Source organism: Kitasatospora sp. NPDC085464, from assembly GCF_044541955.1.
In the GTDB taxonomy this organism is placed as follows: Bacteria; Actinomycetota; Actinomycetes; order Streptomycetales; family Streptomycetaceae; genus Kitasatospora.
Genome location: NZ_JBITTM010000062.1, coordinates 1 through 51,477, shown reverse-complemented (window position 1 = coordinate 51,477; position 51,477 = coordinate 1). Strand labels below are relative to the sequence as shown.

The following is a 51,477-nucleotide window of genomic DNA, read 5'->3' as shown; positions in this document are numbered from 1 at the left end:
GAGATACGACAAACTCGCCGTCCGCTACGAAGCGACCGTGCTGGTCGCAGCCATCAACGAGTGGCTGTGACCAGCACTTTCGAAACACGCCCTAGTAGAAGCGCTCGCCCTGGATGTCGTCGTGGTCGTTGGGGCACCAGAGCACCTGGAGCCGGTCGGTGCCCTCCGGCCAGGGCAGGTGCGGGGCGTCCTCGGCGCGGATGTGTGCCAGCGGCACCACGGCCGTGCCGGCCGCGGGCCGTTCGGCGACCTTGCGGTGGAGGCGCCAGTTCGTGAGGTCGAGGGAGCCGGCGCCGGCCATGATCCGGCGCTGCTCGGCGACTTCCTCGGAGGTGAGGACGTGCGGGTCGCCGCCGGCCCGGGCCCGCTCGTGCAGCGCGCGGTCGATGCCCTCCCAGATCGCGCGGTCGGCGGGGGAGACGTCCTGGTAGTCGTCGTCCAGGTGCTTGGCCGTGCAGTGCGGCCAGGGCTCGCCGGCCGGCCACAGGGCCGGGCCGCCGATCCGGCTCGCCGCCGGTTCGGGTGTCGCGGCGTACGGGTGGAGCAGCGTGGCGGGCCGCAGGTAGGGAGCCAGTCCCGGTACGGCGGCGACGAGTTCGGCGGGGGTGGGGCTGCTGTCGGTCACGCCGCACACCCTAGGGGCCCGTCTTCGAAGCCCCGCCTGTGGGGGCGACGCCGGGAACTGCGTTACTGCGCCGGGAAGTCGAAGGTGTAGCCCTGGGCGACCAGCCAGGGCAGCAGCTGCTTGAGCGCGGCCACGGTCTGGCTGCGGTCGCCGCCGCCGTCGTGCATCAGGATGATGCCGCCCGGCTTGAGCTGCTTCTGGACGGTGGCGACGATGGCCGGCACGCCGGGGCGGGACCAGTCGCGCGGGTCGACGGACCAGCCGAGCGAGGACATCCCGAGGCCCGCGGTGATGTGCTCGTTGTCGGCGTTGAAGCCGCCGCCCGGGGCGCGGAACCAGTCGACCCGGGTGCCCGGGCCGCCGGCCTGGACGATCATGTCGCGGGCCGCGCCGATCTCGTACGCGGCCTTGTCGTGCGGGAGCTTCGCGAACGGCTGCGGGTGGTGGACGCTGTGGTCGCAGAGCCGGTGCCCGGCGGCCAGGACCCGCTTGACCAGGGCCGGGTTGGCGGCGGCGTTCTGGCCGATCTCGCAGAAGGTGGCCTTGGCGTGGTACTGGGCGAGCAGGTCGAGGATCTGGCCGGTCGCGGGGCCGGGGCCGTCGTCGAAGGTGAGGGCGACGGTGCGGCCGCCGGAGGCGGTGGAGCCGATCACGGTGCCCGCCCCGGGGTGCTCGGGCGGTGCGGCGGGGGAGGAGGACGCGGCGGGCGAGGCCGGCACCGCGGGCGCGGCCGGGGAGGCGGGGGCTGAGGAGTCCCCCGGCCGGGGCGTGCGCGGCTTCACCGGGACGGCCGGAGCGGCCGACGACGAGGACCCGGCCGACGACGAGGACGCCGCGGACCCGGAGGCGCCCGCGGCCGGCGGTATCCCGTCGGAGCCGGGCGTCGGGGCGATGGTGGCCGCCGCCGTTCCGCTCGGGTGCGCGGCGACCGGCGGCTGGGCGGCGGTGCTCGGCGACTGCAGCGCGCCGCTGGCGGTCCCGCACGCGGTGAGCCCCAGCACGGCGGCCAGCCCGATGCAGCCCGCGATCAGCCGGCGCCCGGAGCGGGAGGGGAGGGTCGGAGCGGAGGGGCGGCGGGCGGTCCGGTGCATGGCGGCGGCTCCTGAGGTACGAGTACGGTGCCGATCCCTCGGGTCAGGATGACTGTCCGGTAGGACGCCGAGCCTACGTGCCGTGGTTGCGCGCCGGACCGCCTCCGCCCGGGACTCTTCTCACACCCGCCCCGGTTGGCACCCGGCCGCGGATCGGGGTAGCGCCCCGCCGTCAGAACGGGTACCAGCGCACCCCGGTGGCACCGTCCCGCAGGGAGTCGACCCGCCGCCGGAACTCGGCCAGGGCGGCCGGGTTGCTCGCGGCCTGCTGCGCGACCCAGGAGGCGCTGGCGGTCTCGCGGGCGCCGCGCAGCACCGTGAAGCCGGGCCACTCGCGCACGTCCCAGCCGTACGCCTCGGTGAACGCCCGGTACTCCTCGCCGGGCACGCCGTAGCGGTCGTGGGCGAGGGCGAGGACCACCAGGTCGTGCTCCCGCAGGTCGTTCGCGACGAATTCGAGGTCGAGCAGCACCGGTCCGTCCGGGCCGACGTGGACGTTGCGCGGCAGCGCGTCGCCGTGGATCACGCCGGGGTGCAGCCGGGGGACGAGGTCGGGCAGGGCGGCCTCGAAGGCGTCCCGGCGGTGGCGCAGGAAGGCGACGTCCGCGGGGTCGACGTGGCCCTCGGCGGAGGCCAGCCAGCGTTCGACCGGGGCCAGCAGGTCGCGCCGGCCGAGCGGCACGGGCGGTACCGGCAGCCGGTGCAGGGTGCGCAGCAGCGGGGCGAGGTCGACCGGGCGGGCGGGGCGGACGGCGGGTGCGAGCCGGTGCCAGAAGGTGACGGGGTGCCCGTCGGCGAGTCGGGGTTCGGGCGCCACCGCGTCGTACGGGCGCACCACCGGGACGCCCTGCCCGGCCAGCCAGTGGGCGACGGTGAGCTCGCGGTGCGCCCGGTCGTACAGCTCGGGGCCGCGGCCGACCTTGGCGACCACGGCCGGGTCGCCGAGGTCGAAGACGGCGTTCTCGCCGAGTGCGAGCAGCCGGGCGTCGCCGGGGCCGGGAAGTCCGGCGGACTCGCAGGCGTGGGCGAGCAGCAGCCGGGCGCGGCCCTCGTCGAAGGGGATCATGACTGGGCTCCGTTCCGGCGGTGTTCACCCGGGGGACCCGGGACGGTGATCATCATGACGCACCGACGCCGGGCCCCGCGCGTTGCGGGGCCCGGCGTGGTGCGCGTCACCGGAGGTGGCTCAGACCCCGACCCGCCGGTGCCGGGCGGCGCCGTCCGCGGGGGCGGCGGGCCGGGGGTGCGGGGCGTTCGCGGCGCCGGGCGGCGGCGCGGTCTCGCCGTGCGACAGGTCCGGCAGCCAGTTCAGCCAGCGCGGCAGGTACCAGTTGCGCTCGCCGAGCAGGCTCATCACCGAGGGCAGCAGCACGGCGCGGATCACGGTGGCGTCGATCAGGACGGCGACCGCCAGGCCGACGCCCATCTGCTTCATCGCCTGCATGGACAGGGTGCCGAAGACCGCGAACACCGCCACCATGATCACCGCGGCGCTGGTGACGACCCCGGCCGTGGAGCGGATGCCGTGGGCGATCGCGGCGCGGGTCGGCAGCCCTCGGTCGTGGCCCTCCTTGATCCGGGAGACCACGAAGACGTGGTAGTCCATCGAGAGCCCGAAGAGGATCACGAAGAGGAACAGCGGCACCCAGGACTCCACGGCGCCGACGCCGGCGGTGCCCAGCAGCGAGGCGCCGACGCCGTGCTGGAAGACCAGCGTCAGCACCCCGTACGCGGCGCCCACCGACAGCAGGTTGAGCACGACGGCGGTGAGGGCCACGGCCGGCGAGCGGAAGGAGGTGAGCATCAGCAGGAAGGCGAAGGCGATGACGAAGCCGAAGACCAGCGGCATCGAGCCGGTCATCCTGGCGTTGAAGTCGTACGACCCGGCGGTGCGTCCGGTGACGGGGGCCTCGGTGCCGGGCACCCTGAGGACGGTCGAGGGCACCAGGTCCTCGCGCAGGGTCCTCAGCGCGTCGTTGCTGGTGGCGTCGTTGCCGGTGCCGTCGAGCGGGATGTCGACGGTGGCGACGTTCTCGGCGGGGTGCACGGCGACCTCGACCGGGCCGTGCATCCGCCCACTGGACAGTGCCCTCGCCTTGAGGTCCTCGATCGCGGCGGTCATCGCGGGGGAGTCGATGTCGGCGGCCTTGATGACGACGGTGGCCGGGGCGGGGCTGCCGGGGAAGGCGGCCTCGATCTTCTGGGAGGCGGCGACGAGGGCGTTGCCCGCGGGCAGCTGCTGCCGGAAGGTCAGGTTGGCGGTGTGCATGGTGAGCAGTGGTGCGGCCAGGGCGAGCAGGAAGGCCCCGGCGAGCAGGGTGGACGCCAGGGGGCGGCTCAGTACCGGGGTGAGCACCGCGTTCCAGAACCGTCCGCCGGTCCGGCCCGCGTCCGGTCGGCGGAGCCGGGCGAGGAGGGGCACCCGCCCCCTGTCGACCCGGTCGCCGAGCATCGACAGCAGGGCGGGCAGCACGGTCAGCGAACCGAGCACGGCGGTGATCACGACCAGGATGGTGGCGAAGGCCATCGCCCGGAAGTCGGCGATCCCGGTGAGGAACATGCCGGCCATGGCGACCACCACGGTGACGCCGGAGACGAGCACGGCCCGGCCGCTGGTGGCGGCGGCCACGGTCAGTGCGGTGTGCGCGTCGCGCCCGGCGGCCCGTTCCTCGCGCTCGCGGCGCAGGTAGAACAGGCAGTAGTCGACGCCGACGGCGAGGCCGACCAGCAGCATGACCGAGCTGGCGTCGTCGCTGGTGTGCAGCAGGCCGCTGCCGAGCGCGACCAGCCCGGCGGCCGCGACGAAGGCGGTCAGCGCGAGCACCACCGGCAGCACGGCGGCGACCAGCGCCCCGAAGGCGATCAGCAGGATGCCGAGGGCGAGCGGGACGGCCGTCCACTCGGCGCGGGAGAAGTCGTTCTTGAACTGGTCCTGGATCCACTTGCCGGAGCTGGCGTCGCCGAGCTCGGCCACGGTCAGGCCGGGGTTCTGCCGCTGCACGCCGGCCACCGCGTCCATCACCGCCCCGACGTTCGCGACCGCCTCGTCCCGGTCGCCCTTGAGCGTGACCAGGACGAGCGCGGAGTGGCCGTCCGGGGAGACGGCCTTGGTGTCGTACGGCGAGCGGATCCCGGCGGCCTTGCCGGTGCGGTCGACGGCGGAGACGACCTGGTCGACGGCGGCGCGGAAGTCGGGGTCGTCGGCGCTGCGGGTGACGCTCTGGACCAGGACGGTCTCGCTCGCCGGGCTCGTCAGGCCGGCCTGGTCGAGGATCTTCGCGGCCCGGGAGACCTGCCCGGGCATCGACTCGGCCTCGGTCACCTTGGTGCTGCCGTGCATGCCGCCGAGCACCGCGGCGAGCACGACGAAGAGCAGCCAGCCGAAGACGGCGGTCTTCCGGTGCCGGGCGCTCCAGACGCCCATCGTGGCGGCGATGCCGAGTCCGGCCCGGGTGGATCGGGACTGCACGGGTTTCACGGAGGTTCCCCCTGGGAGAGCGGCGGTTCGTCGCCGGTCGTGAGTGGCGGTGGCCCTGGTCGTCCGAACCGCCTTGCGCTGCAGGCCGGTTGCGGATCCGGCGTCGCAACCGACAGTAGGGAAGGCGGGGTTGGGCGGGAATCGGGCTGGCGGGTGAGCCTGCCCTGGGGTCTGCCTCGGGGGGAGGGGTGGGGTTTTCCCTACCCCCCGACCCCGAGAACTCCACCTGGGGGTAGGGGATCCGGCTCCACCCTGAGGGGGAGGTGACTCCACCCGGAGCACGAGGTCAACGGGTCCGCGTTCGGGGGAAACTGGGTCGGGGCCGTTTCGGGGCGGTCCCGCACGGGGGTTGGAATACGGGGGCTCCTTGCCGGGCGGCAAGCCAGTGCTCGTACGATGATGCCCCACCTCACTTACCTGCCGACCGGCAAGGGCCTGCGCATCCCGTGCAGGCCCGGACCGGTCCTGCCGTCGCCCAGCGTCCCGTCCCCCAAGGGCTGCGGTGAACCATGCCCAGGAGGCATCACGAGCATGTTCCACCGACTAGGACACTTCGTCGTTCGTCGCGCGTGGTGGGTGATCGCGGCGTGGATCGTCGCGATGATCGCCATCGTCGGCTCCGCGCCGAAGGTCACCTCGCAGACGGACGAGTCCGCATTCCTGCCCAAGCACTACGAGTCCATCCAGGCCGCGCAGCTCCAGGAGCACGCGTTCCCGGCGAGCTTCACCCCGTCCGCGCTGCTGCTCTTCGAGCGCAACGACGGCCAGGCGCTGACCACCGCCGACCAGGCCTCGATGGACAAGATCGTCAACGGTCTCACCGATGCGAAGATCCCCGCCGTCGAGAAGATCCTGCCGGTCGACCCCAAGACCTCGAAGTCCAAGGACGGCAAGTACGCGCTGTCCATGGTCGGCATCGACAAGAACAAGATGGAGAGCCAGGAGTTCCCCGACGCGGCCAAGAAGCTGCGCGAGGAGGGCACCAGGCTCGCCGACGGCAGCGGCCTGAAGTTCCAGGTCGGCGGCCAGGCCGCCAGCAGCCTGGACCAGAAGGACGCCTCCGGCGCCACCGACATGATCGTCATGCTCGGCAGCCTGGTGCTCGTCATCCTGATCGTCGGCATCATCTTCCGCAGCATCCTGGCCGGCATCCTGCCGGTCCTGCTCTCGCTGGTCATCGCGATGCCGGTGGCCAACGGCCTGATCGCCGACGCGATCAAGGTGTTCGACCTGAAGTCCTCCCCGATGACCTCGGCGATCCTGATCATCGTCGTCCTCGGCGTCGGCACGGACTACTTCCTCTTCCTGTCCTTCCGCTACCGCGAGCGGCTGCGCCTGGGCGAGGACCGCAAGACGGCCGTGGCCAACGCCGTCGGCCGGGTCGGCGAGGCGATCGCCTCCGCCGCCGGTGCGGTCGCCGTCGCCTTCGCCGTGCTGATCCTCTCCAGCCTGGGCATGTTCACCGCGCTCGGCCCGGCGCTGGCCATCGCGGTCGTCGCGACCGCCCTGGTCTCGCTGACCCTGGCCCCGGCCGTGCTCGCCGTCATCCCGTCCCGGGCCGTGTTCTGGCCCGGCAAGAAGTGGATGCAGGAGCCGCAGAACGCCCGCTTCGCCGCGCTCGGCCGGATGACCGGCAAGAAGCCCGGCCTGGTCGCCCTGGTCTCCGGCGGCATCCTGCTGGTGCTGACCCTGGCCGGCGTCAACTACAACGGCACCTACGACCTGGCCGGCAGCTCCATGCCCAAGGGCAAGGAGTCGATGGTCGTCCAGGACAAGCTGATGACCGCCTTCTCGGCCGGCACCGCCGACCCGAGCCACGTCTTCCTGACCAGCACCAACGGCTCCAAGCTCAGCGAGTCCACGCTCAACGACTTCGCCGGCAAGCTCCAGGGCGTGCCCGGGGTGGCCTCCGTCGTCACGCCGAGCAGCGAGAACAAGGCGATCAGCGCCGACGGCACCACCGGTGACTTCACCGTGATGCTCAGCGACGCGCCGGCCTCCAACAAGGCCATCGACACCATCGCGAAGGTCCGCGACACCGCCCACGCCTCGGCCCCGGCCGACAGCAAGGCGCTGGTCGGCGGCATCACCTCGGTGTACAAGGACATCAACACCGCGATGGCGCACGACTACACGCTGGTCTTCCCGATCGCGGCCCTGCTCATCATGATCATCCTGGGTCTGCAGCTGCGCAGCGTGGTCGCGCCCTGGTACCTGATGGCCTCGGTCGGCCTCGGCTTCGGCGGCACCCTCGGTGCCACCACCGTGGTGTTCCAGAACATCAAGGGCGAGCAGGGCCTGATGTTCATGCTGCCGATCTTCATCTACCTCTTCGTGGTGGCGATCGGCACCGACTACAACATCCTGATCATCGCCCGTCTCCGCGAGGAGGCCCGCGAGGGCCGGACCCCGCGCGAGGCGGCCCGCGAGGCCGTCAAGCACGGCGGCCCCACCGTCGCGGCGGCCGGCTTCATCCTGGCGGCGTCGTTCGCGACCTTCATGCTCGCGGGCAACGTGCTCTTCATGGAGCTCGGCTTCTCACTGGCCTTCGGCATCGTGCTGGCGGCCTTCGTGATGGCGATGTTCTTCACCCCGGCGCTCACCGCGCTGCTCGGCCACCGCGCCTGGTGGCCCGGCCACGCCGACAGCCCCGGTCACGGCCACGGCGGCGGTCCGGCCCCGCTGGCGGGCACGCACGGCGTGCCGGAGCCGGCCGGGCGGCGCTGACCGCAGGCCCACCCCGGACCGACTGGGCCGATCCCGGGTCGGCCTGCGGCCCACTCCGGACCGATCCACAGGCGGCGCCCCGCTCCGGCGGGGCGCCGCTTGCCCGCTCGTCGGGGGCGTCAAACGTGATCTGTTCAGCGGAAAATCCCCGGTCGCCCGGGGTGTCACCGTGCTACAGTCGAGTCAGTTGCAGTTTTGGTTCCCATGAACGTGTATGTGCGCCTGCTGGTTCCAACCAACAGGCGCATTTGTTTTGTCCGGTGTTTCAGTCTCCGGATGGGGATCGCGGCTACTTGGGGATTCACGAGGTGTGGATCCCTGATGCCCCAGTTAGAGGAGACGGTTATGGCTACCGGCACCGTGAAGTGGTTCAACAGCGAAAAGGGCTTCGGCTTCATCGAGCAGGACGGCGGCGGCGCCGACGTGTTCGCCCACTACTCGAACATCCAGGCTCAGGGCTTCCGTGAGCTGTTCGAGGGCCAGAAGGTCGAGTTCGACGTGACCCAGGGCCAGAAGGGCCCGCAGGCCGAGAACATCCAGATCATCGGCTGACGTCAGCCCACGCTGACTCGCGATAATCGCGAAGCGGGGCCCGCACCGCACGGTGCGGGCCCCCGCTCATGCCGCCGAACGGCCGGGGCGGCGCACTCCATGCCGACGGCCGACCAGCCCGCGACGCGGGCTGCCGACCTACGGACGGAGATCCCGTGACCAACCCTGCCCGCCCGCCGCGCGACCGCGGCCCCCGCAGCACCGACCAGTCCCGCAGCAACGCCGGCGGCGACCGCGCGCGCAAGCCGCGCAACCGCAGCGGCGCTCCCCGGAACGGTGCTCCCAAGCAGACCCGGGCCACCGCGCCCGAGGCCGCCGACTTCACCGTCGTCCAGGGCACCCCGGCCCGGCCCCCGGCGGCCACCTTCGCCGAGCTGGACCTGCCCAAGGCGATCCTCTCCGCGCTGACCCGCGAGGGCGTCACCGAGCCGTTCCCGATCCAGGGCGCCACGCTGCCCGACTCGATCGCCGGGCGCGACGTGCTCGGCCGCGGCCGCACCGGCTCCGGCAAGACCCTCGCCTTCGGCCTGCCGCTGCTGGCCCGCACCGCCGGGCGCCGCGCCGTCGCCCGGCACCCGCTGGCGCTCGTCCTGGTCCCCACCCGCGAGCTGGCCCAGCAGGTCACCGAGGCGCTGACCCCGTACGCCACCGCCGTCAACCTGCGGATCACCACCGTCGTCGGCGGCATGTCGATCAACCGGCAGGCCAACGCCGTGCGCCGCGGCACCGAGGTCCTGGTCGCCACCCCGGGCCGGCTGGACGACCTGATCGGGCGCGGCGACGTCAACCTTTCCGACGTGACGATCACCGTCCTGGACGAGGCCGACCAGATGGCCGACATGGGCTTCCTGCCGCAGGTCACCAAGCTGCTGGAGCAGGTCGCCGAGGGCGGGCAGCGGATGCTGTTCTCCGCGACCCTGGACCGCAACGTCGACCGGCTGGTCAAGCGCTTCCTGACCGACCCGGTGACCCACTCGGTCGACCCGTCGGCCGGCGCGGTCACCACCATGGACCACCACGTCCTGCAGCTCGACCAGACCGACAAGGCCTCCGCCACCGCGCACATCGCCTCCCGCGACGGCCGCGTGATCATGTTCGTGCACACCAAGCACGGCGCCGACCGGCTCGCCAAGCAGCTGCTCGCCAACGGCGTGAAGGCGGCCGCCCTGCACGGCGGCAAGTCCCAGCCGCAGCGCAACCGGGTCCTCGACCAGTTCCGCGACGGCCACGTCACCGCGCTGATCGCCACCAACGTCGCCGCGCGCGGCATCCACATCGACGGCCTGGACCTCGTCGTCAACGTCGACCCGCCGATCGACCACAAGGACTACCTGCACCGCGGCGGCCGCACCGCCCGCGCCGGCGAGTCCGGCACGGTCGTCACCCTCGTGCTGCCCGAGCAGCGCCGCGAGGTCAACCGGCTGATGACGGTGGCCGGCATCCGCCCGACCGTCACCAAGATCCGCCCCGGCGACGCCGACCTGGCGCGGATCACCGGCGCCCGCACGCCCAGCGGCGTCCCGGTCACCCTGGCGGTGCCCGTGGTCCAGGCCGCCGGGGCCGCGGCGGGGTCGGCCGACGCGGCCGGCTCGGCGGACGAGAAGCGGGGCTCCAAGGCCGGCGCCCCGCGCCGCCGTCCCGGCAAGCGCTCCGGGCTGCCCACCGACGTCGACATGAACGGCAACCCGCGCCGCCCCCGCCCCAAGCAGCGGATGGGCGCCGCCGCCCAGAACGGCGAGCGTCCGCAGGCGGCCGGCTTCATCGGCCGCTCCGCCGGCCGCGCCAAGCCGGGCAGCGGCTCCAAGTCCGGCTCCAACTACGGGACCGGTCGCCAGCGCCGCAAGGCCGACTGACGCTCCGCACCCGCGTCCCCGACGCTCCGCAGCCGCGCGCCCCGGGACCCCTCGCCACGAGGGGTCCCGGGGCGCGCGGCTGTCGTGCGGCGGCCGTACGCCCTCAGACCGCCGCCACCGCCGGGGTCGGGGCCAGCGCGCGCAGCCGCTCCTGCGTCTCGGCGTCACGCGGGGCCATCACGATCAGCTGCAGGCCCTCGGAGGCCAGCAGCACGTGCTGGTCGATCCGCAGCGCGCCCACCGCCTCGTGGTGGATGACCTTCTCGGCCCCGGAGCGCTCGGCGACCTGGTGCTCGTCCAGCCAGCGGTCCGCCTCCGGGTACTCGCCGCGCACCTGCTGGATCATCCGGGCCAGGTGCCGCCCGACGGCCGTCGCCTCGCCGCCGCGCTCGGCGTAGGCGGAGCGCAGCTGCGCCAGGAAGCGGCGGGCGTGCTCCTCCCAGTGCTCGACCCGGGCCCGGTGCACGGGGTTGCCGAACACCACCCAGGCCAGGTTGCACTCCTCCGGCGGCCGGCCGGTCAGGCCGAACAGCGCGTCCGCGCCGGGGTTCCAGGCCCGGATGTCCCAGTTGGCGTCCATCACGAAGGACGGCGCCGGCCACTGCGCGTGCATCAGCCGCAGCAGCGGGACCGGCACGTCCCCCGGCGCGGCCACCTCGCCGTCCCGCGGGTGGCTGCCGGCCAGCCGGAACAGGTACGCCGTCTCCGCGCGGTCCAGCCGCAGCGTCCGGGCCAGGCTCGCCAGCACCTCCGGGGAGGGGTGGATGTCACGCCCCTGCTCCAGCCACGTGTACCAGGTCACCCCCACCCCGGCGAGCAGCGCCAGCTCCTCCCGGCGCAGCCCCGGCGTGCGCCGCCGCACCCCCGGCGCCAGCCCCACGTCCTTCGGCGCCAGCCGCGCCCGGCGGCTGCGCAGGAAACTCGACAGCGCCGTACGGCGCTCCTGGACGTCCTCCACCTCGACCATCTCCCCCCGTCCTCCCTGGTAGTCGTACTACCGGTATTCCCACGCACTGCTGCGGCCCGCCCGGGCGCGCGAGAGTCGATCACGTCAACGGATCGCACGCGCAGAGGAATTCCGATGAGCAACCGTCAGCACCGTACCGTCCGCCGCACCTTGGCCGCGGTCGCATTCACCGCCCTGCTGGGCACGGCCGGTACACTGCCCGCCGCCGCGTCCGCCGACCGCCCGGCCCCGGCCGTGATCGTCGGCCACGCGCCCACCCTGGTGCCCGAGGCGGGCGCCTGGGACGCCGCCCACCACCGCTTCCTGCTCGGCTCGCTGCGGCACGGCACCGTCTCCGCCGTCGGCACCGACGGGAGCGTGCGCACCCTGGTGCAGGACCCCGCGCTGACCGAGGTCGCCGGCCTGCGGATCGACCCCGTCCACCGCCGGGTCCTGGTCACCGACCTCGACAACGGCGTCGGCGAGCGCAGCAGCGCCGCCACCCTGGGGAGGATCGCCGGGATCGGCGCCTACGACCTGGACACCGGCCGGCGGATCTTCTACACCGACCTCGCCGCCGTCGCCGCCGACGGGAGCGGCCACCTGGCCAACGACATCGCGGTCGGCCCCGACGGCACCGCCTACGTCACCGACTCCTTCGCCCCCGTCGTCTACCGGGTGACGCCGGACGGCACGGCCTCCGTCCTGCTGCGTGACCCGCGGCTGGCCCCCGCCCCGGGTTCGTACGGCCTCAACGGGATCGTCTACCGGGAGGGCCGCCTGGTCCTCGGCAAGTGGGACGACGGCACGCTGTGGCAGGTCCCGCTGTGGAACCCGGCCGGGCTGCGCCGGGTCGAGGTGGCCGGCGGCGGCGCGTCCCTGCTCCACCTGGACGGCCTGCTCGGGCGACCGGACGGCTCCGTCGCGGGCGTCACCAACGCCCTCCTGGGGGCCGGCCGCGACGCCGAGGTCGAGCTGCGCTCGGACGACCACTGGCGCACCGCCCGTCTCACCGCCGTCCGCCCCTCGGTCGACCCCACCCCCACCGCGCTCCTCGACGGCCCGGCGGGCCGCTCCTACCAGCTCTCCGGGGGCCTCGCCGACGCCCTCGCGGGCCACCCGACGGACTCGTTCACCCTCCGGCGGGTCTGACCCGGATCCGGGCCCGGTCGGGGGCCCGGACAGGTGGACCACGGCTCGGCTCCCGCTCGAACGGGGAGTCGAGCCGTGTGCGATCCGGCCGAATCGGCGGCCCGCCCGTCCTGCCCGAACCGGTCCCGGACCGTGTCGTACACCACCTCTCCGTGGGCGAACCGGTGGCGTGATCCGCCACCCCGCCCGTTGACCGTGAACAGGTGGTGCCCGATGCTTTCGCGCGGCCCGCACAAATGTCACACCGCCATCACTCATGCTTCACATGCGGGTCGGCCGGTTCACCCTCTCCCCGGAAGGACCCCCCCGTGCGCCGTACCGCCGCCCTGTTCGCCACCGCCCTGCTCGCCGGAGCCGCCGCGCTCACCGCGCCGAGCGCCGTCGCCGCCGAGAGCGCCACCCCCTCCACCCCGTCCGCGCCGTCCGCCCAGACCGCCGGAGGCTGTTCGGTCGTCAGGACGGGTGCCGGCTTCGTCGGCACCTGTTCGGGCATCGACCCGATGCAGACCTGGCGCGTCGTGGTCTCCTGCCAGGGCTTCGACGCCAACGGGTTCCCCACCTACTCGGGCGCGACCAGCGTCTGGGCCTCCGGCAACGGCAGCGTCGGGGCAGGTTGCTTCTACCCGATGAATCCGACCGGCGGCTGGATCGCCTACGGCCCTGCGGTCCCGGCGGGCCCGGTCGGCCCGATCAGCGGCTACGCGAACAAGTGCGTGGACGTGCGCGGCGGCGTCATGGGCAACGGCATCCCCGTCCAGATCTACGACTGCCTCGGCAACGCCGCCCAGCAGTGGAAGGTCGGCACCGACGGCACCATCCGTGCGCTCGGCAAGTGCCTGGACGTCCAGGGCGGACACACCGGCAACGCCACCCTGGTCCAGACCTACGACTGCAACGGCACCGGCGCCCAGCAGTGGCAGCCCCGCCCCGACGGCTCCATCGTCAACCCGCAGTCCGGCCGCTGCCTGGACGACCTGGGCTTCTCCACCACCAACGGCAACCAGCTGGGCATCTGGGACTGCAACGGCGCCGCCAACCAGAAGTGGAACCTGCCCGTCTGATCCGCACCACCCCGCACCCCCCTGCACCACGGCGCGCGCGGCCCCGGCCGCGCGCGCCGTCAGCGCTTCCGCGCGCCATCACCTGCTTGAGTGAACGCAACTGGCCAGCGCATTGCGTTTGCAACACGCTACGGCTCGTGCATAGTGAGATCTACTGGAACGAGCGGTCCGAGGAGCACATCGCCAGGCATGGTGTGGAGCCGGAAGAGGTCGAGGACGTCGTCTTCACCCGTCCGCACTGGTTCTCGGGCGGCCGGGCCGGCACAACGCTCTGCTACGGCGTGACCCGGTCGGGTCGGTACCTGTTGGTGGTACTGGCGGGCAGCACCACGGTGCCCTCGGCGTGGTACTGCGCCACTGCGCCACTGCGCGTGACATGACGGTTGCCGAACGGCGCCTGTTCTCCAAGCGGACAAGTTGAAGGTGACGGATGACTGACAACGGTGCGGAGCTCGAAGCGATCGCCGAGTACTACGAGACGCACGAGCTGACCGAGGACGAGGTCATGAACGCCGAGCCCGGCGAGTCGCTCCCGGCGGAGTCGGTGATGATCACTACTTCGCTGCGGCTGCCCAAGCCGGTGATGGACGAGGTGCGGCGTCGCGCGAAGGAGCGGGGACTGAAGCCGACCGCCATCATGCGGGAATGGATCGAGGCGGCCATCGCCGACCTGGACGAGCCGGTGCCGCTCAGCGTGATCACCGCCGCGGTGGCCGAGTACCAGCACCGCAAGGCGTCCTGACCGCTCAGGCGATGAGCGCCGGGACGGCTGCCGCCGTGCGGCAGGCCTCGTCGTAGCGCTGCAGCAGGAGGGCGGCCAGCTCGGGGGCCGGGCCCAGGGTGTCGGCCACGACGTCGGCCCCGCCCGCCGCCGCCGCGATCCGGTCCGGCAGCAGGCCCGGGGCGAGCAGGTAGGGGGCGACCGCGGTGCGCTCGGCGCCGGCGGCCCGGAGCGCGGCGAGCGCGTCGGGGACGCGCGGCCCGCCCGCCGAAGCGTAGGCGACCTCGACGCCCGCCCAGCCTCGGGTGCGCCGCCACTCGGCGGCCACCGCGCGGGTCGCGGCGTCCGCGGCCGGGTCGGAGGAGCCCGCCGCAGCCAGCACCACACCGGTACGGGCGCGGACGGCGGCCGAGCGCAGGTCCGGGCCCGCCTCGGCGAGGCGCCGGTCCAGCGCGGCGAGCAGCAGCGGGGAAGGGCCGAGCACGTCCGCGACCGGCAGCCGCGAGCCGGCGGCGCGCAGGGCGGCGGGGACGTCGTGCTTGGCGTGGAACGCCCGGTTCAGCAGCAGCGGCACGGCCACCGCGTCCGCCAGCCGCTCCACCACCTGCGGGATCCGCGGCGCGCAGTGGTCCAGGTACGCGGTGGCGACCTCGACACCGGGCCGCTGCGCCCGCACCTCCCGGACGAGCGCGGCCACGGTCGCGGCGTGGCGCGGGTCGCGGCTGCCGTGGGCGATCAGGAGGAGGGCGGGCATCAGCGTCGCCTCACTTGCCGGTGCCCAGCAGGCCGCGGTTGCGCAGCACCCGGCGCTCGACCGGGGTGAACACCAGCAGCTCGATGGCGATGCCGACGAACAGGATCAGCACGATGCCGAGCAGCACCCCGGACATGTCGGAGAACTCGCGCTGGTCCTCCAGGAACCGGCCCAGGCCCCGGCCCAGGTCGGGGGAGGAGGCGACCAGTTCGGCGGCCATCAGCGAGCGCCAGGAGAACGCCCAGCCCTGCTTGAGCCCGGCCAGGTAGCCCGGCAGCGCGGCCGGGATCAGCACGTGCCGGGCACCCGCCAGCCCGGTGGCGCCGATGGTGCGCCCGGCCCGCAGGAACAGCGGCGGCACCTGGTCGATGCCGGCCACCAGCCCGTTGGCGATGGACGGGACGGCGCCCAGCAGGATCACCGCGTACATCATCGAGTCGTTGATGCCGAGCCAGATGACCGCGGCCGGCACCCAGGCGACCGAGGGCAGCGACTGCAGGCCCTGCAGCACCGGCCCGATCGCGGTGCGCACCGGCCGGACCCGGGCGACCACCAGCCCGATCGGGGTGCCGATCACCACGGCGAGCAGGAAGCCGGACAGCCCGCGCCAGACGCTGGTCCAGATGATCGAGAACAGCGTGCCCTGGTACCAGAGGTCCTGCGCGGAGTGCCACACGTCCGCCGGGCTGGGCAGCTTGTACGAGGAGGTGACGTGCAGGCTGTACGCCCCCTGCCACAGCGCGAGCACCACCAGCACGCCGATCAGCGGCGGCAGCGCCTTGGTCCGCAGCGCCTCGCCGAGCGAGCCGCGCTGCGCCGTGACGGCGTCGAGGGCGTCCAGGCCCGCGCCGACGTCGGCGGTGTCGGCGGTGTCGCCCGCGCCCTTCCGGGCCGCGCCGGTCGGGTCGGTCGGGTCGGTCGGGTCGGTCTTCTCCAGGACGGGGGTGGTGTCAGTGCTGGCCATGGCGACGGATCTCCCCACGCAGTTCTTCGGTGATCTCGATGGACAGGTCGGCGACGCCCGCGGACTCGATGCGGCGCGGCTGTGGCAGGTCGATCCGCCACTCGCGGGCGACCCGGCCGGGGCGGGAGGAGAGCAGCACGACCCGCTGGGCCAGGCGCACCGCCTCGCGCACGTTGTGGGTGACGAAGAGGACGGACAGCTGCCGCTCGGCCCAGATCCGGGTGATCTCGTCGTGCAGCACGTCCCGGGTGATGGCGTCCAGCGCGGCGAACGGCTCGTCCATCAGCAGCACCTTGCTGCCCTGGGCGAGCGCCCGGGCCATCGCCACGCGCTGGCGCATGCCGCCGGACAGCTCGTGCACCCGCTTGCCGTACGCGCCCTTGAGGCGGACGAGTTCGAGCAGGCGCTCGGCCTCGGCTCGGCGCTCGGCGCGCGGCAGGCCGGCCAGCTTGAGGGCGAGTTCGATGTTCTTCCCGGCGGTGAGCCAGGGGAACAGCGCGTGCTCCTGGAACATCAGGGCGGGGCGGCCGCCGGGCACCTCGATGCTGCCGGCGCTGGGCTCGTCGAGGCCGGCGACCAGGTTGAGCAGGGTGGACTTGCCGCAGCCCGAGGCGCCGAGCAGGGTGACGAACTCGCCGGGCGCGACGTCGAGGGTGATGTCGTCGAGGACGTGGGTCCGGGCGCCGGGGCGGCCGAAGGACTTGTGCACGTGCGAGATGCGGACGGCGGGCGCGCCGCCGTGGGCGTCGGCGCCGGTGGCTTCCGCCGAGGTGGTCAGTGCCGGGGTCATCCGTGGCACCTCCTGCGTGAGTGGGCTGCGGGCTGCGGGCTGCGGGTCGGGGCCGTGGCCCGGGCCCCGCCCGTCCCGGTGGGCATCGATCGGGGATCGACCGGGCGGGCGGGGGCCGGACCGCGGAGTCGGGGACGAACGGCCTTTCCGGGAGCGCTACTTGGCGCCGAGCCCGGCGTCCGCCACGGCGGCCTGGCCCTCGGCGGCGAGGACCTTGTTCAGCAGGGTGAGGTCGTAGATGCCGTTCAGGTTGGGCTTCTTGAGGAGCCCGGCGGTGACGGCGTGGTCGGCCTCGGCCTGCAGGGTGTTCGCCAGCGGGTCGTCCAGGAAGTCGATGTCGGCCCAGGCCGGGTCGAGCACGGCCGGCTCCAGGGAGTTCCCGGCCTCCTTCTTGATCGCCTCGTTCACATCGGCCTTGGCCTTGTCGGGGCCGGCCTTGATGAAGGCGTTGGTCTTCACCGAGCCGCGCAGCACGGCCTCCACCACGTCCGGGTGCTCCTTGAGGAACTTCTGCGAGACGATGATGTTGGTGATCACGAACTTCTTGTCCGGCCAGAGGTCCTTCTCGTTGAGCAGGACCTTCGCGCCGAGCGTGACCAGCTTGGAGGCGGTGGGCTCGGGCACCCAGGCGCCGTCCACGGAGCCGGACTTGTAGGCGTCCGGGGTGACCTTGTTGTCGGTGCGCACCACCGAGACGTCGCCCGCGCCGGACGCCGCGTCCACCTTGTAGCCCTTGCCCGCGAGGTAGTTGAGCAGTGCCACGTCCTGGGTGTTGCCGAGCTGCGGGGTGGCGATCTTCTTGCCCTTGAGGTCGTCCAGGGAGGAGACCTTGTCCGGGTTGACCACCAGCTTGACCCCGCCGGACGCCGAACCGCCGATGATCTTCAGCGACTTGCCCTCGGACTTGGTGTAGCCGTTGATCGCGGGGGAGGGACCGATCCAGCCGATGTCGATCGAGCCCGCGTTGAGCGCCTCGATCTCGGCCGGGCCCGCGTTGAAGACCTGGGTCTTGATCTGGGTGGCGCCCAACTCCTTCTGGAAGATGCCCTCCTGGAGGCCGACCAGCGGGGTGCCGTGGGTGAGGTTGGCGAAGTAGCCGATCTTCACGCTGTCGGCGGAGAGCTTCGCGGCGGAGTCGCCGGCGGTGGCCGCCGCGCCGGGCTTGGCGTCGGAGGACTTGTCGGCCTTGGAGCCGTAGCCGCACGCCGACAGCAGGGCCACCGCGGTGAGTCCGGCCGCCGCGGCCGCCGCCGTGCGTCTGATCCGGCCGGCGTTCGGGCGGGCCGGGATATGGGAGGAGGACGGGTTCGGTGCCATGGTGAGTCCTGTTCACGGACGGACCGTCAGGAGGCGGTCCCGGGCGGGAAGTTCGGAAGGTGGTGCGCGCGGCAGCGGAGTGCCGGGGCAAGCCGGGCGGCTGTGGGGGAAGACAGCCCGGTGACAGGGCGTTCTCAGCCCTGTCGGCCCACACATCGGGTCAGGCCGCCCTGGCCGCTGCCGAGGACGCCGCTGCCGATGCGGCCGCCTTCCTTGTCCATGCCCGAGAACGCCTCGCTGGGCATCAGACCCAGTCCTCCTCTTCGGGTGCGTCGGGTGCGTCGTCGCCGCGTACGGTCTCGAAGGCCTCGCCCGCCATGCCGGCGGTGAGGGTCGTCCCGTCCGCCGGGTCGATCAGCAGGAACGAGCCGGTGCGGCGGTTGGCGGAGTAGGTGTCCAGCGCCAGCGGCTCGGCGGTGCGCAGCCGCACGTGGCCGATGTCGTTGACGGTCAACCCCTCGGCGCCGCTGCGCCGTTCCAGCGTGTCGATGTCGATCCGGTAGGAGACCTCCTTGACCAGCGCGCGCACCGTGCGGGTGGTGTGCTTGAGCAGCACCTTGTCCCCGGCGCGCAGCGGCCGCTCGTTGAGGTGGCTGACGGTCGCCTCGATGTCCTTGGTCGGCGCGGGCGCCGGCCCGGCGGCGAGGAGGTCGCCGCGGGAGATGTCGAGGTCGTCGGTGAGCCGGACGGTGACGGACTGCGGAGCCCAGGCGATGTCGGTCTCCCGGCCGAGCGCGTCGATCCCGGCGACGGTGCTGGTCAGGCCGGACGGCAGGACGGTGACCGGGTCGCCGACGCGCAGCACGCCGGAGGCCAACTGGCCCGCGTAGCCGCGGTAGTCGGGGTACTCCTCGGTCTGCGGGCGGATCACGTACTGGACGGGGAAGCGGGCCGGCTCGGCGCTCGGGTCGCTGCCGACCGGCACCGTCTCCAGGTGTTCGAGCAGGGTCGGGCCCCCGTACCAGTCCATGTGCGCGGACGGCTCGACGACGTTGTCCCCGGCGAGGGCCGAGATCGGCACCGCCAGCACGTCCTCGACGCCGAGCGAGGCCGCGTAGGCGCTGAACTCGGCGGCGATCGCGGCGAACACCGGCTCGGCGTAGCCGACCAGGTCCATCTTGTTGACGGCCAGCACCACGTGCGGCACCCGCAGCAGGGCGGCGACGGCGGCGTGCCGGCGGGTCTGCTCGACCACGCCGTTGCGGGCGTCGACCAGGACGACGGCGAGCTCGGCGGTGGAGGCGCCGGTGACCATGTTGCGGGTGTACTGCACGTGCCCGGGGGTGTCGGCGAGGATGAACCGCCGCCGGGGGGTGGCGAAGTAGCGGTAGGCGACGTCGATGGTGATGCCCTGCTCACGCTCGGCACGCAGGCCGTCGGTGAGCAGCGCGAGGTCGGGCGCGTCCTGGCCGCGGCTGCGCGAGGCGTGCTCGACCGCCTCCAGCTGGTCGGCGAGCACCGACTTGGAGTCGTGCAGCAGGCGCCCGACCAGGGTGGACTTGCCGTCGTCCACGGATCCGGCGGTGGCGAAGCGCAGCAGCGAGGTGGCGGTGGTCTCGATGGTCGTGCTCATTAGAAGTACCCCTCGCGCTTGCGGTCTTCCATCGCGGCCTCGGACAGCTTGTCGTCGGCGCGGGTGGCGCCGCGCTCGGTGAGGCGGCTGGCGGCGATCTCGGCGATCACGGCCTGGATGGTGGTGGCGTCGGAGTCGACGGCCCCGGTGCAGGACATGTCGCCGACGGTGCGGTAGCGGATCAGCCGCCGCTGGACCGGCTCGCCGTCCTTGGGGCCGCCCCACTCGCCGGCGGTCAGCCACATGCCGCTGCGGGCGAAGACGTCGCGCTCGTGGGCGTAGTAGATCTCCGGGAGCTCGATGCCCTCGCGCTCGATGTACTGCCAGACGTCCAGCTCGGTCCAGTTGGACAGCGGGAACACCCGCACGTGCTCGCCGACGGCGTGCCGGCCGTTGTACAGCGACCACAGCTCGGGGCGCTGGCGGCGCGGGTCCCAGGCGCCGAACTCGTCGCGCAGCGAGAAGACGCGCTCCTTGGCGCGGGCCTTCTCCTCGTCGCGGCGGCCGCCGCCGAACACGGCGTCGAAGCGGTTCTGCTCGATGGCGTCCAGCAGCGGGACGGTCTGCAGCGGGTTGCGGGTGCCGTCCGGGCGCTCGCGCAGCACGCCGCGGTCGATGAAGTCCTGGACGTGGGCGACGTGCAGGCGCAGGTTGTGCTCGGCCACGACGCGGTCGCGGTAGGCGATGACCTCGGGGAAGTTGTGCCCGGTGTCGACGTGCAGCAGGGAGAAGGGCACCGGCGCGGGGTGGAAGGCCTTGAGCGCCAGGTGCAGCATGACGATGGAGTCCTTGCCGCCGGAGAAGAGGATCACCGGGCGCTCGAACTCCCCCGCGACCTCGCGGAAGATGTGCACCGACTCGGCCTCCAGCGCGTCCAGGTGGGACAGCGCGAAGGGGTTGTCCTCGGTGCGGACGAGACTGTCGGTCGCGGTGGTCATGCGAGTCCCCTCTCGGTCAGGAAGGCGTGCAGCTCGGCGGCGGAGTCGGCGACCTCGCGGCCCTGCGTCTGGATCCGCAACTCCGGTCGCTCCGGGGCTTCGTACGGGTCGTCCACACCGGTGAGACCGGAGATCTCGCCGGCCGCCTGCTTGGCGTACAGGCCCTTGACGTCGCGCTCGGCGCACAGCTCGACCGGGGTGGCGACGTGGATCTCCAGGAACGCGGTGCCGGCCGCGGCGTGCCGCTCGCGCACGGCGGCGCGGGAGTCGGCGAACGGGGCGATCACCGGGGCGAGCACCTTGACGCCGTTCGCGGCGAGCTTCTCGGCGACGAAGCCGATCCGGGTGACGTTGGTGTGCCGGTCCTCGCGGGAGAAGCCGAGGCCCTTGGAGAGGAACTCGCGGATCTCGTCGCCGTCCAGGACCTCGACCTTGTGGCCCTCGGCGCGCAGCCGCTCGGCGAGGGCGAAGGCCAGCGTGGTCTTGCCCGCGCTGGGCAGCCCGGTCAGCCACACGGTGGCGCCGCGCTCGCAGGGGGCGGCCGCGGGGGCCGCCTCTGCGGCTCCGTCGGCGGCCAGAGTGTCTGCTGTCACGGTTGCTTCCTTACGCGAGAATCGACAGTTTTCGTCAGGGATGGATGCCGGGGTGGATGTCGCTGGTCAGAGGTGGATGCCGCACTCGGTCTTGCCGGAGCCGGACCAGCGGCCGGCCCGGGCGTCCTCGCCCTCGGCGGGCTTGCGGGTGCAGGACGGCGGCGAGCAGCCGACCGAGGTGTAGCCCTCCCACAGCAGCGGGTTGAGCAGCACGCCGTTCGCGGCGACGTAGGCGTCCACGTCCTCCTGCGTCCACCGGGCGATCGGTGCGATCTTGACCTTGCGGCGCTTCGGGTCCCAGGCGACCACCGGGGTGTTCGCCCGGGTCGGCGACTCGTCGCGGCGCAGCCCGGTGGCCCAGGCGTCGTAGCCGCCGAGGCCGCGGTTGAGCGGCTCGACCTTGCGCAGCGAGCAGCAGAGGTCCGGGTCGCGGTCGTGCAGGTTCGGCCCGTGCTCGGCGTCCTGCTCGGCCACGGTCCGCAGCGGGGTGAGCGTGATGACGTTGACCGGCATGGTCGCGGCGACCGCGTCCCGGGTGCCGATGGTCTCGGGGAAGTGGTAGCCGGTGTCCAGGAACACCACGTCCACGCCGGGGAGCACCGAGGAGGCGAGGTGGGCGACGACCGCGTCCTCCATGGAGGAGGTGACGCAGAACCGCTTGCCGAAGGTGTCGGCGGCCCACTGCAGGATCTCCTGCGGGGTCGCCTCCTCCAGCTCGCGGCTGGCTCGGACGGCTGCCGCCTCGTGGTCAGTCGCGGTGCTGCTCATGGGACGTCCCCCCGTGGTCGGTCGGTGCCAGCAGGCCGAGGAACTTCAGCTGGAAGGCGCGGCGGCAGGCGTGGCACTCCCAGGCGCCGTGCCCGGCCTCGGACGGGCGCAGGTCCTCGTCCCCGCAGTAGGGGCAGAAGAAGGGTGCGGCTCGCTCACTCATCGCCCACCTCGCTGCGCTCGGCGTTCGCTTCGCGAACGACGTCCTGCTCGATCGGTTCTCTTGCTGAGCTGGTTCACGACAGCTGCTCCTCGCTCGCCCGGGCCGCCCACTGGGCGAAGCGCTCGCCGTCGGTGCGGTCGGCCTGGTAGCGGGTCAGCAGGCGCTCGACGTAGTCGGGCAGGCCGGCGCTGGTGACCTTGAGGCCGCGGACCTTGCGGCCGAAGCCGGCCTCCAGGCCGAGCGCGCCGCCCAGGTGCACCTGGTAGCCCTCGACCTGCTCGCCGTTCTCGTCGGTGACGAGCTGGCCCTTGAGGCCGATGTCGGCGACCTGGATGCGGGCGCAGGCGTTCGGGCAGCCGTTGATGTTGATGGTCAGCGGCTCGGCGAACTCCGGCAGGCGCTGCTCCAGTTCGTCGATGAGCGTGCGGCCGCGCTCCTTGGTCTCGACGATGGCGAGCTTGCAGAACTCGATGCCGGTGCAGGCCATCGTGCCGCGGCGGAACGGCGACGGGGTGACCCGCAGGTCGAGCGCCTCCAGGCCGGCGACCACCGACTCGACGTGCTCCTCGGCGATGTCGAGGATCAGCATCTTCTGCTCGGCGGTGGTGCGCAGCCGGTCGCTGCCGTGGGCGGCGGCGAGGTCGGCGACCTCGCCGAGCAGCTTGCCGTCGACCCGGCCGACGCGCGGCGCGAAGCCGATGTAGAACCTGCCGTCCTTCTGCTTGTGGACGCCGACGTGGTCGCGCCAGCGGGCGGCGGGCTCGGCGGGGGCGGGACCGTCGACCAGCCGGTACTTGAGGTACTCGTCCTCCAGCACCCGGCGGAACTTCTCCACGCCCCAGTCGGCGACCAGGAACTTCAGCCGGGCGCGGTTGCGCAGGCGGCGGTAGCCGTAGTCGCGGAAGATGCCGATGACGCCGCCGTAGACGTCCGCCACCTCGTCCAGCGGCACCCAGGCGCCCAGCCGCACACCGAGCTTGGGGTTGGTGGACAGGCCGCCGCCGACCCACAGGTCGAAGCCCGGGCCGTGCTCGGGGTGGACGACGCCGACGAAGGCGACGTCGTTGATCTCGTGCGCGACGTCCAGCTGCGGGGAGCCGGAGACCGCGGACTTGAACTTGCGCGGCAGGTTGGAGAAGTCCTTGTTGCCGATGAAGCGGCGCTGGATCTCCTCGATGGCGGGCGTGCCGTCGATGATCTCGTCCTCGGCGACGCCGGCGACCGGGGAGCCGAGGATGACGCGCGGGGTGTCGCCGCAGGCCTCGGTGGTGGACAGGCCGACGGCCTCCAGCTTCTGCCAGATCGCGGGGACGTCCTCGATCCGGATCCAGTGGTACTGGATGTTCTGACGGTCGGTCAGGTCGGCGGTGCCGCGCGCGTACTGCTCGGAGACCTCGGCGACCGCCCGCAGCTGGGCGACGGTCAGCCGGCCGCCGTCGATGCGGACCCGGAGCATGAAGTACTCGGCGTCCAGCTCGTGCGGGTCGAGGATCGCGGTCTTCCCGCCGTCGATGCCCTCCTTGCGCTGGGTGTAGAGGCCCCACCAGCGCATCCGGCCGCGCAGGTCGGCGGGGTCGATCGAGTCGAAGCCGCGGTGCGCGTAGATCGTCTCAATGCGTGTCCGCACATTGAGACCGTCGTCGTCCTTCTTGAACTGCTCGTTGGCGTTGAGGGGAGTGTGGTGGCCCATGCCCCACTGGCCCTCGCCGCGGTGGCGGGTCACCTTGCGGGCCGCGGCGGGGCGGCGCGCAGCGGGGCTGTCGGCCGTGGGCTCGACGGTCTCGGGGGAGGTGGCCATGGTGAAGTCCTTCGGGGCAGGTGGCGCTGGCGCCGGGTGGGTCGCGGGGCGTGCTCAGCCGTGCGGTGCTGCTCTGACCTGCGGGTTTATCAAGGCCGGGAAGACAGTGACCGAGGCGGGCGGGCGCCTGCGCATCCGCTGCAGCGGGGATGGCGGGAACGGGTGGCGCCGGGTGCGGTGGTGCGGCGGGGTGGGCTCAGGTCACCGGACAGATGGCGCTGGACACGCGAAGGAGATCGACGTGGAGTCGACCTACCAGGGTGGTTCCGGCGCTAGACATGGCAAGAGATTCGCACGGCGCATGACTCGCGGTCCACTAACATCCAAATGGTGGACGCTGAGGTTTCGTCATATGGGACGGCTGGAGGTTCCCGCCGCTCGCGGCCCGGTGTCCGTCCGGGCGCCCGCACCCCGGGGGAGATCAACCGGAGCGCCCCGGCCCGATACCGTTAGGCCTGTGCAAGCAGCAGGCGATACGAGCAGACCGAACCCCGAGTCGCGGCCCTCCCGGCGCCGGGGCAAGGGATCCCGGCGCGCGGCCAAACAGGCCACCTGGCGCCGCACCGCGTGGGAGCTGGTCAGGGACACCACCAACACCTGCGTCGAGTACCGGGTCACCGGCCTCGCCGCGGAGGCGGCCTTCTTCACCCTGCTGTCGATCCCACCGCTGCTGCTCGGCCTCGCCGCCACCCTCGGCTACCTCGACGAGTTCCTCGGCGCGGGCACGATCGACCGGCTCAAGCACGACATCGTCTCGGCCTCCGGGACGGTGCTGTCGGACTCCTCGGTCAACGAGGTCGTCAAACCGCTGCTCAGCCAGGTCTTCGACCACACCCGGCCGGACCTCATCTCGATCGGCTTCCTGCTGTCGCTGTGGTCCGGCTCCAGGGCCCTCTACATTTTCATCGACACCATCACCGTCATGTACGGGCTCGACGGCAAGCGGGGCATTGTCAAGACCCGGCTGATGTCCCTCGGCCTCTACCTCGGCGCGCTGGTGATCGGCTCCCTGGTGCTGCCGCTGCTGATGGCCGGGCCCGGACTGGTGGAGAACGCCGTGCCCGGGGTCGCCGGGCTGGTCGGCGCCGCGTACTGGCCGGTCGCCATCGTGCTGCTGATCGTCTCGCTCACCACCCTGTACCACCTGGCCGTCCCGGTCTCGACGCCGTGGCGCGAGGACATCCCCGGCGCCCTGGTCGCCCTGGTGGTGCTGGTCTTCTGCAGCGTCGGCCTGCGGCTCTACCTGGTCAGCTCGGTCGAGGGCCCCTCGGTGTACGGCTCGCTGGCGGCGCCGGTCGCCGTGCTGCTGTGGATCTTCGTGGTGGCCCTCGCGGTGCTCATCGGCGCCGCCATGAACGCCGCGATAGACCGGCGCTGGCCCACCCTGGAGACCGCCGACGCCCGCGCCGAGAACGAGCGGGCCCACGAGGAGGCGGCCGCCGCGGTGGTCCGCGAGGTCGCCGCCCGGCGGGCCGTCGAACGGGCCCGGCGCGCCCGCGAACTCGGGCTCGCCGAGGGCGCCGAGGAGGAGTGGGGCGAGGACGAGGGCGATGACGTCGACGTGCCCTCCGAGTACCCGGAGCGGTGGGCCGACGTGCTGGCCGCCGACAACGTGCGCGGCCGGCTCACCGCCCGCGGCGGGCCGCACCACCGGCCCGCCCCGCCGCCGCCGGACAGCGACCGGCCGTCCGGGCCGCCGCCGACGCCGGGGGCGGGGCCGTCCGGGCCGCCGGAACCCCTCGGACCGCCGGGGCAGCAGGTGCCGGGGTACCCGCCGCGTCCGCCGCGTCCGCCGTGGGAGCAGCGGTAGGAGGGGGCGGGCCGCGGCGTACGGGTGCGATGACGGACTGACGGACAGGGCCTCTCCCGCGGGTGCGGGGGAGGCCCTGTGTCGTGTCCGGGGTTCGCCGCTCCGTGGGGGGCGTCGGGCCGTGGGTCCGTCGGTCCGCGGGCCGGTCGGTCAGGTGGTGGGGTTCCGGGCGTCGCCGTACTGCGGTGCGGCGGGGGTGTGGCCGTACCGGGGGCGCAGCTCGGTCCGCGCGGCGGAGGGGTCGGCGCCGCCCGGCGTGCCGGAGCGTGGGTCGGTCGGGCCCGCGGCTGCCGGGTTCGGGGCTGCGTGGGTCGGGGCCCCCGGGTTCGGGGCGGCCGGGTTCGGGGTCGCCGGGGTGGGCGTCGGGCTCGCGGGCGTCCGGTCCGGGGACGTCCGGTCCGGGGACGTCCGGTCCGGGGACGTACGGTCCGGGGCGGTCGGGGCGGCCGCCGCCGGTGCCGCGTGGGCCGGGAGCGGCTCGGGGGAGGGCTGGGCCGGTTCCAGGGCGGTGCGCCCGGAGGAGTCGCTCAGCTTGATCAGCAGTGCGATCATCAGCCAGTTCGCCAGCAGGGAGGAACCGCCGGCGGCCAGGAAGGGCAGCGCCTTGCCGGTCAGCGGGACCAGCCCGCTCACCCCGCCGACGACCACGAAGATCTGCAGCGCCAGCGCCGCCGACAGGCCGGTGGCCAGCAGCTTGCCGAACGGGTCGGTCAGGCCGACCGCGGTGCGCAGTCCCCGCTGGATCAGCAGCACGTACACCAGCAGGATCGCCGTCACCCCGGCCAGGCCCAGCTCCTCGCCGATGGTGGTGAAGATGAAGTCGCTGCGCCCGGCGAAGCCGATCAGCCAGGGCCGGCCCGAGCCCAGGCCCGTCCCGGTCAGGTGCCCGGTGCCCAGGCTGAACAGGGCCTCGGCGGGCTGCTCGGAGATCGCCTTGTCGTGCACCGGCTTGTAGTAGTCGAGCGGGTGCAGCCAGGCCTCGACGCGGCCGTGCACGTGCGGCTCCACCGTGCCGACCACCGCCGCGCCGCCGACCGCCATCAGCAGGCCGAGCACCACCCAGCTGGTGCGCTCGGTCGCCACGTACAGCATCACGATGAAGACGCCGAAGAAGATCAGCGAGGTGCCCAGGTCACGCTCGAAGATCAGCACCAGCAGGCTGACCACCCAGATCGCCAGCACCGGCCCGGCGTGCCGGCCGCGCGGCAGGGTCAGCCCCCAGATCTTGCGGCCGGCCAGCGCGAGCGCGTCCCGGGAGGCCATCAGGTAGCCCGCGAAGAAGATCGTGATCGCGACCTTCACGAACTCGTCCGGCTCGAAGGAGAGCCCGAACAGCCGGATCCAGCGTTTGGCGCCGAAGCTGTCGCTGGGCGAGGCCACCGGCGCCGCCAGCAGGATCAGCGCGCCCGCCATCAGCAGGTAGACGTAGCGCTGGAAGAACCGGTGGTGCTTGACCAGCACGATCAGCGCGATCGCCACCGCCACCGAGATGAACACCCACATCAGCTGGGAGGGCGCGGCCGGGAGCTTCTGGTAGTCGCCCTTGGCGCTGTGCGCGGCCTTGTAGCTGATGTCCAGCCGGTCCAGCAGCACCAGGCCGAAGCCGGTCAGGAAGACCCCCAACGGCAGGATCAGCGGGTCCGCGTACGGTGCGAACCGGCGCACCGCCAGGTGCGCCGCCCCGGCGAGCGCCCCCAGTGACAGGCCGTGCACCAGCAGTCCGGGCGGCAACGAGCCGGTCAGTGCCAGATCGGCCTCGACGTGTCCCGCCAGACAGACGGCCACCGCGAGCGCCAGCAGGCCCAGCTCGATGTTGCGGTGGCGCGCGGCCAGCCGGCGGCCCTCGCCGCGTGCAGTGCTTCGCACCTCTTGTCGTCCCCTTGTCACCCACGTGGCGGGTCTCGCCGACCGGCATCCTGCCAGACGTTTGTGTCGTGGCCGCGGTTGCGAGCGGAGGGGTTCCGCGGGCAGAACTTTGCCTGGGCAAAGCTTTGTTGGGGATCGGTAAAGCTTTCCTCAGGGGCGGGTATAGAGGAGGGCCCCGCGTGCGGCGGGCCGGTCGCGCGGGGACATCATGGCCGGGCGTCGCGGCGTCCGCCGCGGGGCCCGACGGTGACGGTGCGGACGGCTCGCCGCCTCGGTGGCTGCGGGTACGAGCGAGGTGGCGGACGGATGAACGGCGCGGTGGACGGCGCGGTCTCCGTACTCGCCTACGACGGGCCGCCGCCTTGGCAGTGGTCCGACCTGGTCACCTCCTGGACGGCCGAGCCGCTGGTGCTCACCCTCTCGGTACTGCTCGGCGCCTGGTACCTGGTCGCGGCGCGCGCCGTCCACCGGTCCGGCGGCGAGCGCTGGAGGCCCAGCCGCACCGCCGCGTTCCTCGGCGGACTGCTGCTGTGGATCTGGTGCACCTGCTCCGGCCTCGGCGTCTACGACCGGATCCTCTTCACCGACCGGGCCGTGCAGGTCGTGCTGCTGCTGATGGTCGTCCCGCTGCTGCTCGCGCTCGGCGCGCCCGTCTCGCTGCTGGTCGGGTCCGCGCCGCCCGCCCGGCGGGAGCGGATCCTGCGGGTGCTGCGCAGCCGCCCGTCCAAGGTGCTGATGTTCCCGGCGGTCTCCACCGCCCTGCTGATGGCGCCGCCGTGGCTGCTCTACTTCACGCCCTGGTACGAGGAGTCGGTGTCCAGCGCGTCCGGGAACGTGCTGCTGCACCTGGCGCTGGTGCTGCTCGGGCTCGCCTACTTCTGGCCGCGGCTGCAGATCGACCCGGTCGGGCACGAGTACCCGCACCTGGTCGGGCTGTTCATCACCTTCGCGGAGGTGATCTTCGACGCGGGGCTCGGGATCGTGCTGATCTACGGCGGCCACCTCGTCGCCGAGCACTACTACGTGGCGCTCGGGCGCCCGTGGGGGCCGACCCCGGCCCAGGACCAGACCTGGGGCGGCAACGCGTTCTGGGTGCTGGGGGACCTGGTCGGGCTGCCGTTCCTGGCCGCGCTGGTGCGGCGGATGGTGGTGCAGGGACGGGAGGAGATCCGGGCCGTGGACGCCGAGCTGGACGCGCGCTTCGAGGCGGCGGCCGAGGAGGCACGGGCGGCGGGGCGGCCGGAGGAGGACGAGACGGGGATGCGGCCGTGGTGGCTGGACGACCCGAACCTCAAGCACCGGTACGGGGGGTAGTCGGCTTTCCTCCCGGAAGGCTTCGCGGCCTGCCGCGGAGCGCGTTTCCGCAGGTCAAAAATGGGTTGGCGAGGCCGGGCCGCTTCGCTAGCGTGTGACGTGTCCGGTTCGGGGGCCATTGGGCCGCCCGAGGAGTAGAGAGCAGGAGGTGAACCCCCGTGGTCGTTGTCGCCCCGATAGCTGCCCAGGGCAGCACTCGCGTTCACCTCCTTTTCCCGGCCGCCGGCTGAGCCCTTCGCGCCAGCCGTAGCCCGCCGGGACGTTCTCCTCCCGAAGGGCCACTGCGTTGATCAACGCTGCCTCCGTTCCGTCGTTCTCTCTCTCCCCCTCTTCTTCCTCGCCCTCCTTCTCCCTGTCCGAGGCCGACTCCGCGTCGACGGGCTCCGCCCTGGCCGGCTACGGCTGGACGTCCGAGCTCGCGGAGCTGTTCGAACCGCTGGGCGAGGCCGGGCTGCTCCCGGCCCGGATCGTCCGGGTCGACCGCGGCCAGTGCGATGCCGTGATCGCCGACCCGGAGACGGGCGAGCCGCGCACCGTCCGGTTCGACACCCGGCCGGTCGGTGACGCCGACATGATCAACTGCCCGTGCACGGGCGACTGGGCGGCCGTGGACCTCCACGCCCGGCCGATGGCGACCGTCGTCGCGCTGCTGCCGCGCTCCACCGCGATCATCCGCAAGGTGGCCGGCAAGCGCTCCGACGGCCAGGTGCTGGCGGCCAACGTCGACACCGTCCTGATCGCCTCCTCCCTCGCGACCGATCCCGACCTCGGGCGGATCGAGCGCTTCCTCGCCCTCGCCTGGGAGTCCGGCGCCGAACCGCTGGTCGTCCTCACCAAGGCCGACCTGGTGGACGACGCCGACTTCATCCGGTCCGACGTCGAGGCGGTCGCGCCCGGGGTCACGGTGCTCGTGGTGAGCGCCGAGACCGGGGACGGCATGGACGTGCTGCGCGCCTGCACCCCCGGCACCACCGCGGTGATCGGCCAGTCCGGCGTCGGCAAGTCCACGCTCACCAACGCGCTGGCCGGCGCCGACGTGATGACCGTCCAGGAGGCCCGCGAGGTCGACCAGAAGGGTCGCCACACCACGACCACCCGCGAGCTGATCCCGCTGCCCGGCGGCGGCGTGCTGATCGACACCCCCGGGCTGCGCGAGGTCGGCCTCTACGGTGGCGAGGGCGTGGACCTGGCCTTCGCCGACATAGCGGAGCTGGCCGAGGAGTGCCGCTTCCACGACTGCGGCCACCACACCGAGCCGGGCTGCGCGGTGCAGGAGGCGCTGGCCGACGGCACCCTCCCGCAGCGCCGGATGGACAGCTACCTCAAGCTCCAGCGCGAGAACGAGTGGATCGCCTCGCGTTCGGATGCCCGGGTGGCCAAGGCCCGGCTGCAGAAGTGGAAGGCGATCACCAAGTCGATGCGTGCCGCGGGAGGGCCGGTGAAGCGCTGATCAGTCGGCTTCGGCGTCGGCCGGCCACCGTCGCGCTGCGGCTGCGGCTGCGGCTGCGGTGGTCGGACGGCGCCGGGCCGGCCCGGCTCAGCGGAGGTCCGGCTCAGCGGAGGTCCGCCACCAGGCGGAAGCGCTGCAGGACCAGCGGGGTGGCGTCGTCCACGGTGAAGTCCGGGTCATCGAGGGCGTCGAGCATCTCCGGGCTGCGCCAGAACCGCTCGTGCGTGGCACGCCACTCGGCCACGGTGCGGTAGCCCTCGCCCTCGTCCAGGGCGTGCTGCAGATCGACCTCGGCGAGCGGGACCACACGGACGTCCGTGGTCTCGATCACCGCGATCCGGCGGCCGTCCGAGTCGAGGACGGCGGCCCGCTCGCCGACCAGCGGCAGGGGTTCACCCGCGTGCTCGTAGTCGGCGACCAGGCCGGTGGTGCTGGTCTTCGCACCGCTGAGGACGGCCGCGACCAACTCGTCGCGCAGCGGGCCGGGGAACGCGAACTCCTCCGGAGGCAGGGCGACGACCTGCGGGTCGTCCGGGCCGACGTAGGAGTGGTCGGCGCTCTGGGCGTCGGGCTGGGTTCCGGGCTGGGTTCCGGGCGGGGCGTCGGGCTGGGCGTCGGGCTGCTCGCTCATGGGGCGAGCGTAGCCGCGGGTCGTTCGCACGGCCCCCGATTTTCGGGGAACGGCGGGGGTGGGGCGGGAGGGGAGGGGGAGGGCCCCCGAACGGCGATGTCCGATTCCCGCCAGTCACCCCCCACCCGATCCCGCAGACTGGACAACGTGATCGACGACGACATCCGCTACCGAGCCGTGGACAGCCGGGACGCCCGCTTCGACGGCGTCTTCTTCACGGCGGTCACCTCCACCGGCATCTACTGCCGGCCGAGCTGCCCGGCCGTGACCCCCAAGCGAGTCAACTGCGTCTTCTACCCCAGCGCCGCAGCCGCCCAGGGCGCCGGCTTCCGTGCCTGCCGCCGCTGCCGCCCCGACTCCGTGCCGGGCTCGCCGGAGTGGAACCACCGCGCCGACCTGGTCGGCCGTGCGATGCGTCTCATCGGGGACGGCGTCGTGGACCGCGAGGGCGTCGCCGGCCTGGCCGACCGTCTCGGCTACAGCTCCCGCCAACTGCAGCGCCAGCTCACGGCCGAGCTCGGCGCCGGTCCGATCGCGCTGGCCCGCGCCCGTCGCGCCCAGACCGCCCGGCTGCTCCTCCAGACCACCGAACTGCCCGTCACCGACGTCGCGTTCGCGGCCGGCTTCGCCTCCGTCCGCCAGTTCAACGACACCGTGCGCGAGGTCTACGACCGCACCCCCAGCGGCCTGCGCGCCGAGGTCGCGGCCGGCCGGCGCACCGCGACCCCGGCCGGCGGCCTGACCCTGCGCCTGGCCTACCGCGGTGCGCTGGACAGCGACCACCTGATCGACTTCCTCGCCCTGCGCGCCGTGCCCGGCGTGGAGGAGGTCGTCCCCGGTGGGCGTCCCGGCGTCCGTACCTACCGGCGCACCCTCGCGCTCCCGTACGGCCACGGCATCGCCGAGGTCGACGGCCTGGCGCCCGGCGAGCCGCGCACCCGGGGCTGGCTGGACTGCCGGCTGTTCCTCGCCGACCTGCGCGACCTGCCGACCGCCGTCCAGCGCCTGCGCAACCTCTTCGACCTGGACGCCGACCCGCTCGCGGTCGACGATCAGCTCGGCGTCGACCCGGTGCTCGGCCCGCTGGTCCGGGAGCGCCCCGGCCTGCGTTCGCCCGGGCACGTGGACCCGCACGAACTCGCCGTCCGCGCCGTCCTCGGCCAGCAGATCAGCGTCGGCGCCGCCCGTACCCTGGCGGGCCGGCTCGCCGAGAAGTACGGCACCGCGCTGCCGGAGCCCAGCGGCGGCCTGCGACTGCTCTTCCCGACCGCGGCGGCGCTGGCCACCGCGGCCCCGGAGGACTTCGCGATGCCCGACGCCCGCCGCCGCGCGCTCACCGGGCTGTGCGCGGCCCTGGCGGAGGGCGTGGTGAGCCTCGACAGCGGGGTCGACCGGGAGGAGGCCGCAGCCCGGCTGCTGGACCTGCCCGGCATCGGCCCCTGGACGGTCGGCTACCTGCGGATGCGGGCCCTCGCGGACCCCGACGTCTTCCTCCCGAGCGACGTGGGCGTCAAGCACGGCCTCGTCCGGCTCGGCGCCCCGGGCGACCCGAGGTCCGCCGCCCGTGCGGCCGAGGCCTGGGCCCCGTGGCGCTCCTACGCGGTCCACCGGCTGTGGGCCGGCCTCGCGACCACCAGTACCGGAACGGAGAACGAACGAGCATGAGCACCACCGTCTACACCACCATGGAGAGCCCCTTCGGTCGGCTGCTGCTGAGCGGCGTCCTGCCCGAGGACGGCGGGCCGGCCGCGCTGGCCACCGTCACCGCGCCGGGCCAGAAGTACGCGCTGGCCGAGCCCGCCGACGACTGGGTCCTCGACCCGGAGGCGCTCGCCGAGCCGGTCGCCCAGCTGACCGCCTACTTCGCGGGCGAGCGCACCGGGTTCGACCTCCCGCTCGCGCCGGTGGGCACCGAGTTCCGCCGCCGGATCTGGGCCGCGCTGGACGAGATCCCGTACGGCACCACGGTCACCTACGGCGAACTCGCCGAACTGGCCGGGCAGGAGCCGCGGATGGTCCGGGCGGTCGGCGGCGCGGTGGGTGCCAACCCGCTGCTGATCGTGCGCCCCTGCCATCGGGTGCTCGGCGCCAGCGGCGCGCTCACCGGCTTCGCGGCGGGCGTGGACCGCAAGCGGCAGCTGCTGGAGCTGGAGAGCGGCACGCTGTTCTGAGCGGGGCCCCCGGCCGGTCCCGTCGCGGATACCCCGTCGTCCGCACCCCGCTGTCCTCACCGCGCCGCACCGATTCCGTCGGTCAGTCCGAACTGCGCAGGTCCACCCGCCAGTTGTGGCTGCGCATGAACCGTCCGGGCGGGAACTCGAACTCCGTCTCGCCGAGCAGCGTGAACCCGGCCTTCGCGCAGACCGCGTTGGAAGCCGGGTTGTCCACCGACGGAAAGGCGTGCAGGTACCGGTGGGCCGCCTCGCGGCGGGCGGCCGCGACCGCGGCGCGGGTGGCGGCGACGGCGATGCCGCGGCCCTGGTGGCCGGGCAGCACGTTCCATCCCATCTCGTGCACGGTCTCGCCCGCCCAGGTCCGGGTGCCGTAGCCGACCGTGCCGACCGGCTCGCCAGTGACCCGCTCACCCGCGGCCGCCTCGCCCAGGGCCGGCGCGCCGTCGGGCAGCAGCACGATCCGGTACATGCAGCCGAGGCCGGACGGGACGAAGTCGAGGTAGCGGCGGTGCCGGACGAGCAGCTGCTCCTCGGTCTCCGGCCCGCCGACGTGCTTCTTCATCTCCGGCGTGTTGACCCGGCGCAGCAGCGCCAGGTCGGCGTCCGTCCAGGGCTCGATGCGTACCCGTGCTGTGGTCATGCCGGGACGCTAGCGGCCCGCCCGGCATGACGACCAGCGGTTTTGCTCGCGGGCGGACGGCGCTGACCGGCGGACCGGCGGAGCCGGGTCACAGGGGTCGGGTGGCCGGAGTGGGGCCGCCGGGTCAGCCGTGTTCGGCGCCGGTCCCCGGCTGTGCGAGGGCACGGGCGAGCTGTTCCAGCGCGGGCAGGGCGTCGACGACCGCCGCGCGGTCGGCCGGGTCGAGGGTGTCGAGCGCGGTGGCGATGCGCCGCTCGTGGGCGTGTTGCCAGTCGTCCAGCTGGCGTCGGCCGGCCGGGGTGAGGGCGATCCGGGCGGTGCGGCGGTCGCCGGGGTCGGCCTGGCGGTCCACGAAGCCGGCTTCGAGCAGCTTGCCGACCAGCCCGCTGACGGTGTTGGGTGCCAGTCGCTGCCGGGCGGCCAGCTCGCCGACCCGCAGCGGTGCGGCGGCGAGGGTCTGGAGGAGTTCGACCTGCGCCATCGGCAGGGACTCCCACGGGTAGTCGGTGCGGATGCTGCTGCGCAGTGCGCGGCGCAGCCGGGTGACGGTGTCGGTCAGTCGCCGGGCGTGCTCGACCGCCGGGTCGGGGCTTGCGGTGGCGGAATCGGGAACGTGTGGTGACGACGGCATGGCGGACAGCGTATCTCCTGGTACGGGGCGTTCCGGGGGCGTGGTCCGCCCCTCGGACGCGGGCGCGGGCGGTCGGTGAGACGCTTCGTATCGCAGGTCGATCTGCTCGTAGAAAGAACATATCTGCATCCGATATATTCGTTGCATGAACGCCACCGCCCTTGCCGTACGGCTGCTCACCGAGCGGCCCCGGCCCCGCGGCATAGCCGGCTGGCGCCACGCCCACTGGCTGGCCGTCGGCACGGTCTGTCTCGGCGCCTTCCTCGGTCAGCTCGACGCCAGCGTCATCGCCCTGGTCTTCCCCGCCATCGGCCACCACTTCGACGCGGGCTTCGCCGCCGTCGAGTGGGTCGCCCTCGCCTACCTGCTCGTCCTGGTCGCCCTGCTGGCGCCGATCGGCCGGCTCTCCGACCTGGTCGGCCGCAAGACGATGTACATCGGCGGCTTCGCCGTCTTCGGCCTCTCCTCCCTCGGTGCCGGATTCGCCGGAAGCCTCTGGATCCTGGTCGGCTGCCGGGCCGTCCAGGCCGTCGGCGCCGCGATGATGCAGGCCAACAGCGTCGCGCTGGTCGCCCGCGGCGTCCCGGAGCACGCGATGCGGCGCGCGCTCGGCATCCAGGCCTCGGCGCAGGGGCTCGGGCTGGCGCTCGGCCCCAGCCTCGGCGGGCTGCTGGTCGAACACGCCTCGTGGCGCTGGGTGTTCTGGGTCAACGTACCGATCGCCGTGTTCGGCATCCTGGCCGGCTGGTACCTGCTGCCCCGCACCCGGACGGGCCTCCCGGGCCGGGGCCCGAGCCCGAGCCCGGCGCCGATCCCGATCCCGAGCCCGAGCCCGGTTCCGGGCCTGGTGCCTCGGGCGCGGGCCGTGCCGAACGCCGGGAAGCACCCGGCGGTGCACCCGGCGGTGCACCCGGCGATGCACCCGGCGGTGCACCCGGCGGTGCGCCCGGCCCGCGACGAAGCCCGCTTCGACCTGCCGGGCATGCTGCTGCTCGCCGGGGCGACCACCGCACTGCTGCTCGCCCTGTCCACCGCCTCCGGACTGCCGCTCCCCGGGTGGATCGTCGCCGTCCTGCTGCTCGCCGCCGCCGTGCTCACCGCCGCACTCGTGCGCCAGGAGCGGCGGGCCGCCCGGCCGATCCTGGCACCCGGACTGGTCAACACCCCGGGCGTACGGTCCGGCCTGGTGATCGCGCTGATCGGCTACCTGCTGCTGTTCTGCCCGCTCGTGCTGGGCCCCGTGCTGCTCACCGGCGCGGGAGTGTCCACGGCCGGCGCGGGCCTGCTGGTCACCCTGCTGCCCGCCGCGTTCGCGTTCGCCGCGACGGTCGGCGGCGGGCTGCTGCCCCGGGGCTGGTCCGACGTGACCAGGTGCCGTTTCGGTGCGGCCGTCGCGGCCGCCGGACTGCTGCTGTTCGCCGTACTCCCGGTCTCGACCGCCTCGGCGGCCCCGCTGCTGGTCGCCGGGTACGGACTGGGCCTGCTGCTGCCGGCCAACAACGCGCTGGTGATGCGCGCGATCCCGGCGGAGTGCTCGGCGGTCGGCGGCGGCATGGTGAACATGGCGCGCAGCCTCGGTACGGCGCTCGGCATGGCACTGTCCGTCCTGGGTGTCCACCTGGCGGGCGCGACGTCCGGTGGGCGGACGGTGCTGCTGCTCCTCGCGGCGGTCGCGACGGCGGCCGCGGTCCTCACCCGGCCGACCCCCGCTACCGGTGCGGCCCTCACGAGTCGTACGACCGGCACGAGCCGCACGGCCCGTTCCTGAGGTCGGCCTCCCGGACCATCTGCGGAGCCGGCCCGTCCGACACGACCCCCGGAAGAGACGCACCGTCCCCCGCATGCCGGCCCGATCACCACCCGGGCGTCATCGGATACCTCCGGTGTCTCCCTCGCGGCTTGGCCGACGAGCAGAAGACCGGAAGGACGAGCCCCGGCGGTGCCTGTCAGGACGTCCGGCGGACGGGAGCGTTCAGGGCGTCCTGGGCCCGGTTCAGGCCGAGCCGCACCAGCGTCTCCAGGGCGTCGGCGCAGCGGTCCAACTCGCCCGGCATGGCGGCCAGTTCCTCGTCCGAGAACTTCTTCAGCACGAAGTCGCCGACGCTCTGCCCCTTCGGCGGCCGGCCGACGCCGAACCGCAGCCGGACGAAGTCGCGGGTGCCCAGCACCTCGCCCACCGAGCGCACCCCGTTGTGGCCGCCGGGCCCGCCGCCGCGCTTGAGCTTGGCGGAGCCGAACGCGAAGTCCAGGTCGTCCTGCACGACCACCAGCCGGTCCGCCGGCACGCCGTACCGGCGCAGCAGCGCGGCCACCGGGCGGCCGGACAGGTTGATGAACCACAGCGGCTTGGCGAGCAGCACCGGCCGGCCGTCGACCTCGATCTCCGCGACCAGGGTGGCGAGACCGCGCCGCCGGAAGCGGGCGCCGTGCCGCTCGGCCAGCCGGTCGACGGCGAGGAAGCCCGCGTTGTGCCGGGTCTGCCGGAACCACGGTCCGGGGTTGCCCAGTCCGGCGATCAGCCACGGGACGGCAGGAGCGGCCGGAGCGGCCGGGGAACCGGCGGCGGGGAACGTGGGGGAGGCGGGGGTCATGCGAGGTCTCCGCGAGGGGTGGGGACGCCGGACGGCCGGGGCGCGGCGGGGACGGTACGGGACCGTCGGCCGCGCCCCGGCCGTCCGGGGAACGAGGGGGTCGAGCCGGTTCGGGCCCGGCTCAGGAGGCGGGCACCCCGGGGGCCGCGCCGCGCTCGGTGAGCATGTCGGTCATCAGCTGCAGCTCCGAGGTCTGCGCGATCACCATCGACTGCGCCAGCCGCTTCTCGGTGTCGTTCCTGGCCAGGTCCACGTAGCCCTGGGCCATCTCGACGCCGCCCTTGTGGTGCTCGATCATCAGCTGCAGGTAGAACACCTCGGCGTCCCGGCCGCTGAGCGAGCGCAGCTTCGCGATCTGCGTGTTGGTGGCCATGCCGGGCATCAGCGAGCCGTCGTGCGCCTGGTAGTCGTGGCCCATTTTCATCCACGCCATCGGCTTGGCGGTCGAGTGCTGCGTCAGCCCCCACTGGTCCAGCCAGCCCATCATCATCCCGCGCTGGTTGGCCTGGGTGTTGATGATGTCGAAGGCGAGGGTGCGGGTCGGCTCGTCGCTCGTGCGGTCCCGTACGACGAACGACAGGTCCACCGCCTGCTGGTGGTGGGTCGCCATGTCGCGGGCGAAGCCGGCCTCGGGCGAGTCGTCCGCGGGGACGGACAGCGAGGTGCCGGAGGCGGAGGTGCCGCTCGCCACCAGCGCCGGCACCCCGAGCGCCAGCGCCACGGCGGCGGCCAGCGCGGCCGGCCACCACATGCGCCGACGGCGTGGGGCCGCGCCCCCGCCGTCCTCGGCGGTGACGGCCCCGGCCACGGCCTCCGCGGCCGACCGGACGGCGTCCCCGGACACCGCCCCTCCGGACGCGGCGCCCTCGGGCGCGACACCCTCGGGGCGGCCCGCGTCGGCGGTCACATCGCCCCCATGGTGCAGGAGGCGCCCGGCTCCTGGGTCTGCTTGCCCTGGACGTACTTGGTGAAGAACTGGTTCACCCGGGGGTCGCTGGCGCTGTCCACGACCAGCTGGGTGCTCCAGGCGTTCAGGGTGATGGTGCCCTGCTCGTCCGGGTACGGGCTCATCAGCGAGTACGGGGTGGCCTTCACCTTGTCGGACAGGGTCTTGATGTCGTCCGGGGTGGCCTTGCCGTTGTAGGTCACCCAGACCGCGCCGTGCTCCAGCGAGTGGACGGCGCGCTCGTTCTCGACCGGCTGGTCGTAGACGTGGCCCATGCAGTCCAGCCAGACGGCGTTGTGGTCGCCGCCGACCGGCGGGGTCATCGGGTAGGTGACCTTCTCCTTGACGTGGTTGCGGGTCAGGTCGCCGAAGGTCTTCACGCCCGGGATGTCCGCGTTGGCGGCGGCTTCCTTGTCCTTCTTCTTCTGGTTCTGGTCCATGACGATCCAGGTGCCGGTGGCGATCGCGCCGATCACCAGCACACCGGCCACCACCGAGGCGACGATCTTGTTGCGGCGCTCGCGGCGCTGCTCGGCGGCGCGCAGCTCGGCTATCCGGGCGCGGCGGTCGAGACCGGCCTGCTTGCCGCCGGACTTGTTGGACTGCTTCGAGGCGGAACCCATGGTGGTGTCCTTGTCCCCGCCGCGCACCGGTCGGTGGCGGCGGTCAGCTGGAGGGGGAGACGGGGCGGATCCGCCGGCGTCGGGGCCGGCGGCGGGTTCCGCTCAGGACCGGTGGACCTGGAGCTCGTGCAGGTCGGGCGCCGGGTGCGAACCGTCCAGCAGGCCCGCGGGCGCCACCCGGGGCAGCGCCTCGGGCGTGCCCGGGGTCACGGGTGACACGGCGGGCTGGGGCTGTGGAGGCGGATTCGGCAGCTGGGCGTCCTGCGGGCAGAACGGGTGGCTGGAACAGCCGTTGTTGCGCGGGGGCTCGCCGTCGGCGGTGCAGAGGATCCAGTGACCCTGGTCCTCGGCGATCCGGTGCTGGTCGGAGGCCTTCGCGGCCTTGCCGACCTCGGCGATCTTCGCGGCCCGGGCGGGCTTGGTGGCCTGCGCGGCGTGGCCGGCGTGGGGCGCTTGTCCGATCGCGACCTGGACGCTGACGACGGTCACGGCACTGACGGGGGCCGCGGCCGGCACCGGACGGGCGGTCCCGTCCAACGCCTTCGCCTGGCCCGCGCAGGGCAGCATCGTCAGCAGGGCGACGAGCAGCAGGACCAACAGCGCACCCACCGGGCGGCCCGCCGGTGCGGCCCTCCCCGGTCGGGGCGAGCTGGGGGCCGACGCGGTCATGCGCACATTTAATCAGCCGAACGTGTGAAGCGATGCCCCCCATCGGCCCTCATTTTCGGGGGCACGCACACCCGGATGGCCAGGAAACACCCTGCTCCGGGCACATCCGGCAAGCACGGACGGAACGGAAACGGACGGAGCGGTGTCCTCCGCCGCGAAATGACCGGGACACGGCGACGAACCGGCTGGTCGGCGGCGTGGCCGGGATGTTCCGGTGGGTGACCGGTTGTCGCCGAAACCCGGACAGGGTCGTTGCCCGTGGAGAACAATGACGTCGAGCCCGGCCCGCCGGGGGCGGCGCGACCACGGACCCGAGCAGGAGCCGCCAGATGAGCAAGCAGGGTGCACCCGCACAGCCGCACCGGCCCGACGACGGCTGGTGGGACACCGTCTACGACGGCCCGGCGGGCACCCTCCCCGACACCCCGCACGCCGACCCGGGGGACGGCAGCGTCGACGACTGGTTCGACACGGCGGTCGGGCTCATCGGGCAGCAGCGGTCGGGGGAGCCGGAGCCGGCGGAGGAGGCTGGGCCCGCGGCGGAGGCGGGGCCCGCTTCGGAAGCTGCGCCTGCGTCCGAGCCGGAGCCTGCGCTGGTGCCCGAGCCGGAGCCTGCTGTTGCCCCGGAGCCCGTGCAGGACGGTGGGGACAGCCTCGACGACTGGTTCGCCACCGCCGTCGGCGTGATCGACGGGACGGAGGGGATCGGGCGTCAGCGGAGCGCCATGGAGACCCACCAGTTCCCGGCACCGTCCTTCGCAGACGACAGGCCGAAGGCGAAGCCGGAGCCGGTGTCCGAGCCGGAGCCGGAGGCGGTGTCCGAGCCGGAGGCTGCTTCGGTCTCGCTGGAGAAGACCGCCTCGCCGTCGGCTCCGGAGCCGGTCGCCGAGCCCGCGCGCGAACCCGAACCCGAACCCGAGCCTGTTGCCGAGGACGTCGAGGTCGAACCCGAGCCCGTCGTCGCCGACGTCCCGGAGGTCACCGCCGTCCCGGACCTCGCCGACGTCCCGGAGGTCACCGCCGTCCCGGACCTCGCCGAGGCCGCCGAGGCGCCGGAAACTGCCGAGGACCTCCAAGTACCCGAGGCGGCTGCGGCACCCACCCCTCGCCCGACCCCCTCGCCCGAACCCGAGCCCGATCACGCACCGGCACCCGAACCCGACCCGGGACCCGCACCTCCCGCCGTCGCCGTCCCCGACCCCCGCCTGGCTGCCCGTGCGCCGCTCGCCGACGGTGGGGCCGCCGTCCCGCACGTCGGCGAACGCCCCCCGACGTACGGGCCCGAGCCGACGGCCGTACCGGAGGCGGACCCGGCCTCCCTGCGCTCGGTCGTCCCGGACACCGTGCTGGAGGGGGCGCAGTACGGACCGTCCGTGCTGCGCGCCGCCTCCGTCCGCGGCGACTCGGCCCGCTACCGGGGTGAAGCGCGCCGGGACTGCCTGGTGGTCACCCGCTTCGGCGACGGACCGGACGGGCTGCTGCTCGCCGTCCTGGGCGGCTTCGACCGGACGGGCGGCGCCGAGGACGACACGGTCACCGCGGAGGCCGTCGCCACCGCCACGGGCGAGGCCTGTCGCCAACTCGCCGCCGCGATCGGACGCAGCCGGGTCGGGCTGGCCGCCGATCTGCGCGACGGCGCCCGGGACCGGCTCCGCTACGGCCTCCAGCGGCTGGCTACCGGCGCCGCGGCCCCGCTGCGCGCGCTGGCGCCCAGGGCGGAGGGGGACGACACGCCGTCGCCGGCCTCGTTGCACTGCCTGATGGTCTCGCTCGACCCGGCGGCCGGCTACCGCGCGGCCTTCGGCGTCGGCCCGGGCGGCCTCTACCTGCTGCGCTCCGGCCACTGGATCGACGCGTACGCGGCTCGCTTGCTGCACCACCCGGACGGGCAGCCGCCGGTGCCCGAGGCCCCGGTCCCGGATCCGCGCCCGTTCCGCTTCCGGCTCGTCCCCGCCACCCCGGGCGACATCCTGCTCCTCTGCACCCCCGGCCTGAGCCGCCCGATCGCCGACGAACCCGCCGTCGCCCATTTCCTCTCCACCCACTGGGCCCACCCCCACCCCCCGGGCACCGTCGACTTCCTGCGCCAGGTCCAGGTCCGCGCCAAGGGTTACGCCGACGACCGCACCGCCGCGGCCGTCTGGACCGAGTGATATGTAGACCGGTCTACATATGCTGCCGCCCCGGCTTCCACGCGCCTGTGCGCCAGAAGTCGACCAGACCGACTTCTGGCGCACAGGGGCGGCTGGCGGTCTCAGTCCTCGAAAGCAAATCTGTAGACCGGTCTGCATATTCTTTCTCGGCGTCCGCAGGGAAGGCCACGCAGGAAGTCGGCGGGCCCGACTTTTGGCGCGCGCGTGGGTGTCCGAGCCGGCGTGGTCTGTAGACCGGTCTACATATTGCCGCGGGCGGGCGCAGCGCGGTGGGGTGGGCGGAATGTTGGCACTGCGCAGAAAGTCGGCCCAGCCGACTTCTGGTGCGCGGGGCTCGGTGGTGAGGAGCAAATCTGTAGGCCGGTCTACATATTTTGCCGAGCGAGGCGGCGGCGCTGCACGGGAAGTCAGCGGGCTCGACTTTTGGCGCGCGTGGGTGCGCCGCGCTGGTAGACAGTCAGTAGACCGGTCTGCATATTTCAGCGCGGCGCGGCGCGGCGGGCGGAACGGGCGGGGCGGCCGGGCGCAATGTTGGCACTGCACAGGAAGTCGGCCTGGCCGACTCTTCGTGCAGGCGGGCGCCCCAGGGGGCCCGGAATCCGTAGACCGGTCTACATATTTCCCCGCCGCGCCCCCGTCAGGTGCGGAGGAGGATGTTCGCCACGGCGGTGGCCTGGGTGAGGGCGGCAGGGGGGTGGGCGTCGGGGAGGCCGATGGCGATGGGGACGGCGAGGCCGTCGAGGAGGGCGCGGATCTGGGTGGCGCGGTCGGCGGTGGGGCCCGGGGTGAAGTGGCCGGTGGCGGTGCCCTCCTCGATGAGGGCCACCAGGTCGGCCTGCCAGGGAGCCTCGATCTCCCGCTGCCCCTGGCGGATCTCGGCGCTCGCGGGGGAGCGGCCCCACACCTCGACCCAGAGGATCCACCGAGGGTCCCCCGCGCCCTCGGGCAGGTACAGGCGCAGGTAGGCGTCGAGGCGCTGCCAGGGGTCGAGGGAGTGGTCGGCGAGGGCGTCGTGGCGGCGGGCGCCGAGTTGGTCCTCGCTCCAGCGGAGGGTCTCCAGCAGCAGCTGGTCCTTGCTGCCGAAGTAGTAGAGCAGGTGCCCGGCGCTCATCTGGAGCTGCTTGCCGAGTGCGGCCATGGTGAGCTTGGCCAGCCCGTGTTCGGCGATGGCGGACCGGGCGGTGGCGAAGACCTCCTCGCGGGGGCGTGCCGGCCGGCGCGGGCGGGGGTCGGCCATGTGCGGTGCTCTCCCTCGGTGGAACGGAGGTTCGAAGGCTACCGGAGCGGGGTCGGGGGCCCCGCTCCGGTGGCTCCGGGGTCAGGCCTTGGGCTGCTGCTGGGTGATGCAGTGGATGCCGCCGCCGTTGGCGAAGATCTCGCGGGCGTCGACGAGTTCGACGGTGCGGCCCGGGTAGGCGCGGCCGAGGATGGCGGCGGCCTCCTGGTCGCGCGGGTCGGCGAAGGCGCACAGGATCACGGCGCCGTTGGCCACGTAGTGGTTGATGTAGGAGTAGTCGACCGGCTCGCCGTCCTCGTCCAGCAGGACGGTGGGGGCGGGCAGTTCGACGACCTCCAGCTGCCGGCCCCGGGCGTCGGTCGAGGCGCGGAGGATGGCGACGAGTTCCTTGCAGACCTCGTGGTCCGGGTGGGAGGGGTCGGGCTGGACGTGGGCGACCACGACGCCGGGGCGCACGAAGGAGGCGACGATGTCGATGTGCCCGCGGGTGCCGAACTCGTCGTAGTCGCGGGTGAGGCCGCGCGGGAGCCAGATCGCCTTGGTGGTGCCGAGGAAGGCGTGCAGCTCGGCCTCGACCTCCTCCTTGGTCCAGTCGGCGTTGCGGCCCTCGCCGAGCTGGACGGTCTCGGTGACCAGCACGGTGCCCTCGCCGTCGACGTGGATGCCGCCGCCCTCGTTGATCAGCCGGGAGGCGAACCGCTGGACCTCCGTCAGTTCGCTGATGTGCTCGGCGATGTGCTGGTCCTTGTCCCAGCGGGCCCAGCCCTGCGCGCCCCAGCCGTTGAAGATCCAGTCGGCGGCGGCCAGCGAGCCCTTGCCGTCGATCAGGAAGGACGGGCCGATGTCGCGCATCCAGGCGTCGTCGAGCGGACGCTCGACGATCTCGACCTGGTCCGAGACGTACTTGCGGGCCTCGGCGGTCTCGCCGGTGTTGACGATCAGCGTCACCGGCTCGTACCGGACGATGGTGTTGGCGACGGAGGCCCAGGCCTCGCGGCCCGCGTGCAGCGCCTCGGGGCTGTCGAAGGTGGGGTTGGTGGTCGGGAAGGCCATCCAGGTGCGGTCGTGCGGGTGCCACTCGGCGGGCATCCGGTAGCCGAGGGAGGCGGGCGTCGGGTTGGTCATCGTGGTGTCCTCAACAGGTGGGGGATCAGAGGAAGTAGAGGCGGCTGAGCGGGACGCTGTCGGCCGGTTCGGAGCGCAGTGGTGAGCCGTCGAGCGAGACCAGCCCGGTCTCGGTGACCTCGACGCGGCCGAGGCGGGCGTTGCGCACCATGTCGCGCGGCCCGATGCCGCGGGTGCCCCGGACGCCGACGCGGCGGCGGCGGGTGGGCAGGCCGTCGGCGGGGCGGTCGAGGTAGGCGCCGTCGGCGGCGGCCCGGGCGACGAAGGCCACCGAGATGTCGGCGGCGGTCGCGCCGTGGGCGCCGAACTGCGGCCCCAGGACGAGCGGTTCGCAGCGGTCGGTGGAGCCGTTGGGATCGCCGACCACACCGTACGCGGGGAAGCCGGCCTTCAGGACGAGCTGCGGTTTGGCCCCGAAGTGGTCCGGGCGCCACAGCACGATGTCGGCGAGCTTGCCGATCTCGATCGAGCCGACCTCGTGCGAAAGTCCGTGCGCGATGGCCGGGTTGACGGTGAGCTTGGCGATGTAGCGCAGCACGCGCTCGTTGTCGTCGCCGCTCTCGGCCGTCCCGTACGAGCCGGTGCCGTCGAGCGGACCGAGCTCGGCCTTCATCTTGCCCGCCATGGCGAAGGTGCGGCGCACCGTCTCGCCGGCCCGGCCCATGCCCTGGGCGTCGGAGGAGGTGATGCCGATGACTCCGAGGTCGTGCAGGACGTCCTCGGCGCCCATGGTGCCGGCCCGGATCCGGTCGCGCGCCATGGCGGCGTCACCGGGCAGGTCGACCTTGAGGTCGTGCGCGGAGACGATCATGCCGAAGTGCTCGCCGAGGGCGTCCCGGCCGAACGGCAGCGTCGGGTTGGTGGAGGAGCCGATGACGTTCGGCACGCCCGCCATCTTCAGTACGTTGGGGACGTGTCCGCCGCCGCAGCCCTCGATGTGGAAGGCGTGGACGGTCCGGCCGTCGAGGACGCGCAGGGTGTCCTCGACCGACAGGCACTCGTTCAACCCGTCGGTGTGCAGGGCGACCTGGACGTCGTACTCCTCGGCGACCCGCAGTGCGGTGTCCAGTGCGCGGGTGTGCGCGCCCATGTCCTCGTGCACCTTGAACCCGGACGCGCCGCCCTCGGCCAGCGCCTCGACCAGCGGGGCCGGGTCGGAGGACGAACCGCGGCCCAGGAAGCCGATGTTGACCGGCCAGGCGTCGAAGGCGTTGAACGCGTGGCGCAGCGCCCAGGGCGAGTTGACGCCGACGCCCCAGACCGGCCCGAACTCCTGGCCGATGATCGTGGTGACGCCGGAGGCCAGCGAGGCCTCCATGATCCGCGGCGAGAGCAGGTGGACGTGGGTGTCGACGGCGCCGGCGGTGGCGATCAGTCCCTCGCCGGAGACGATCGTGGTGCCCGTGCCCACGACGACGTCCACGCCGTCCAGGGTGTCCGGGTTGCCGGCCCGCCCGATCGAGGCGATCCGCCCGCCGATCAGGCCGATCGAGGTCTTGCGGATGCCCTGGACGGCGTCGATGACCAGCACGTTGCTGATCACGACGTCGCAGGTGTCGCGGACGGCGGCGGGCTTGAGGTGCAGGCCGTCGCGGGCGGTCTTGCCGAACCCGGCCAGGAACTCGTCGCCGGGCGCCTGGGAGTCGGACTCCACGCGGACGATCAGGCCGCTGTCGCCGAGCCGGACCCGGTCCCCGGCGCGCGGGCCGTGGACGGAGACGTAGTCGTGCGGGGTGATCGCGCTCATGCTCCGACCTCGCTTCGCTCGGCGGGCCACGCCCGCGTGGCGGCTCCGTTCGATTCTTCTCCCCCGGACTCCGGGCGGGGGTGCTCCCATCGCCCGCTCACGACGGCACCTCCGAGTCGTCGAAGCCGGTGAGGTAGCCGGTGGCGCGGGCCTTGGCCAGGGCGGCCTCCTTCGCGCCGGGCGCGTCGAGGGGGCCGTCCACGAGCCCGGCGAAGCCGATCGCGACCCGCTCGCCGCCGATCGGCACCAGGCCGACCTCGACGGTGGCGCCCGGGTCGAAGCGCACGGAGGAGCCGGCCGGGACGGCGAGGTGGGTGCCGTAGGCGGCGGCGCGGTCGAAGGCCAGGCGCGGGTTGGCCTCGAAGAAGTGGAAGTGCGAGGTGACCGAGATCGGCACCGCGGAGGTGTTGTGGACGGGGAGCAGCAGCGTCTCCTCGATCGGGTCGTACCCGGCGCCGTCGCCGATCAGGGTGCCGCCGGGGGCCTCGTCGCCGAGCGAGCCGGCGCCCTTGAACGGGTCGTTGACGACGGCGAGGCGGGTGCCGTCGTCGAAGACGGCCTCGACCTGGACGACGGTGACCACGTCCGGCACGCCGGGCAGCACGTCGTCGGCGGTCAGGACGGAGCGGCCGGCCTCGATGGCCTCGGCCAGGCGCAGGCCGTCGCGGGCGGCCTCGCAGACGGTGTCCGCGATCAGGGCGGTGGCCTCGGGGATGTTGAGGCGCACACCCCGGGCGCGGCGGGCACGGGCCAGCTCGGCTGCCGTGAAGATCAGCAGCCGGTCCCGTTCGGTGGGGGTCAGTCGCACGGTTCCTCGCTCGCGGTCGCCGGGGAGGGGGTCGGCTCGGGGCCTCGGGGCTTCCGGGGTGATGTTAGAACGTCGTTCAAACATCTTGGGTCATTGAACCCGGACCGGGGCGCTCTGTCCAGCGTTGCCGGTCCGCGCGAGTTCGGCTCCCTGGGCGGGGGATGGGGGTGAGGGGCCGGTCCGGCGGCGTCGAGCGGGGCGGGAGGAGCGGGGCGCGGGCGGAGGTGCGGCGGGGGGCGCGTGGTCGGGCGCACGGCCCGGACGGGCGCCGGGTGTGCGCGGGATCGGGTGGCGGCGGCTTCGGGAAGCGCCTCTGCGCTTCGCAAACCTGTCCGGCGCGGGCAGTTGGATCACGCGAACCTCCCCGTGCCCCTTTCACCCCACGTGATCGGACGCACACTGTTGCAAACGCCGTCAACTGGGCATGAGGATGGTGGTCAGATCGAGGGGGCCACCCGGCCGGCGGGGGATCCGGAGGCGGGGGCCCGGATTTCAGGGCGGGGGCATGTGGTGATGAACGGTCAGTCGCGATTCCCGCGTCAGAGGACGAGTTCGGGCGACGCCTACCGGTCCGGGCCGGTCCAGGGAACGGTCGGCGGCACCGGAGCACCCGGGGTGACCGGAGCACCCGGGGTGACCGGAGCACCCGGGGTGGCCGGGGCGAACGGGACGGCCCGGCCGGGCGTGCCGGCCCCCGAGTGCGCCCTGCACCGGCGGCTGCACCTGACGCTCGACCCGGCCGACCTGGTCGCGGTGGGCGCGGTCCGGCAGCGGCTGCGCTCCGCGCTGAGCCACTGGGGGGTCCCGGAGCTGTCCGACACCGCCGAGCTGCTCTCCTCCGAGCTGGTCACCAACGCCCTGCTGCACACCACCAAGGGCGCCGTCTTCGACGCGGTGCTCGGCTCGGACGACCGGCTGCGCATCGAGGTGCAGGACGGCGCGAGCAGGCTGCCCGGGCGGCGGCGCGATCCGGAGGCCGAGTACGCGACCTCGGGGCGCGGCCTGATGCTGGTGGAGGCGCTCGCGGACTCCTGGGGCGTGCAGCTGAGAGGCGACGGCAAGATCACCTGGTTCGAACTCGCGGCGCCCTGAGTCCGGTCGCCGGAGCCGTAAGATTGTTCGCAGTCTATTGATTCGCCGTCGAAGGAAGCCCTGAACAGAAGGCGGAGCGGAAGATTTCCGGCCCGTTGGCATTGCCGCTCGGCGGAACATTGGCCAGGATGGTGGGAATGTGTGTCCACGTGCGAGAAGCAGCGGGGAGACCGTACCTCGACTGACCACCGTCCGTCGGCACCGTCCTATCCAGCACGACTCATCACATCGCCTCGCGGCCCGTCCGGACGGTCGGCGCGGTCCGCCACGGCAGCGGTAGGAGCAGCATGCCCACTGAGCCCGAGTCGCCGGGGCCGGCGCTTTCTCCCGGCGCGTCCGTCGTGGAGCCGCGAGCCGTCGAGCCCGGAACCGCAGAGCCCAGAACCGCAGAACCGTGCACCGTGGAGGCCCGCACCGCCGACACACGCACCGTCGAGCCGCGCACCGCAGCGCCCGGAACCGCCGGGCCGCCCGCCGCCGGCCCCACCGCCGCCGGGACGGGCCGGGCCCGGCCGCCCGCGCAGTCGAACCGGCGGAGCCCCGCGGTGCGCCCGTCCCCCAGCCTCGCCGCCGCCCGGCTGGCGCCCGTGCTGTCCGGCGGGCTGCCGCCCGCCTCCGCCGACTCCATGCCGGACTGGCTGGAGCCCGCGATGGCCGCCAACGGCATCGGCTCCTTCGACTGGGACATCCGCCGGGACGTGCTGGAGGGTGATCCGCGGGCCTGCGCGATCATCGGCCTGGACGCCCCGGGGCAGGCCCGCTTCGACCGCTCCGCCGACTCCTTCCTGTCCCTGCTGCACCCCGAGGACGCGCCGGTGGTGCGTCGCCGGGTCGAACGCGCGGTCGCCGAGCTCGGCCAGTGCGGCGCCTACTACCGCACCGTCGGGCCGAACGGCTCCATGCGGGCGGTGCGCTTCCGCGGCCGGGTGCTTGCGGACGCCTTCGGCCGCGCCTCCCGGATGGTGGGCTTCGTCTGGGACGCCACCGTCGAGCTGCACAAGCGCGACCACGCCGACCGGATGGCCCTGCTGCGCGAGGAGCGTTCCCGGTTCATCAAGGAGGCGGCGCGCGCCCTCTCCGAAGCCGTCACCGTCCGTGACGTGGCCCGGGTGTTCACCGAGCTGCCGCTGCCCGGGCTGCCGCCGGACGGCCTGGTGCTGGCCTCCTTCGAGGCCGGCCGGGCCCGGATCCTCGGCGCGTCCGGCTACCGCACCGACGCGCTGGCGGTCTGGGACCGCACCGTGCTGCCCGCCGGCCACCCGGCCGCCGAGGCGCTGCGGCACCGCACGCCGGTGTTCGTCTCGACCCGCGAGGAGTTCCGCGACGGCTACCCCGAGGTGTGGGAGCCGACCAGCCGCACCGGCCGCGGCTCCTGGGCGTACCTGCCGCTGGTGGCCAGCGGCCGGGCGATCGGCGTCTGCGTGGTCAGCTTCGACGACGAGCGGGAGCTGGACGCGGACGAGCGCACACTGCTGACAACCCTGGGCGGGCTGGTCGCCCAGTCGCTGGCCCGGGCCCGGCTGCACGACGCCGAGCACGAGCTGGCGGCCGGCCTGCAGCGGGTGATGCTGCCGCGCACCGTCCCCTCGGTGCCGGGCGTGACGACCGCGGTGCGCTACCTCGCGGCCGGATCCGGCCTGCAGATCGGCGGCGACTGGTACGACGTGGTGCCGCTGCCCGGCGGGCACGTCGGCCTGGTGATCGGCGACGTCCAGGGCCACGACGTGCACGCCGCCGGGATCATGGGCCAGCTGCGGATCGCGCTGCGCGCCTACGCAGCCGAGGGCCACCCGCCCGCCGCGGTGATGGCCCGGGCCTCCCGCTTCCTCGCCGACCTGGACACCGACCACTTCGCGACCTGCACCTACGCCGAGGTCAACGTGGACTACGGCGTGGTCTACGCCGTCCGGGCCGGCCACCTCGACCCGGTGGTGCGCCGTGCGGACGGCAGCGTCACCGTGGTGCCGGTGGCCGGCGGCCTGCCGCTGGGCATCGACCCGGACCAGGAGTACCGGGTCACCCGCTTCAGCCTGGACCCGGGCGAGACCGTGCTGCTCTGTACCGACGGCCTGGTCGAGGCGCGCGGCCTGGACCTGGACGAGGGCGTCGCCCGGCTCACCCGGGTGCTCGCCCGCCCGCTGCCGCGCGCCGAGCAGGCGGCCCGCGACCCCCTGGAGGAGCTGGCCGACCGGATCGCCTCCCAGGCCGCCGACTCCAGCGAGCGCGAGGACGACATAGCGCTGCTGCTCCTGCGCTGGGACGGCCCGGCGGGCGGCCTCGCGGCCCAGCAGCTGCGCCGCCGGATCGGTCAGGCGGACCTGGCCCGGGTCGCCGAGGTGCGGGCCGAGCTGCGCGACGCGCTGCGCCGCTGGGGCGTGGCCGAGTTCATCGACACCGCCGAGCTGCTCTCCTCCGAGCTGGTCACCAACGCGATCCGGCACACCGACCGGGACGCCATGTTCACCGCCCGGCTCTACCGGGAGCCCGAGGAGGACGGCGGACGGGCCCGGCTACGGGTCGAGGTGGAGGACGAGTCGGACCTGTGGCCGACCCGCCGCACGCCGGGGGAGCAGGCCTCCTCCGGGCGCGGGCTGATGCTGGTCGAAGCGCTGGCGGACTCCTGGGGCGTGGAGCCGCGCGGCTCCGGCAAGCGGATGTGGTTCGAGCTCAGCGGGGCGGCGGCCTGACCGCCCCGTGCCGCGCGCGTGCCCTGACCGCTTCGAGCCCCGCGCGCGTGTCCTGACGGGACCGGGGCGCCGCCGCCCCCGCGAGGGGGCCGGCGGCGCCCCGGCGGGATCGACGGGCCCCGGGGCGTCAGCCGAACTGCTGCTCCAAGTCCTTCAGCTTGCGCTCCAGCGAGTCCAGCCGGGGCAGCGTGACGGTGTCCTCCTCCAGGGTGAGGTCGATGGTGCGCCGCTCCGGGCGCGCCGGCAGGCCAGGCTGGACGACCGTGCCCTCGGCCGGTTCGACCTCGCGCGGTGCGCCGGGCCGCTCCACCTGGGGCCGTTCCGTCCCGGACCGTTCCGTCCCGGACCGTTCCACCGCGGGCCGTTCCCCGGGCCGTTCGACCGCGGGCCGTTCGGTCGCGGCGGGCCGGTCGGCCCCGGGCCCGCCGACTATGGCGGGCTCCGAGCCGGACTCCAGCTGCCGGGCGGCGCCGCCGCCCCGGCGCCAGGTGCCGTGCGAGCGGCTGATGGCCCGGATCTCGGCCCGCTCGCGGCGCCCGGCCAGCTTGCGGCGCTCCCTCTCCTGGGCGCGCTCCCGCTTGTCGTCGCGGACCTCGTCCACCGCCTCGTCCAGGCTGCGCACGCCCTCCAGGAGCATCAGCGACCAGGCCGCGTAGGTCTCGCGCGGGGCGCGCAGCCAGCGGACGATGCGGATCTGCGGCAGCGGGCGGGGGACGAGCCCCTGCTCGCGCAGCGCGGCCCGGCGGGTCTGCTTGAGCGCCCGGTCGAACAGGACCGCCGCCGAGAGGGACATGCCGGAGAAGAACTGCGGGGCGCCGGCGTGGCTCAGGCCGCGCGGGGCGTGCACCCAGTTGAACCAGGCCGAGGCGCCGGCGAAGACCCAGACCAGCAGGCGGGAGCCGAACGCCGCGTCACCGTGACTGGCCTCGCGGACGGCGAGTACCGAGCAGAACATCGCGGCGCCGTCCAGGCCGAACGGGACGAGGTACTCCCAGCCGCCGGACAGACCGAGGTTCTGCACGCCGAAGCCGACCAGGCCGTGGAAGGACAGCGCGGCGGCGACACCGGCGCAGCAGAACAGGAGCGTGTACGAGGCGGCACCGTAGAGGGATTCCTTGCGGCGGCGCCGTTCCTCGGAACGCTCCCAGGAATCCGCGCCGGCGGCGCCCGTGGATCCCCGGCTGCGGAGCAGAGCGACCAGGAGCGCGCTGACCAGCAGCCCCGCGACCACGGTGACGGCCCACCCGAGCGGTATGTCGGACAATTTCATCGCCGGAACCAGCCTCGCTTTCCTTCGTCGCGTTCCTGTGTCGTGATGGCGGGGACCATCATGACGGATGCTCGGCGGGCGAATGACCGATTCGGTGTCAATGCGCTGGGGAGAGGGATTTCTGACCCGGGAACAAAACTATTGTCTGA

45 protein-coding genes are annotated in these 51,477 nt (G+C 73.5%); 16 read left to right on the top strand and 29 right to left on the bottom strand.

The window, feature by feature from the left end:
- Positions 1-91 precede the first annotated feature (91 nt).
- From ACIGG8_RS37385 to ACIGG8_RS37370, 4 genes are all read right to left on the bottom strand, one after another.
- Positions 92-625: a hypothetical protein gene (locus tag ACIGG8_RS37385; protein WP_396553061.1), complete on the bottom strand. Its 534-nt coding sequence runs from the start codon at positions 623-625 to the stop codon at positions 92-94.
- A 62-nt stretch (positions 626-687) separates the two neighbouring features.
- Entirely contained in the window at positions 688-1,716 is a 1,029-nt protein-coding gene (locus ACIGG8_RS37380; protein WP_396553060.1) for a polysaccharide deacetylase family protein, read from the bottom strand.
- 172 nt (positions 1,717-1,888) lie between these two features.
- Positions 1,889-2,782, bottom strand: coding sequence for a phosphotransferase enzyme family protein (locus tag ACIGG8_RS37375; protein WP_396553059.1), 894 nt, complete (start codon positions 2,780-2,782; stop codon positions 1,889-1,891).
- 120 nt (positions 2,783-2,902) lie between these two features.
- Positions 2,903-5,140: an MMPL family transporter gene (locus tag ACIGG8_RS37370; protein WP_396553064.1), complete on the bottom strand. Its 2,238-nt coding sequence runs from the start codon at positions 5,138-5,140 to the stop codon at positions 2,903-2,905.
- Between the two features lie 585 nt (positions 5,141-5,725).
- On the opposite strand from ACIGG8_RS37370, the gene ACIGG8_RS37365 reads away from it, so the two are divergent.
- From ACIGG8_RS37365 to ACIGG8_RS37355, 3 genes are all read left to right on the top strand, one after another.
- Positions 5,726-7,921 (top strand): MMPL family transporter, encoded by a 2,196-nt coding sequence (locus ACIGG8_RS37365; protein WP_396553058.1) that lies wholly within the window; start codon positions 5,726-5,728, stop codon positions 7,919-7,921.
- 345 nt (positions 7,922-8,266) lie between these two features.
- Positions 8,267-8,473 (top strand): cold-shock protein, encoded by a 207-nt coding sequence (locus ACIGG8_RS37360; protein ID WP_030060364.1) that lies wholly within the window; start codon positions 8,267-8,269, stop codon positions 8,471-8,473.
- A 155-nt stretch (positions 8,474-8,628) separates the two neighbouring features.
- Positions 8,629-10,326, top strand: coding sequence for a DEAD/DEAH box helicase (locus ACIGG8_RS37355; protein ID WP_396553057.1), 1,698 nt, complete (start codon positions 8,629-8,631; stop codon positions 10,324-10,326).
- A gap of 103 nt (positions 10,327-10,429) precedes the next feature.
- Here the strand turns inward: ACIGG8_RS37355 and ACIGG8_RS37350 are convergent, their stop codons facing one another.
- A complete protein-coding gene (locus ACIGG8_RS37350) occupies positions 10,430-11,293 on the bottom strand; it encodes a helix-turn-helix transcriptional regulator (RefSeq protein WP_396553056.1) in 864 nt (287 codons plus the stop codon).
- A gap of 114 nt (positions 11,294-11,407) precedes the next feature.
- On the opposite strand from ACIGG8_RS37350, the gene ACIGG8_RS37345 reads away from it, so the two are divergent.
- The 4 genes from ACIGG8_RS37345 (at position 11,408) to ACIGG8_RS37330 (ending at position 14,227) form a co-directional block, all read left to right on the top strand.
- Entirely contained in the window at positions 11,408-12,424 is a 1,017-nt protein-coding gene (locus ACIGG8_RS37345) for a hypothetical protein (protein WP_396553055.1), read from the top strand.
- 308 nt (positions 12,425-12,732) lie between these two features.
- Positions 12,733-13,485 (top strand): ricin-type beta-trefoil lectin domain protein, encoded by a 753-nt coding sequence (locus ACIGG8_RS37340; protein WP_396553054.1) that lies wholly within the window; start codon positions 12,733-12,735, stop codon positions 13,483-13,485.
- A 137-nt stretch (positions 13,486-13,622) separates the two neighbouring features.
- Positions 13,623-13,865 (top strand): hypothetical protein, encoded by a 243-nt coding sequence (locus ACIGG8_RS37335; RefSeq protein ID WP_396553053.1) that lies wholly within the window; start codon positions 13,623-13,625, stop codon positions 13,863-13,865.
- Positions 13,866-13,915: 50 nt separating this feature from the next.
- A complete protein-coding gene (locus ACIGG8_RS37330) occupies positions 13,916-14,227 on the top strand; it encodes a hypothetical protein (RefSeq protein ID WP_396553052.1) in 312 nt (103 codons plus the stop codon).
- 4 nt (positions 14,228-14,231) lie between these two features.
- Here the strand turns inward: ACIGG8_RS37330 and ACIGG8_RS37325 are convergent, their stop codons facing one another.
- The 11 genes from ACIGG8_RS37325 to ACIGG8_RS37275 all read right to left on the bottom strand — a co-directional run bounded on the left by ACIGG8_RS37325 (position 14,232) and on the right by ACIGG8_RS37275 (position 24,144).
- The gene (locus ACIGG8_RS37325; RefSeq protein WP_396553051.1) at positions 14,232-14,960 is read right to left on the bottom strand and encodes a sirohydrochlorin chelatase; all 729 of its coding nucleotides are present in this window, start codon (positions 14,958-14,960) and stop codon (positions 14,232-14,234) included.
- A 10-nt stretch (positions 14,961-14,970) separates the two neighbouring features.
- Positions 14,971-15,924, bottom strand: coding sequence for an ABC transporter permease (locus ACIGG8_RS37320; RefSeq protein WP_396553050.1), 954 nt, complete (start codon positions 15,922-15,924; stop codon positions 14,971-14,973).
- On the bottom strand, positions 15,911-16,714 hold the full coding sequence (locus ACIGG8_RS37315; RefSeq protein WP_396553049.1) for an ABC transporter ATP-binding protein: 804 nt from the start codon (positions 16,712-16,714) through the stop codon (positions 15,911-15,913). The genes ACIGG8_RS37320 and ACIGG8_RS37315 overlap by 14 nt, the downstream gene beginning before the upstream one ends.
- A 156-nt stretch (positions 16,715-16,870) precedes the next feature.
- Entirely contained in the window at positions 16,871-18,031 is a 1,161-nt protein-coding gene (locus tag ACIGG8_RS37310; RefSeq protein WP_396553048.1) for an aliphatic sulfonate ABC transporter substrate-binding protein, read from the bottom strand.
- Between the two features lie 244 nt (positions 18,032-18,275).
- Positions 18,276-19,604, bottom strand: coding sequence for a sulfate adenylyltransferase subunit 1 (locus tag ACIGG8_RS37305; protein WP_396553047.1), 1,329 nt, complete (start codon positions 19,602-19,604; stop codon positions 18,276-18,278).
- Complete coding sequence (gene cysD / locus ACIGG8_RS37300; RefSeq protein WP_350523594.1) at positions 19,604-20,542, bottom strand: sulfate adenylyltransferase subunit CysD; 939 nt, start codon at positions 20,540-20,542, stop codon at positions 19,604-19,606. Before cysD ends, ACIGG8_RS37305 begins: the two co-directional genes overlap by 1 nt.
- Positions 20,539-21,120 carry an adenylyl-sulfate kinase gene (gene cysC, locus ACIGG8_RS37295; RefSeq protein ID WP_350523635.1) on the bottom strand — a complete coding sequence of 194 codons (582 nt, stop codon included), beginning with the start codon at positions 21,118-21,120 and terminating at the stop codon, positions 20,539-20,541. The genes cysD and cysC overlap by 4 nt, the downstream gene beginning before the upstream one ends.
- 81 nt (positions 21,121-21,201) lie before the next feature.
- On the bottom strand, positions 21,202-21,903 hold the full coding sequence (locus ACIGG8_RS37290; RefSeq protein ID WP_396553046.1) for a phosphoadenylyl-sulfate reductase: 702 nt from the start codon (positions 21,901-21,903) through the stop codon (positions 21,202-21,204).
- A complete protein-coding gene (locus ACIGG8_RS37285) occupies positions 21,884-22,066 on the bottom strand; it encodes a hypothetical protein (RefSeq protein ID WP_350523596.1) in 183 nt (60 codons plus the stop codon). Before ACIGG8_RS37285 ends, ACIGG8_RS37290 begins: the two co-directional genes overlap by 20 nt.
- Before the next feature lie 73 nt (positions 22,067-22,139).
- Positions 22,140-23,864, bottom strand: a complete 1,725-nt coding sequence (locus tag ACIGG8_RS37280) for a nitrite/sulfite reductase (protein WP_350523597.1) — start codon at positions 23,862-23,864, stop codon at positions 22,140-22,142.
- A gap of 196 nt (positions 23,865-24,060) precedes the next feature.
- Positions 24,061-24,144: a putative leader peptide gene (locus ACIGG8_RS37275; protein WP_318264789.1), complete on the bottom strand. Its 84-nt coding sequence runs from the start codon at positions 24,142-24,144 to the stop codon at positions 24,061-24,063.
- A gap of 177 nt (positions 24,145-24,321) precedes the next feature.
- Between ACIGG8_RS37275 and ACIGG8_RS37270 the strand changes: the two genes are divergently transcribed.
- Positions 24,322-25,674, top strand: a complete 1,353-nt coding sequence (locus ACIGG8_RS37270) for a YihY/virulence factor BrkB family protein (RefSeq protein ID WP_396553045.1) — start codon at positions 24,322-24,324, stop codon at positions 25,672-25,674.
- 150 nt (positions 25,675-25,824) lie between these two features.
- Here ACIGG8_RS37270 and ACIGG8_RS37265 read toward each other — a convergent pair whose 3' ends face one another.
- Complete coding sequence (locus ACIGG8_RS37265) at positions 25,825-27,540, bottom strand: FtsW/RodA/SpoVE family cell cycle protein (RefSeq protein ID WP_396553044.1); 1,716 nt, start codon at positions 27,538-27,540, stop codon at positions 25,825-25,827.
- 306 nt (positions 27,541-27,846) lie between these two features.
- On the opposite strand from ACIGG8_RS37265, the gene ACIGG8_RS37260 reads away from it, so the two are divergent.
- Entirely contained in the window at positions 27,847-28,854 is a 1,008-nt protein-coding gene (locus tag ACIGG8_RS37260; protein ID WP_350523600.1) for a cytochrome c oxidase assembly protein, read from the top strand.
- A 352-nt stretch (positions 28,855-29,206) separates the two neighbouring features.
- A complete protein-coding gene (gene rsgA, locus ACIGG8_RS37255; RefSeq protein WP_396553063.1) occupies positions 29,207-30,304 on the top strand; it encodes a ribosome small subunit-dependent GTPase A in 1,098 nt (365 codons plus the stop codon).
- 103 nt (positions 30,305-30,407) lie between these two features.
- On the opposite strand, the gene ACIGG8_RS37250 is transcribed toward rsgA, so the two are convergent.
- A complete protein-coding gene (locus ACIGG8_RS37250) occupies positions 30,408-30,935 on the bottom strand; it encodes an ASCH domain-containing protein (protein WP_396553043.1) in 528 nt (175 codons plus the stop codon).
- A 96-nt stretch (positions 30,936-31,031) separates the two neighbouring features.
- Here ACIGG8_RS37250 and ACIGG8_RS37245 point away from each other — a divergent pair, with 96 nt between their 5' ends.
- Both ACIGG8_RS37245 and ACIGG8_RS37240 read left to right on the top strand, forming a co-directional pair.
- A complete protein-coding gene (locus ACIGG8_RS37245) occupies positions 31,032-32,600 on the top strand; it encodes a DNA-3-methyladenine glycosylase 2 family protein (protein WP_396553042.1) in 1,569 nt (522 codons plus the stop codon).
- Complete coding sequence (locus ACIGG8_RS37240) at positions 32,597-33,106, top strand: methylated-DNA--[protein]-cysteine S-methyltransferase (RefSeq protein WP_396553041.1); 510 nt, start codon at positions 32,597-32,599, stop codon at positions 33,104-33,106. The genes ACIGG8_RS37245 and ACIGG8_RS37240 overlap by 4 nt, the downstream gene beginning before the upstream one ends.
- An 82-nt stretch (positions 33,107-33,188) precedes the next feature.
- Here ACIGG8_RS37240 and ACIGG8_RS37235 read toward each other — a convergent pair whose 3' ends face one another.
- Both ACIGG8_RS37235 and ACIGG8_RS37230 read right to left on the bottom strand, forming a co-directional pair.
- Positions 33,189-33,749 (bottom strand): GNAT family N-acetyltransferase, encoded by a 561-nt coding sequence (locus ACIGG8_RS37235; protein WP_396553040.1) that lies wholly within the window; start codon positions 33,747-33,749, stop codon positions 33,189-33,191.
- Positions 33,750-33,873: 124 nt separating this feature from the next.
- Positions 33,874-34,380, bottom strand: a complete 507-nt coding sequence (locus tag ACIGG8_RS37230; protein WP_350523605.1) for a MarR family transcriptional regulator — start codon at positions 34,378-34,380, stop codon at positions 33,874-33,876.
- A gap of 145 nt (positions 34,381-34,525) precedes the next feature.
- On the opposite strand from ACIGG8_RS37230, the gene ACIGG8_RS37225 reads away from it, so the two are divergent.
- Positions 34,526-36,148 (top strand): MFS transporter, encoded by a 1,623-nt coding sequence (locus ACIGG8_RS37225; protein WP_396553039.1) that lies wholly within the window; start codon positions 34,526-34,528, stop codon positions 36,146-36,148.
- A 178-nt stretch (positions 36,149-36,326) separates the two neighbouring features.
- Here ACIGG8_RS37225 and pth read toward each other — a convergent pair whose 3' ends face one another.
- From pth to ACIGG8_RS37205, 4 genes are all read right to left on the bottom strand, one after another.
- A complete protein-coding gene (gene pth / locus ACIGG8_RS37220; RefSeq protein WP_396553038.1) occupies positions 36,327-36,971 on the bottom strand; it encodes an aminoacyl-tRNA hydrolase in 645 nt (214 codons plus the stop codon).
- 121 nt (positions 36,972-37,092) lie between these two features.
- Positions 37,093-37,722, bottom strand: a complete 630-nt coding sequence (locus tag ACIGG8_RS37215) for a DUF305 domain-containing protein (RefSeq protein WP_396553062.1) — start codon at positions 37,720-37,722, stop codon at positions 37,093-37,095.
- A gap of 152 nt (positions 37,723-37,874) precedes the next feature.
- Positions 37,875-38,540: a DUF3105 domain-containing protein gene (locus tag ACIGG8_RS37210; RefSeq protein ID WP_350523609.1), complete on the bottom strand. Its 666-nt coding sequence runs from the start codon at positions 38,538-38,540 to the stop codon at positions 37,875-37,877.
- Positions 38,541-38,642: 102 nt separating this feature from the next.
- Positions 38,643-39,209: a hypothetical protein gene (locus ACIGG8_RS37205; RefSeq protein ID WP_396553037.1), complete on the bottom strand. Its 567-nt coding sequence runs from the start codon at positions 39,207-39,209 to the stop codon at positions 38,643-38,645.
- A gap of 329 nt (positions 39,210-39,538) precedes the next feature.
- Between ACIGG8_RS37205 and ACIGG8_RS37200 the strand changes: the two genes are divergently transcribed.
- Complete coding sequence (locus ACIGG8_RS37200; RefSeq protein WP_396553036.1) at positions 39,539-41,362, top strand: hypothetical protein; 1,824 nt, start codon at positions 39,539-39,541, stop codon at positions 41,360-41,362.
- 637 nt (positions 41,363-41,999) lie between these two features.
- Here ACIGG8_RS37200 and ACIGG8_RS37195 read toward each other — a convergent pair.
- From ACIGG8_RS37195 to ureA, 4 genes are all read right to left on the bottom strand, one after another.
- Positions 42,000-42,599, bottom strand: coding sequence for a TetR/AcrR family transcriptional regulator (locus ACIGG8_RS37195; protein ID WP_396553035.1), 600 nt, complete (start codon positions 42,597-42,599; stop codon positions 42,000-42,002).
- 81 nt (positions 42,600-42,680) lie between these two features.
- A complete protein-coding gene (locus tag ACIGG8_RS37190) occupies positions 42,681-43,724 on the bottom strand; it encodes an agmatine deiminase family protein (RefSeq protein WP_350523613.1) in 1,044 nt (347 codons plus the stop codon).
- Between the two features lie 25 nt (positions 43,725-43,749).
- Positions 43,750-45,471, bottom strand: coding sequence for an urease subunit alpha (locus ACIGG8_RS37185; RefSeq protein WP_396553034.1), 1,722 nt, complete (start codon positions 45,469-45,471; stop codon positions 43,750-43,752).
- Positions 45,472-45,568: 97 nt separating this feature from the next.
- Positions 45,569-46,279: an urease subunit gamma gene (gene ureA / locus ACIGG8_RS37180; RefSeq protein ID WP_396553033.1), complete on the bottom strand. Its 711-nt coding sequence runs from the start codon at positions 46,277-46,279 to the stop codon at positions 45,569-45,571.
- Between the two features lie 633 nt (positions 46,280-46,912).
- On the opposite strand from ureA, the gene ACIGG8_RS37175 reads away from it, so the two are divergent.
- Both ACIGG8_RS37175 and ACIGG8_RS37170 read left to right on the top strand, forming a co-directional pair.
- Positions 46,913-47,371, top strand: coding sequence for an ATP-binding protein (locus ACIGG8_RS37175; RefSeq protein WP_396553032.1), 459 nt, complete (start codon positions 46,913-46,915; stop codon positions 47,369-47,371).
- 545 nt (positions 47,372-47,916) lie between these two features.
- Positions 47,917-50,058: a SpoIIE family protein phosphatase gene (locus tag ACIGG8_RS37170; protein ID WP_396553031.1), complete on the top strand. Its 2,142-nt coding sequence runs from the start codon at positions 47,917-47,919 to the stop codon at positions 50,056-50,058.
- A gap of 127 nt (positions 50,059-50,185) precedes the next feature.
- Here ACIGG8_RS37170 and ACIGG8_RS37165 read toward each other — a convergent pair whose 3' ends face one another.
- On the bottom strand, positions 50,186-51,328 hold the full coding sequence (locus ACIGG8_RS37165) for a DUF2637 domain-containing protein (protein ID WP_396553030.1): 1,143 nt from the start codon (positions 51,326-51,328) through the stop codon (positions 50,186-50,188).
- Positions 51,329-51,477: the final 149 nt, after the last annotated feature.

Bases quoted from the DNA above. Each gene is read 5' to 3' on its own strand.
- ACIGG8_RS37380 (WP_396553060.1), bottom strand. From the start codon at position 1,716: ATGCACCGGACCGCCCGCCGCCCCTCCGCTCCGACCCTCCCCTCCCGC.
- ACIGG8_RS37375 (WP_396553059.1), bottom strand. From the start codon at position 2,782: ATGATCCCCTTCGACGAGGGCCGCGCCCGGCTGCTGCTCGCCCACGCC.
- ACIGG8_RS37370 (WP_396553064.1), bottom strand. From the start codon at position 5,140: ATGGGCGTCTGGAGCGCCCGGCACCGGAAGACCGCCGTCTTCGGCTGG.
- ACIGG8_RS37365 (WP_396553058.1), top strand. From the start codon at position 5,726: ATGTTCCACCGACTAGGACACTTCGTCGTTCGTCGCGCGTGGTGGGTG.
- ACIGG8_RS37360 (WP_030060364.1), top strand. From the start codon at position 8,267: ATGGCTACCGGCACCGTGAAGTGGTTCAACAGCGAAAAGGGCTTCGGC.
- ACIGG8_RS37350 (WP_396553056.1), bottom strand. From the start codon at position 11,293: ATGGTCGAGGTGGAGGACGTCCAGGAGCGCCGTACGGCGCTGTCGAGT.
- ACIGG8_RS37345 (WP_396553055.1), top strand. From the start codon at position 11,408: ATGAGCAACCGTCAGCACCGTACCGTCCGCCGCACCTTGGCCGCGGTC.
- ACIGG8_RS37330 (WP_396553052.1), top strand. From the start codon at position 13,916: ATGACTGACAACGGTGCGGAGCTCGAAGCGATCGCCGAGTACTACGAG.
- ACIGG8_RS37325 (WP_396553051.1), bottom strand. From the start codon at position 14,960: ATGCCCGCCCTCCTCCTGATCGCCCACGGCAGCCGCGACCCGCGCCAC.
- ACIGG8_RS37320 (WP_396553050.1), bottom strand. From the start codon at position 15,924: ATGGCCAGCACTGACACCACCCCCGTCCTGGAGAAGACCGACCCGACC.
- ACIGG8_RS37315 (WP_396553049.1), bottom strand. From the start codon at position 16,714: ATGACCCCGGCACTGACCACCTCGGCGGAAGCCACCGGCGCCGACGCC.
- ACIGG8_RS37310 (WP_396553048.1), bottom strand. From the start codon at position 18,031: ATGGCACCGAACCCGTCCTCCTCCCATATCCCGGCCCGCCCGAACGCC.
- ACIGG8_RS37305 (WP_396553047.1), bottom strand. From the start codon at position 19,604: ATGAGCACGACCATCGAGACCACCGCCACCTCGCTGCTGCGCTTCGCC.
- cysD (WP_350523594.1), bottom strand. From the start codon at position 20,542: ATGACCACCGCGACCGACAGTCTCGTCCGCACCGAGGACAACCCCTTC.
- ACIGG8_RS37290 (WP_396553046.1), bottom strand. From the start codon at position 21,903: ATGAGCAGCACCGCGACTGACCACGAGGCGGCAGCCGTCCGAGCCAGC.
- ACIGG8_RS37285 (WP_350523596.1), bottom strand. From the start codon at position 22,066: ATGAGTGAGCGAGCCGCACCCTTCTTCTGCCCCTACTGCGGGGACGAG.
- ACIGG8_RS37280 (WP_350523597.1), bottom strand. From the start codon at position 23,864: ATGGCCACCTCCCCCGAGACCGTCGAGCCCACGGCCGACAGCCCCGCT.
- ACIGG8_RS37275 (WP_318264789.1), bottom strand. From the start codon at position 24,144: ATGTCTAGCGCCGGAACCACCCTGGTAGGTCGACTCCACGTCGATCTC.
- ACIGG8_RS37260 (WP_350523600.1), top strand. From the start codon at position 27,847: ATGAACGGCGCGGTGGACGGCGCGGTCTCCGTACTCGCCTACGACGGG.
- ACIGG8_RS37250 (WP_396553043.1), bottom strand. From the start codon at position 30,935: ATGAGCGAGCAGCCCGACGCCCAGCCCGACGCCCCGCCCGGAACCCAG.
- ACIGG8_RS37245 (WP_396553042.1), top strand. From the start codon at position 31,032: ATGTCCGATTCCCGCCAGTCACCCCCCACCCGATCCCGCAGACTGGAC.
- ACIGG8_RS37240 (WP_396553041.1), top strand. From the start codon at position 32,597: ATGAGCACCACCGTCTACACCACCATGGAGAGCCCCTTCGGTCGGCTG.
- ACIGG8_RS37235 (WP_396553040.1), bottom strand. From the start codon at position 33,749: ATGACCACAGCACGGGTACGCATCGAGCCCTGGACGGACGCCGACCTG.
- ACIGG8_RS37230 (WP_350523605.1), bottom strand. From the start codon at position 34,380: ATGCCGTCGTCACCACACGTTCCCGATTCCGCCACCGCAAGCCCCGAC.
- ACIGG8_RS37225 (WP_396553039.1), top strand. From the start codon at position 34,526: ATGAACGCCACCGCCCTTGCCGTACGGCTGCTCACCGAGCGGCCCCGG.
- pth (WP_396553038.1), bottom strand. From the start codon at position 36,971: ATGACCCCCGCCTCCCCCACGTTCCCCGCCGCCGGTTCCCCGGCCGCT.
- ACIGG8_RS37215 (WP_396553062.1), bottom strand. From the start codon at position 37,722: ATGTGGTGGCCGGCCGCGCTGGCCGCCGCCGTGGCGCTGGCGCTCGGG.
- ACIGG8_RS37210 (WP_350523609.1), bottom strand. From the start codon at position 38,540: ATGGGTTCCGCCTCGAAGCAGTCCAACAAGTCCGGCGGCAAGCAGGCC.
- ACIGG8_RS37205 (WP_396553037.1), bottom strand. From the start codon at position 39,209: ATGACCGCGTCGGCCCCCAGCTCGCCCCGACCGGGGAGGGCCGCACCG.
- ACIGG8_RS37200 (WP_396553036.1), top strand. From the start codon at position 39,539: ATGAGCAAGCAGGGTGCACCCGCACAGCCGCACCGGCCCGACGACGGC.
- ACIGG8_RS37195 (WP_396553035.1), bottom strand. From the start codon at position 42,599: ATGGCCGACCCCCGCCCGCGCCGGCCGGCACGCCCCCGCGAGGAGGTC.
- ACIGG8_RS37190 (WP_350523613.1), bottom strand. From the start codon at position 43,724: ATGACCAACCCGACGCCCGCCTCCCTCGGCTACCGGATGCCCGCCGAG.
- ACIGG8_RS37185 (WP_396553034.1), bottom strand. From the start codon at position 45,471: ATGAGCGCGATCACCCCGCACGACTACGTCTCCGTCCACGGCCCGCGC.
- ACIGG8_RS37165 (WP_396553030.1), bottom strand. From the start codon at position 51,328: ATGAAATTGTCCGACATACCGCTCGGGTGGGCCGTCACCGTGGTCGCG.